The sequence below is a fragment of the Yersinia alsatica genome (assembly GCF_025133195.1).
GTDB lineage: Bacteria > Pseudomonadota > Gammaproteobacteria > Enterobacterales > Enterobacteriaceae > Yersinia > Yersinia alsatica.
In genome coordinates this window covers 1,441,786-1,499,456 of sequence record NZ_CP104006.1, presented here as the reverse complement: position 1 = coordinate 1,499,456, position 57,671 = coordinate 1,441,786, and the positions used below count along the sequence as shown (strand labels likewise).

Here is a 57,671-nt window from a genome sequence, read left to right as displayed (position 1 = left end):
GAGCATCCGCTGTATTAATAATATTTTGTCGCTGCGGCAGTGAGTCAGGGATCAATGTTGCACCATTCAAAGCAGCATAAAATTCATTTAATCCTTTAGATAGGCTGGTACTTTCTGTCGATACCGCTGACTCCAGCTTATCCAAATAACGCTGCTTACCATTGAAATAGGCATCCTGGCTATTAGCCCGCCACTCTTGTTTCACTAGATAATGATCTGACAGGCGCTTAATACCATCAACATGAACGCCATTCCCTGCACTTGGCCCGACACCATGAGCACCTAGCGCACTTTGTTCCGCTCGTTGACGTGAATAACCTGGGGTCTTCATATTAGCTACATTCATTGCTGTAGCACCAAGATGGGCCTGCGCAGCTTGTGCACCGCTAAACGCGGTTTTAATAAAATCCATGGTATTCCCTGTGGTAAGTTTTTCAGTTATGGCTGACTTGGTGGTTAAAAGCGGCTATTTATCCTTTGTCCTTAAATAGCCGACACGGGGAATTCTATTTATTACCCAGTTGCTGAATCAGTAAATGCGCAATACCATTGCTACGCTGTGAAGCCAGAGTCGAGGCCAGTTTGTCGTCGTAAAAATCACGCATCATGCGTTGTTGCTTGCTATTAAAAGGGTCGTCATCAGCAGCTAATGCTTCGGCTGCCTTGCGCATTTGTGCCAGTAGCGTGCGCATAAACAGCGCCTCAAATTGCACCGCCGCCTGTTCCAGATTCTCTGGCCGCAAATCACCAGCAAAGCTCCCCGGCATAACCGGAGCTGATGTGCCAATTGCTTCAATCATTTCTATTCCTTAGATCACAACCAGTTCAGCATCCAATGCCCCAGCTTCATGCAAAGCTTGCAGTATCGCCATAATGTCATCGGGAGAAGCGCCTAAACTATTGATGGTATTTACGATACTGCGTAATTGCGTCCCACTGGGCACCAGCACCATTTGATTACGGCCTTTCGTCACTTCAATATCACTGTCGGGCGTAGTGACGGTTTTTCCTGAACTTAATGCATTGGGCTGGCTGACATTTTTCTTCTCACGAATACTGACCGTCAGATTGCCGTGAGAAACCGCCGCCGAGTGCACCATGACACCTTCACCAATCACCACCGTGCCAGTGCGCGCATTGAATACCACCCGAGGCGGCTGCTTACCCGCATTGATTTGTACATCTTCCAGCAGTGACATAAAAGACACGCGCGCACCGGGATCTTGCGGGGCATTGACCATCACATTGGTGGCACTCTGCGCCACCGCAGTATTGGCACCAAACGCGCGATTCAACGCTAAGGCCACATTGTTGGCCGATTTAAAGCTAGGTCGTTTCAGATTCAGCACCACCTGACTGTTGCTTTGAAAGTCGCTCGGTATCTCGCGCTCAATGCTGCCACCATTAGGGATGCGCCCAACTGTGGGGGTATTAATCGTGACGCTGGAGCCACTGTCCCCCTCGGCTTTAATGCCGCCAACAATCACATTGCCTTGCGCCAAGGCATATACCTCACCATCGGCACCACGCAGTTGGGTCAATAACAGCGTGCCGCCACGCAAGCTTTTCGCATCACCAATAGAAGAAACCGTAATATCAATGGACTGCCCACGGGCATAACCCGGTGGCAGAGTGGCGCTGATGGCGACCGCCGCGACATTCTTCACTTTAGGATCGATTTTCTCCGGTAACTGCACACCAAACTGGCGCAACATATTCGCCATGGATTGACCGGTAAATTTGACCTGATTCTTATCGCCGGAACCATCAAGGCCCACCACCAGGCTGTAACCCACCAGTTGGTTGCCTCGTACCCCTTGAATATCCACCAGAGAACCCAAGGGTTGAGCCAGCGCGGCCGGTAGAGCAAACCACAACCCCACCAGCACAAAATAACGTCGTAACATGTCGGCTCCTGCCTAGATAGGGAACAGTGGGTGGTTAAAGAAGCGCGTCAACCAACCGGCTGAGTTGGCATCACTAAGTGCCCCACGGCCTGCATAGGAAATACGTGCATTGGCAATACGTTGAGAGGAAACCGAGTTATCCCGCTCAACATCATCAGCCCGAACTAAGCCGGTAACCCGCATATATTCATCCCCTTGATTGAGGGTCAGCCACTTCTCGCCACGGATAACCAATACGCCATTGGGGAGCACCTGATGCACCGCGACGGTAATTGAGCCCCGCAGCATGTTTTGCTGTGCCGAGGTGGCACTGCCGTCGAAGTCCCGCTTACCCGAGATTGAACCGCCGAACTTTTTCAGCTTTTTCCCCAACACTTCAGGGATGCCCAGACTCATGTCGTTCTTTTTGCCAAAGTTAGTTTTAGCCTGCTTGCTCGACTGAGTGGATTCGTCCAATTTGACGGTCAGAATGTCACCAATCCGATAAGCGCGCCGGTCCTGCAACAATGACCAGTTATAGGCCGGCTGAAACAACCCGCCCCCTTCCTTGGTCGTGGCCGCTTGCACCAGATTAGCCGGAGGGGCAAATGCGGCATCATCTTTATGCACCAGCAGCGCCGGGGTTTCACAACCACTCAGCGACAGCACAATGCCTGTTAATATTAAAAACCTTTTCATTCATCATTCACTTTTCAACAGATGGTCTGCCAGGCCCTAAGTCATTGAGGTTGCAGATAGGCAGCAAGCGATTGAGTTCGCTTAACTCCCCCTCTGCAACGTCAAGTTCTAAAAGGGATTACAGCTTCTGAGTCACAAACTTCAGCATGTCATCGGCAGCAGAAACCATTTTGGCGTTCATCTCATAAGCCCGCTGCACCGTAATCATGTCGACCATTTCTTCCACCACCTGCACATTGGAACCTTCCAGTGAACCATGCTCCAACTGGCCAAATGCCTCTTCACCAGGCACCCCTTCCACTGCGGTGCCACTGGCGATAGTTTCTTTGTACATGTTGCCGCCCACCGCCTCTAAACCGGCGGGATTAACAAAGTTAACCAGGGTTATTTGCCCTAATTCTGCGGGTTCGGCATCGTCACCAACCCGAGCGGTAACCGTGCCGTCTTTGCCAATCGCCAAGTCCTGAGCACCCGGTGGCAGCTCAATTTGTGGAATAATGGCCATGCCCTGCGCATTGGTCAGCACCCCATCAGCATTGATCGATAAATTGCCCGCGCGGGTATAAGCCAAGCCGCCATCTGTCGTTTCAATTTGGAAGAAACCTTGGCCGGTAATGGCGACATCAAATTCACCTTTAGTGACCTTAATATTGCCGACGGTAAATTGTTTTTGTGTCCCGACGACTTTGACGCCGCTACCAAACTGAATACCATTTGGCGTGGTATTGTTTTGATCCAGTGGCGTGCCGGGAGCGCGTTGGTTTTGATAGAACAGATCTTCAAATACCACCCGATCACGTTTAAAGCCGTCGGTATTGACGTTAGCCAGATTGTTCGAAATGGCATTCATCTTGGCATCTTGTGCCGCCAAACCGGTTTTACTGACCCATAAGGCTGGATTCATACGTACTGCTCCCTAATGTTGATATCCATTAAATAAAAATGTATAAGGCGGCGATTAGCTGCCACGAATCATCCGGTTACCCGTTTGCGCCAGCTCCTCGGCCACTTTCATCATTTTGATTTGTGCTTCAAATTGGCGGCTGAGGGAGATACTGGCGGTCATTTCATTGATAGCGGAAATATTGCTACTTTCCAGATGCTTACTGACTAGCTGGATATTTTCATCGCGAGGGGCTGCGCCACGGCGGCTAACCAATAAACCACGGTTATTTTTGCTCAGTTGATTGGTTGGAATATCCACCAGTTTGATGCGATCAATATCCGTGGGCGTTTTGATGCCGCCCTCTTGTGGAATAATGGTAATAGTGCCGTCATCAGCAACCGAGATCGTGGAATAAGGCGGCAACACAATTGGTCCGCCCTCCCCTAATACCGCTAACCCATTGATAGTTAAATCACCGTCTGGGCCGACGCTCATTTGTCCATTGCGGGTATAAGTCTCACGGCCGCCACTGAGCACGGCAATCAGCCCACGGTCTTTCAGCGCAATATCCAGATCCCGACCTGTTTCCTGCAAATGACCGGCGGTCATATCAACCCCAGCACTCTGGCTGAGTACCGCCACGCGGCTGCTGTAGCCGCCGCCAGGAACCTGAGTTGCCGTAGCGCGCTCCAAATCAGCCCGAAATCCCTGTGTGTTGACGTTAGCCAGATTGTTGGCATGAATCTTTTGTTGCGTCAGGCTGCGGTTAGCCCCGCTGACGGCGGTATAAAGAAGCTTATCCATTACAACACCTGGAACAGCGCATTCATCATGCTGTCATTGGTGCTGATGATTTTGGTATTTGCCTGATAATTACGTTGCGCCGTCATCAGGTTAACTAACTCGGCGGTTAAGTCGACGTTAGAAGATTCCAGTGCGCCAACTTCAATATCACCTAACAAACCAGAACCGGGAGCCCCCATTAATGCCGCCCCCGACTTGTTGGTTGCCGTCCAGGTGGTACCATTTTGGGCGGCTAAACCATTAGGATTGGCAAAGTTGGCTAATACAAACTTGCCCTGCAGCATCCGCTCGCCATTGCTAAAGGTGGCATAGACCGAACCATCATTTTCAATGCGCTCACCGTTTTTAGTGCCAGAGGTGTAGCCATCACCTTTATTGGTGGTAGGAAGAAACTCAGATTGGAATTGTGTCGTACCGCTGTAATCGATATTAATATTGAAACCTGCAGCACCGGCTGGGGTGTAGGAGCCAGTAATGGCTTTGGTGCTTGCACTCGTCATCACGCCTGAGGTATCAAACTTAAGTTGATGTGTACCTGTCTGCACGGCACCGTCAACAGCATAATGCACATCCCACTCACCAGGATTGTTAGTCTTAACAAAATATTGTGTCAGCATATGCTGACGGCCCAATGAGTCATAAGCCGTCGATGTGGACATATGGTTATAAGAGGTTTTATCAGTAGGACTGAAGGTGGAATTGGTCGGACGAGCATCACCAGCAGGTAAGTTGGTCATAAAGTCCAGTTTGCTGGTGGCTTTTGCCGGTATACCGGTCGTACTTATCTTCAAATCAGTGATGATGTTAGTCTGCAAATTACCGGCAGCATCAACACCATAACCTTGTAATTTCATGCCACTAGCATTGACTAAGAAACCATTTTTATCACTGCTGAACATACCCGCGCGGGTATAAGCCTCATCACCGCTGCTGTTTTTCACCACAAAAAAACCGCTGCCCGAAATAGCCAAATCCATTGCATTGCCGGTTTTCTCGATAGAGCCATCTTTACTGATATTTTGTGACGTGCCACTAACACCCACGCCCAGTGGTTGCGATTGAGCATACATAGAGGAGAATTCAGTCCGGCTAGACTTAAAACCCTTGGTTCCCGAGTTAGCAATATTGTTACTGACAGAACTCAACTGCTCATTCACTGCACTCAGGCCGGTATTGGCAATGCTAAAACTCATAAAATATTTCTCTTATAAAGTAATGGGTTATTTTTAGGATTTATCGGTATGGCGCTAAAAACCAAACTGTTTGATTTTGCTGTAAGAAACATCACCAAGACCGGCAATATTCAATTGCGCAGCACCGCCCTGTGGCGGGATACGTACCGAGTTGACAGTCCCCGAGAGTTCCAGCGGAATGAATTCTTCCCCACTGCTGCTCACCACGCTGAGCTGGTATTTACCCGGTTTAAGATGGTGCTTCGTGGGATCGATAGTGAAATCCACATTGCCAGCGGATTGTTCGCCCAAATCGATTCGGTGCTCCTGCCCTGACTCATCAGTTAAATAAATCGCTACCGATGATGCTGCATGCTGTAAGGTCAGACGCCCACTTTGGTTCTGTTTATCCAACTCAACAGTGTTGCTCTCGACCATGACTTTCTGCCCAACCAGATTGGCTGTAGCCATGGCTTGCATCTTTTCCATCTGTACCGTGCTGCGATTGAGCATCTTGGCCATGTTCTCGGTAGATTGAACCTGCGAGAGCTGGGCCATCTGGCTGACAAATTCAGTGCCATCAGTCGGATTCAGTGGATCTTGATTCTGAATCTGCGCCACCAATAACGTCATAAACTGGTTATTAAGCTGATCGCCAGTGGCCAACTCCCCTCCCGCAGGGGAAAGCGCGTTATTCGTCTTCGTTGATAAATTTCTAGTTTCATTAATATTCATGATTAACGCTCTCCAAGCCTTAACACGCTCTGCTGCATGCTTTTCACACTGTTAAGGACTTCAACATTGGTCTCGAAACTGCGTGAAGCCGACATCATGTCTGCCATCTCCGAGACCACATTCACCGCGGGATAAAACACATAGCCCTGCGGGTTAGCCAGCGGGTGATTGGGTTCATAACGCTGCACCGCACCGCCGGTTTCCACCACATCCCGCACCTGTACCTGCGCCCCGCTGAGGCCCCTAGGGTTAGCGGCATTGCGCGGGGGATACACGGCTGAAAATATGGGGCTACGCGCCTTGTAAACATCGGCCACAGAAGCAGCGGGTGACTCAGCATTAGCCAAATTACTGGCGATGGTGTTGAGCCTGATGGTTTGGGCTGTCATCGCAGAGCCTGATACCCGATAAATATTGTTAAACGACATCTTTATTTCCCTTCAATCGCTTGCTTCAAACCCGTTAGTTTCATATTGAGAAATGACAGACTGGTTTGATAATCGAGGGCATTTTTTGAAAACTCTGCCTGCTCGACATTCAATGCCACGGTATTGCCATCTTGTGAGGGTTGATAAGGCAACCGGTATTTCATTTGAGGTAATGTCATTTGAGCGGATGTCATTCCAACCCCACCTCGTTTTGCCCGTTGCATTTCAGCGCCGAAATCAATATCTTTAGCCTGGAAATTTGGCGTATTCACATTCGCCAGGTTGGCTGATAGCAGTTCTGCTCTGGTAAGTCGAAGCTGCATCGCCATCGGGTGAACCCCGAGTGCTTTCTGAAAATCAATACCCACAAAATACGTCCTGATTTGATGTTTAAACGCTGTTATTGCACGAATTCACATCCAATAATGCAAACAACGTGCCAGGTTTATAACATCATGAATATCAATACTTTTTATCTATTAGAACCTCGTAATGGGAAGCTATTTTTCCCCTTGGTTATGACTTTTTTTATCCGTAGTCGCTATCGGCTGCTCTCCCTCTTTATTTGCCTTATCTCACTGTCGATGAGCACCGCCCACAGCACTGAAACTCACGCCCGAAAACAGGTTTATGCGCGGGCATTGCAAGCCGCCAGCGCGGATATCGGCCAAACTGCCAAAAATAAAAACTGGCAAGGCTATACCGCTAAAATGAATATTTTTGTTCCCGCCGAAGTCAGCCGCTATAAAGCCTGCAAAAGTGAAATTCGCGTGGCCTCGCCGCAAAATGGGCATCATGATTTATCGCGTTTGCGCTATGACATCAGTTGTAGTGATGGACAAGGTTGGGAAGTGGCAGTGACGGTAAAACCAGATATTTATCTGCCCGTTTGGGTAGCAAAAAACACCCTTGAGCGCGGTAAGGTGGTAGCCCCTGACGATATTGAATTGAAGAAGAAAAATATTGCGACCACCCAGGGCGGCTACCTAACTAACCCGGATGAAATAGTCGGATTCACCGTTAAGCGGCGTATTCGTGGCCTACAAACGGTAACGGCGACACAGTTAGAACAACCGGTTTTAGTCACCCGTGGTCAGCATGTATTAATGATTGCGCAGCAGGACGGCATTGAAGCCCGCATGTTAGGTGAAGCCCTAAAGAATGGCCGTAAAGGTGAGCTTATCAAAGTGAAAAACCTCAGCAGCAAACGCACTATCAGTGCCATTGTCGATGATATTGGCAAAGTGAGAATGCTGGGCATTACGACCAGTTAAGTTTTGACCATTCTGTGACGCTATATCTCAGTAACATCGATATTTATTAGGTTGTGGGTATATGCCCACAACGAAAACAACGGCGACTCTGCGTACCGTTTGCTAACTGACTAAAAGGTGATTTGATATGGAAATTAATGCAAATCGGCAACAAATGATGGTAGCGAAACCCATCGCAAAAAATGAAAATGCCCCGAAAGTTCAAGCAATAGCCCCGATTAATGCTATTGCTGATACCGTGCAGCACTCAGCCTCTACCGCTGAACTGCACCAGCAATTAGGGGCAATGCCAGAGATAGACAAACTGAGTGTTGCGGCGGTTAAAGCTGACATTCAAGCCGGTAAAATCAGGCTTAATAGCGCTGATATTGCTAAAGCGATGATCAATTTCCACAGGAGCTGACCCGGCAATGGAAACTACACTGGCAATAAAGCAGCAAAGAATTCAGCAGTTGTTGGTGTCTATTCAGGATGATCGCAAACGTTATATTGCCTTGGAAGAATTGCTGGTAAAACAGCGAGAATTCATGATTAGTCATGACACCGAAGCACTGAAAATCCTTAATGCGAAGCTAATTGAACTATATGATATCATTGATAAAACAGCCAGTGAACGCCAATTATTGATGCAGGAGTTACAGTTACCTGCCCATAAAGAAGGTATGCACATGCTAATATCCAACTTACCGTTGCATTACCGTGAGCATTCTTATGCATTATGGGCAGATTTACGCTTACGTGCCGATGCTTGTCGCCAGCAAAATCACCATAACGGTCTGTTGCTAACCATGCAGATGGAAATCCTATCTTCATTGACAGCAACCCAATCTGATTTTCTATATGCCGGCTGATTGCCGAATATAGGCTCTACCAATCAACTTTTATCGCAGTGATATTATGGGATATTCCCCACCAATAACCCCATCGCCATAGTCTATTCCACACTATGGCGATGGGGTTATCAGCATAATCTTCATCATAATATACATAAAAAAAGCACCCAAATTGAGTGCTTAGCCTGCCAGTGAACCTTGCTGTAAAGCGCGTCGCTGCCAACATTGTGCCGCCTGAGCATCAGTAGTTTTCTGTTCACCCCGCGATAATTCCAACTGATGCAGTTCTTGTTGTTGCTCCAGCACCACTGCCACCGTTTTTTCCCGACACGCCTGCTGCTGTAACTGAAGCTGCAACTTACTGGCTTCAATATTTGCCAGCACCTGCTCCTGCTTTTGCCAATCAATAACCCGCTGAATATGGCGCTTATAATGAGCATTATTTGCCATTTGTAAGGCCGCCACTTTAGGTGCCAGTACTGGCGTGGCTGTTAATGATAAATCAGCTAATGAAATCAATGCATTGATATTGCTCTGATAACGCTGACACAACTGCTTCTGCTGTACCAATTGACTACTTGCCTGATTCAGTGCTTGTTGGCGCAACTGCTGCAATTGTCGCAGCGTGTTGATGGTATCCATTCTGCATACCTGTTAATTAGTGATGAGGGTATAACGTTTTTAAATGTGTAAGGGTGGCGGCAAGTGACGCTGGTTGAGTCACTTCCTGGCGCAAGAAATCGATAATCGCCGGATATGACTGCACCGCTAAATCCACCGCAGGATCGGCTCCCGGCACATATCCCCCTAACGGGATCAAGGGCTTGATCGCCATATAATCGGCATAGCATTGCTTTAATGATCGCGCTGAGAGGATCTGATCGTGCGAGGTTATTTGATTCATACAACGACTGATTGATTGGCCGATATCAATGGCGGGATAGTGCCCGGCCTCCGCCAGCTTTCGCGTCAAGACAATGTGACCATCCAATACCGCTCTGGCACAGTCAACTATAGGGTCCTGTTGATCGTCACCTTCCGCTAATACTGTATAAATGGCGGTCATGGTGCCACTGCCGTGGCTGTTACCGGCACTTTCGGCCAGACGGGGAATGATACTAAAAGCGGATGGCGGGTAGCCTTTGGTGGCTGGCGGCTCGCCCAATGAGAGCGCTATTTCCCGTTGCGCCATGGCATAGCGGGTCAATGAATCCACCAACAGCAGCACATCCAAGCCTTTATCACGATAATAAGTGGCGATGGAATGACACAGCTCTGTGGCCTTGATGCGCATGAGTGGAGATTCATCTGCCGGTGCGGCAATGACCACTGACTTTGCCATGCCACTGGCCTGCAATGAATGCTCAATGAACTCTTTCACTTCGCGGCCACGTTCACCAATTAAACCCACCACCACCACATCGGCTTGGGTATAGCGCGTCATCATACCGAGCAGCATGCTTTTACCCACGCCACTGCCCGCCATCAATCCGACCCGCTGCCCTTTGCCGATGGTGAGCAGGCCATTGATGGCCTTGACGCCCACATCTAATGGCGCACTGACCGGCTGGCGTTGCAAAGGGTGAATTTGCGGTAACTGCGGGGGCAATGGTGTATCGCCACTCAGCACTCCCTTGCCATCAATTGGCTCGCCCAAACCATTCACAACACGCCCAAGCCAACTGTCACCAATCATTAATTCGTCACCCAGCTCAGCAGGAAAAACCCGTGCGCCGCCCATCAGACCATCAGGCTGTTTAAAGGGCATCAGGTAAGTGACCTCCCTATCAAAGCCGACAACTTGTGCATCAATAAAAGTTTCTTGCGTGCTTTCAATACGACAGCGCTGACCGATAGCCAAACGGCAGCCAACACTCTCCAGTAGGATGCCGTTAACCCGCACTAAGCGGCCAGCCACTCTGGCCAGATTAATGTTATCGATAGATTTAAGCGCATCATCCAATGTTGCTAGCTCACCCATGGTCTTGATCCGACAGTAAGCTACTTTTTAAAGCATCAATACATTGATCCAGACGATGCTGACAACCCACATCAATTTCAGTGGTATCGGTCACCACTCGGCACTCACCGCTGGCCATCTCTGCATCCGCTACCAAGCCCCATTGTTGGACTTTTTCTGGCGCAACATCATTGATACGGCCCAGTTCGATAGGGTTGAGATACACTTTCAGCTGTGTCGGTACCGCAGGCTGAGCCGCCAGCGCTTCGTCCACTAATGCCAGCAATTGTGCCGGTTGCAGCGCCAGTTCGCAGCGGATAACCTGACGAGTGACTTTCTCCACTAATTGCAGTAATTCATCACGGCGACGATTTTCGTAACTGTGCAAATAGTCGTGCATTTTGGCGACATAGCCAGTGAAAGGCTCGATAGCCTCATTAAAGCGGCTACTTTCCAAGTGCCGCCCTTCAGTTTTCCCTTTTTGCACCCCATCTTCATGGCCCAAGCGAATACCTTCCTGATATCCCTCTTCTTTGCCATCAGACAGGCCCTTACTGAACCCTTGGTTAACTCCTTCCTGAAAGCCGTCCATTAGCTGTTTTTGGTATTCCGCCGGATCCATTATCAGTCCATCAGCAGAAGGGAGCGGCTGGCGATGTTGACGTAAAGGTGGGAACTGATGAACCCGCACCTTGCAGTCACTGGAGCGCGAACTATTTTTGGTCAACATTGCCCTACTCCATGGTCTGTTCAGCAAACAATTGCACTTGGATTTCACCCGCTTCAGCCAGTAAACGCACCTGCGCCATAATCTCTTTACGCACATGCTCTACCCGACTAACCGGTACCGCCCCCATACGATTTGTCGCATTTTGCAGTTGCTGTATCTGGCGTTTTGGCAGCACGTCATAGATGGCCTGACGCAGTACCGGCTCGGTGCCTTTTAGGGCAATTGCCCAGTCACTCATCGGGATGTCATCCATCAGCCGCTGTAAAGTCACCTCACTCTGACGACTAAGAATAAAGAACTCATACATTTCATCCTTGAGATCATTCAAGACATCTTCATCACGCTCTCCCAACTGTTCCAGCAGTTGCTGCTGATTACCGGGAATGCGGTTGACGATATTCGCGGCTTGCTTAATCCCCACCACTTTCGAGCCATGCTCTGACAGCACCGCGACCCCACGCTCAATCAAGCGATCCAACTCATCAACTACATCGCGGTTAACATCGTCGAGCTTGGCAATGCGGTACAGCACATCATCCTGACGTCCCTTTTCCAGATAGGCCAAGACTTCAGCGGCGACATCTGGCGGTAGAAAGGCTAAAAATACCGCCTGCAACTGTAGATGCTCCTGCTCAATCAGCGCGGCCAATTGCGGTGTTCCCACCCATTGCAATCGGGTCATGCGATGACGAATCTCATCACCATAAATGCCATTAATCACACTTTTGGAGATATCACTGCCCAAAGCTTTATTCAAAATTCCCTGGAGATAGCTGCGTGATGCGCCATTAATCCCACTTTGTTCGCGATAATCGACGAAGAAATCATCCAGAGCCTGTCGCGCATGGTTCAGCTTAACCCCATGCAGGCGAGACATCATCTGGCTGATGCACATCACCTCTTCACGACTCAGTTTTTGCATCACCATGGCCGCGGCTTCTTCACCAATACTCAGTAATAAAATGCCAGCCTGCTCCAACCGGCTACGTATTGGTGCTACCGCTTGAGGACTATCATTGACGATCACGTCATCACTCTGATTGGGGTTTAATTCGTTCATTATTATTAATCCATTGTTTGATGACTTCGGCGACGCGTTCAGTTTCTGACTGGGCCAGTTGTTGTAAGTGGCTAATTTTGGTTTCCAAACCAGAGCCTTGCGGCGGCAAATTGTCATCTTCCTGGAATGAAGAAGTTGATAATGCCCGCTCTAATATTGTGGTGTTTTCCGTTGTGCTGGTGATAGCCGTCTGACTCTCATTATTTTCTGTGCTGGCGACACCAATACCTTGCTTATCTTGACGTGCCAGTCGCTTCATCAATGGACGAATACCCAATAACAAGAACAGCAGAGACAACAGACCAATGCCGATGATTTCAGCCCAACGGAGAGTCGTTGGATCTTGCCACCACAGGATTACAGGCTCTTCAATCAGGCCCGGCGCAGTAAATGCCAGCATGTTCAGAGTTAAAGAATCGCCACGTTTCACATCAATACCTGCAGCATCTTCAATTAAACGTTTTAATTCATTCAGTTGCTCCGGTGCCCATGCCTCCAGCGCTGGGGCTGCTTTATTGAGAATAACGGCCACCGTCATCTTCTCCAGCTTAAAACCTGGGTAGCGAACATGGCGGATATCACGGTCATAAGTGTATTTACGTTGCGCCTGGCTGCGGCTGACGATTGAGGGCGGAGCCGTATTGCCCATTTGAGCGGCAGGTTGATTGCTTAAGGAACCAGGGATCCCCATCGCCATGTCATCGTTGCCATTTTCCTGCTGAATATTTTCATCACTAATATGTGGCTCTGGGCCAAAACGCTCGAGTGTTTCTTCAACATGGCTCAAGTCCAGTTGTGTTGCCACGCTAATACGATAGTTATTCGCGCCGACGACCGAGCTCAACAGATTGGCAATACTTTTCTCTGTGGAACTCTGTAAATAATGGGCCAACTCGGCACCGCTTTTCACACTCGGCATGCCATTACTGCCAGCCTGATAAGCTTGCGACAGCAACTCGCCGTGCTGGTCAACGACCCGAACATTGGCGGCTTTCATGCCGGGAATACTGCCGGCTACCAACTGGACTATGGCACCCACTTGCTCTGTTTTCAGAGTCTGACCATACTTCAGCCGCAGCACCACAGAAGCGCTGCTTTCTGATCGGTTGCTGATAGCAAAGGAGCTGGCTTCACTCATTCCTAAGTGAACTCGGGCATAATCCACCACGCTCAATGCCATAATGCTTTGTGCTAATTCGCCTTCCAGACTACGTTTGTAACGAACATTTTGGATAAACTGGCTACTACCCAGCATGGTTTCTTTATCCATCAATTCATAACCCAGCGGCAATGTCGCAGCAATCCCTTTGGACGCCAATAAAATACGGGCTTTACCTAACTGATTCTCAGCCACCAATACTTGGCCATTATCTGGATTAATACGATAGGCAATGGCCTCTTGGTCTAATACTTCGACCATTTGGGCAATCGGAATATTCTCCTGTGAGCCAAACAAGGCGGTATATCCCTGCGAGCTACGCCACAGGCTGAAAATAATCGCGCCAGTGACCAGAATTGCCGCCAAACCCACGAGAATGCTTTTTTGATTATTACCCAAATTGACAGAGGATAATTTTTGCTTAATTTTCTCTAACACCGATTTACCCTACAGCGCAGTATTCATGACTTCATCCAGTGCAGTGGTAAGCTTATTACGCACCTGCACCATCGCGGAGAAAGCCACACTGGCTTTCTGACTTGCTAGCATTGTGCCGGTTAAATCATCACTAATGCCCATATCCATGGCGGTCTGCTGATTGCTGGCCACATGTTGTAAATTATCCACGCTGTTAATCGCGTGATTGAATACCTGAGAAAAAGAAGAATTGGTCTCTCTTCCCTGAACAAATAAGTGGCTCCCAGCGCGTTCTGGTGACTCTGCGCTGAACTCAATATGACTACCGGCCATAGCCGCCATATTCTGCATTTCCAACATCACCGGTAATTGCAGACGCGGCATATTGATTGCTCCGACTTTATCCATCTCTTTTCCTTTTATGAGTAACATTCAATGTCGATACCATCTTCACGCATATTGGCCAGTCGATATCGCAAAGCGCGGGGGGTAATACCTAAAAATGCGGCTGTCTTGGATTTATTTCCCTGATGTCGTTGCAGTAAATCTACGATGTATTGATACTGAGCCAGCCGCCCACGTAACTTAATATTGCTGTTATTACTGGTAGGTTCAAAATCAGTAGCTGAAAGTATTGCTTTATTTCCTACCGATTCATTTCCTGTCGAAATTGAGTCATTTATTGCAGTCAAACCCAAATTTTGAATATCTATCAGTCCGTTATTACTCATGATAATCCCGCGCTGAATAACATTTTCCAGCTCACGCACATTACCCGGCCAAGGGTATGTCTGTAACTCGCTTATTGCCTGAGGGGTAATGTTTATCTTTACATCCAAGAAGCTTTTATATTTATTAAAAAATGCCATAACCAACGGCATAATATCTTCCGGTCGTTCCCGCAAAGGGGAAATATGAATAGGGACGACAGACAAACGATAATAGAGATCCTGACGAAAACGCCCTTCAGCGATCTCAACACTCAAATCTTTATTGGTTGAAGCAATTATTCTGATATCGAGAGGGATACGTTTATGGCTTCCAAGACGTTCAACTTCTTGCTCTTGCAATACTCGCAACAATTTCACTTGCAGAGCCAAAGGCATATCACCAATCTCATCCAGTAATAATGTCCCGCCATTAGCTTGTTCAAATTTACCGGCAACACTCGCAACGGCCCCGGTAAAAGCCCCCTTCTCATAACCGAACAATATCGCTTCTAGCATGCTTTCAGGAATCGCTGCACAGTTTACGGCGATATAGGGCGAATTATTACCCATAGCTTTCTGATGGATATATTTTGCCACACACTCTTTACCCGTCCCCGTCTCACCAGTAATTAATACTGGGACATTAAATTCAGCGACCCGACGAGCAAGAGAAAATACACTCACACTGGAGGGCGCATTAGCAACAAAACCATGTTCGCTCTTAGATAACATATCCATAGTCATATTCATCATAATGTGTTTGCTCCCCAGTGAAGCCAATGGAATTCTTTCAAGAGCTAATAATACGACATGAAAAAATCCACTCTTAAATGTTTAACAACAAAAAAATAACGACCACTAAAAAGCATTAATAACGGTTCATTAAGTAGTGACGGAAATCATTGAGACGAGACTATAGACACCCTTTTGTAAATAAAGTAATTAAATAAAAATTAAAAACATTAATAGAATAAAAACAACAGGTTATGTGAAATTATATTAATTTTTAGATAAAAAACAAATAAATTAATAAAGTAATTCCTATTGTACTGAATTGTAATGCCTGATTTAATTATCGCCTTATTAAATTCAGTGGAAAGTTAATAAAGCAGGATATGACGACATATTATCACTCTCTATAATAACAAATATTAACGAGTGTATGGTTTGCTTTCTGCGCAAGATAAAAATCACTAGCATCGATAAGTCTCACTCGTTACATGCAGCCGTTGGCAGTAATGATAAAAATTAGCCTGACTATTATTCTGGATAAACCATGCAGAAAAACAAAGCTAAAGTAAGGGTTCATGAAAATGACTCCATACTGAAAACAATGACACTCGACATTAATAAATTAGGGCGTCCTTATCATAAGATACCTAAGATAGTGGGTGATTACTTTTCTGTTATTGAAAATAACATCAGCCTCTATTTCTTAAAAAAATATCGCATAAATATCACCTTAATAGATATTAAATTCGAAACAGACTGTAGCTATAAAAATGCGACGACACTCAGTAGCCAAATGGGTGATGTCGCATTTGATATTGACCGGACACTGCTGCTTAACATTCTTAATGACTATTATGGTTTAACCAAAGAAAAAAACACTATTTCTAACATAGATAACTCGCCAATAACGCAAACAGAGGAAAGGTTAAAAAACAAGCTCAGTCTTGAGATAGCCGAGCTTATTCTCAATCAACCCGTTTTTGGTGAACCACTAATAATAAAAAATAATAATGTCGCCCCTATCACTCATTGGTCATATCGTATGGACTTTTGGTTAAAGGGCTATGAGACATGTGGTTTCACATTACTTATTGACCTGCCCCATGTAGAACGATTCCTCAATACACTGAATCGTGAATCTCATGGGGAAAAGAAAAAAGCACAAACGTTATCAGTAGCACAATTTGATCAGCTAGTCAGAAAACTACCTATACGCCTCACCAGCCAATTATGTCTCAGTGAACTGACATTTTCTGAACTAATGGCATTACAAGAAGGGGATATTATCTCCGCCACTCTGCCAGAAAGTTTTCCGGTATTTATTGGTAAAGAACCTCTATTTAGCGCCGTGGTGACTGAAAGTCGCGGCAAGCTATTTTTATCTGAATTTAATGACAAAACTAATGAGATAAACCATGACTGACCAATCACTTGAACTCAATAATGACCTGGACTTTAATTTCTCAATGGAAGAAAGCGCAGCCAATATTCCCCCGACTGCCGAAGCCGTTGAGGTGACTACAATGGATGAGCACCTGCATGAACAGCAACGTAAAATATCACTGTTCAGCCGCATCCCTGTCACTTTAACGCTGGAAGTTGCCTCAGTAGATATCCCACTGTCAGAGTTGATGACCGTGAATAACGATTCAGTCATTGAGTTGGATAAATTGGCTGGCGAACCACTGGATATTAAAGTCAATGGCATCATGTTTGGGCAGGCAGAAGTGGTTGTGGTCAATGAAAAATATGGTCTGCGTATTGTCAGTTTCAACAATCAGGGCTTGGGTGAACTCGCGTTATGATCTTAAGCCGCCTACGGGTTATGACGGCCACCCTAATGAGTGGTGGCATATTTATCAGTGGATTACTGTATTCCCCCCTTCTTCTGGCACAAGAGGGCGGAATTACCCTGTTCAGCACTGTTCCTACGGCTGCGGGCCAAGATTATAACGTCAAAATTGAAATTCTGATCTTGATGACGTTGCTGGGTTTGCTGCCAATCATGATGTTAATGATGACCTGCTTCACCCGCTTTATTATCGTCTTGGCAATATTACGCCAAGCTTTGGGATTACAACAAAGCCCGCCCAATAAAGTGCTGACTGGAATTGCTCTCGCCCTAACCTTATTAGTGATGCGCCCGGTATGGACCAAAATTCATCAGGACGCCGTGATCCCTTTCCAAAATGACGAAATCACCTTGCCGCAAGCTATTAGTCGAGCTGAAGCTCCACTCAAAAACTATATGCTCGCGCAAACCAGTACTAAATCGCTGGAACAGATGATGGATATCGCTCAGGTCACCGGCGAGCCTCAGCAGCAAGATCTTACCGTGGTGACTCCGGCCTATATTCTTAGCGAGCTAAAAACCGCCTTCCAGATTGGCTTTATGATTTATATCCCTTTTTTGGTTATCGACCTGATTGTCGCCAGTATTCTGATGGCAATGGGCATGATGATGTTGTCACCGTTAATTGTCTCCTTGCCATTTAAATTGATGCTGTTTGTCTTATGCGATGGCTGGACATTAATTGTTGGCACGCTGACTGCCAGCGTGCAGGGGCTGTAGCATGATGACCACTGATATTGCTGGGGATATTATTGCGGCGGGGTTACATCTGGTGTTGATCATTTCCGTGGTCGCCATTATCCCCAGCCTATTAACTGGATTGCTGGTCAGCATCTTTCAGGCCACCACGCAGATTAATGAGCAAACTCTCAGCTTCCTGCCGCGGTTGGTAATGACCATGTTGGTGTTGATTTTTGCTGGCAAATGGATGCTGACCAAGCTGAGTGACTTCACCATCAATATTTTCCATCAAGCCGCGCAGTTGGTGGGATAAACAGTGATGGGAATTGATATTCAATCGCTAACAACGCCGCTATTTGCACTCTGGTTACCTTTTGTGCGGATTTTATCGTTTTTGCACTTTTGCCCCGTGATTCAACATCATGCCTTTACCCGCAAAGCAAAAATTGGCACCGCCTTACTGCTCGCTGTACTGATCACCCCGATGCTTAATCAGCCGGTGATTATCAGCGAATTATTATCCATGAATTCACTTTTGCTGGCGGGTGAGCAAATTTTGTGGGGCTGGCTATTTGGCTCAATGTTGCAATTGGTTTTTGCCGCATTGCAGGCCGCAGGGCAGATTTTATCTATGAATATGGGCTTAGGTATGGCGGTGATGAATGACCCCACTAGCGGTGCCTCTACGACAGTGATTTCACAGATTATTTTTGTCTTTAGTACCCTCATTTTTTTTACGCTGGATGGGCATTTACTGTTTGTCACCATCCTGTACAAAAGTTTCGTCAGTTGGCCGATAGGTGAGGCTATCAATGACTTTTCGCTGCGTTCTCTGGCGCTAAGCCTCGGTTGGATCATGTCATCCGCTACTCTGCTAGCGCTACCAACAACCTTTATCATGCTGATTGTTCAGGGATCTTTTGGCTTACTGAATCGTATATCACCGACGCTAAACCTATTCTCACTAGGGTTTCCAATCGGCATGTTATTCGGCCTGCTATGTCTGCTGTTACTGGCGATAAATGTACCGGATCACTATCTCAATTTAACCAACGAGATCCTGACCCAACTTGAACGAATGAAGGTGCGCTGATGTCGACCTCTAGCGGAGAGAAAAGCGAAAAACCCACCACGGGAAAACTGACGAAAGCCAGAAAGAAGGGGGATATTCCGCGCTCAAAAGATGTGACCATGGCGGCAGGATTAGTCGCATCGCTAATCACGCTGACACTCTTTCTCCCCTATTACAAAGAGCTGATTAAAGAGTCATTTCTAGCCGTTAGTCGCATGGCCGGCAGGATGAATGACCCCACCGCATTGGAACAATTACTACGAGTCAATCTGCTGATTTTCAGTAAATTTTTAGTCACACTGACCCCAATTCCATTGATCAGTATATTGGCAACCTTAATTCCTGGGGGCTGGAATTTCACCCCAGTAAAATTGCTGCCTGATTTTAAAAAGCTCAGTCCGTTGGCGGGTATTAAAAAAATATTTTCCGCCAGCAATGGGACTGAAGTACTGAAGATGTTGGCAAAGTGCAGCATTGTGCTTTACACCCTGTATCTGGTGGTCAGAAACTCACTGGCTGATTTATTGCGTTTACAAGCATTCCCCTTGCAGGAAGCTATTACTGAAGGCTTCAGCCTCTATCACGGTATTTTGGTGTATTTCATTACTATTATTGTGATATTTGCCGCCATAGATATTCCACTAAGCACTTATCTCTTCACCAAGAAAATGAAGATGACCAAACAGGAGGTCAAACAAGAACATAAAAGTAATGATGGTAATCCAGAAATTAAAGCCAGGGTGCGTCAATTACAACGGCAATTTGCAATGGGGCAGATTAATAAATCAGTGCCTAATGCCGATGTTATTATTACCAACCCAACACATTTCTCTGTTGCATTAAAATACGCGCCAGAGAAGGCCAGCGCTCCCTATATTGTTGCGAAAGGAAAAGATGATATTGCTTTATATATCAGGAGCGTGGCTGAAAAAAACAATATTGAAATTGTTGAGTTCCCACCTTTAGCACGGGCTATTTACCATACCACCAAGGTCAACCAACAGGTTCCAGCCCAGCTCTATCGCGCCATCGCTCAAGTACTGACTTATGTTATGCAGGTCAAATCTTGGCGCTCTGGTCTGGCCAATAAACCGGTATTAAATACCCGCCTTGGTATTCCCAAAGAGATGCAAAAATTCCATGATGAAAAATAAATTAAATAATCTTGCACATATATTGAAAGAGATACACATCACTGTTCCAATATTATTACTTTGTGTATTGGCAATGGTCATTTTGCCTCTATCCCCGATTGTATTGGATATTTTATTTACCTTTAATATTGTTTTGGCTGTATTGGTATTATTGGTCAGCGTAAACAGTAAACGGCCGCTAGATTTTGCAATATTTCCGACCATCCTGCTAATTGCGACCTTAATGCGTTTAACATTGAATGTAGCCTCAACCCGCGTGGTGTTACTCAATGGTCACGAAGGGCCGGGTGCTGCCGGTAAAGTGATTGAAGCATTTGGTCAGGTAGTGATTGGCGGCAATTTTGTGGTCGGCTTTGTCGTCTTTATCATTTTAATGATCATCAATTTTGTGGTCGTGACCAAAGGCGCTGAACGAATTTCCGAGGTCTCCGCCCGCTTTACTTTGGATGCCTTGCCTGGAAAACAGATGGCTATTGATGCCGATCTTAATGCCGGGTTAATTAATCAAGAACAAGCGCGTCTACGCCGTAAAGAGGTCGCCAGTGAAGCCGATTTCTATGGTGCGATGGACGGGGCCTCCAAGTTTGTTCGCGGTGATGCCATTGCCGGGATTATGATCTTGGTGATCAATGTTATCGGCGGTATTTGTATTGGTATTTTTAAATACGATCTCAGTGCCAGCCAATCATTTCAGCAATATGTATTACTCACCATTGGTGATGGCTTAGTCGCACAAATTCCCTCGCTGTTATTAGCCACTGCCGCAGCCATTATTGTCACCCGCGTCAGTGATGGTGGCGATATGACTGATGAAATTAAAGATCAGTTGCTGGCAAAACCGACCATTTTATATGCAGCCGCATTTGTGATGTTCATTCTCGCCATTGTGCCGGGGATGCCCCATCTCGCCTTTCTCAGTTTCACCGGATTACTGTTGTTCGCCGCTAGGCAGCAAAGTAAAAAAATACAGCAAGCGGATGTTGAACCCGATCTTACAGCCCTCAACCAAGCCATTTCTGATGATAATTCACTAAATATCAATTGGGATAATATTCCAGTTGTAGAGCCCATCGGCTTAAATCTGGGTTATAAATTGGTAACACTGGTCGATGAGTCAAAAGGCCGGCCTCTGACCCAACGCCTACGTGGTGTGCGGCAGATTATCTCGGAAACCTGCGGAATTTTATTACCCGAAGTTAAAGTGCGGGAAAATTTTCGGTTAAAACCGTCGCAATATAGTATCAATATTAATGGTGTCAAAGTCGCAGGGGGAGAAGTTCATATTGATAAACTGATGGCAATCCCGACCGCAGAACAATATGGGGAAGTAGATGGTATTCTGGCGACAGACCCAACCTATGGCCTAGCTGTAGTATGGATAGAGCCGCAAGATAAAACGAGCGCCCTAAACTTTGGTTATCAGATAGTAGATTGCGCCAGTGTGGTTGCTACCCATGTAAATAAAGTAGTACGTGACCATTTACCCATGTTATTTAACTACGATGATATAACTCAATTACAACAACGCCTTGAATCATTATCACCACGATTGGCCGAAGATTTAACCACCGCGCTTAATTTCAGTTTGCTGTTGAAAGTGTATCGCCAGTTATTAACCGATAATGTTTCGCTAAAGGATATTGTTACCATCGCCACCGCATTATTGGACAGTGCCACCCTAACCAAAGATGCTCTTTTATTGACCTCTGATGTACGTTACGCATTACGAACTGGGATCGTCAATAGCATCAATGGCGATGATAAAAACCTGGCGGTTTATACCATCAATAACGAATTAGAGAATATGTTACTTGGTTCGCTTAATCAGGCACAGCAAGCAGGAAAAGTCGTATTGGATAATTTCCCTGTCGATCCGAATATCTTGGCCCAGCTACAGCAAAATATGCCCATCATTAAAGAACAGATGAAAGCGGAAAATCACCAACCGATTTTGTTAGTAACACCGCAGTTACGGCCAGTAATTGCGCGTTATGCTCGGTTATTCTGCAATGGGTTAAATGTATTGTCTTATAACGAAGTGCCCGATGATATGGCACTGAATGTGATTGGTACGCTGGAATAAAGCTGGGCATCCCGAATCACTGACCTAACTCAGTGATTCGGATTTCAATGCAGCTTGCAGCGGCCTCGAAGAGAAAAATAATAGCGAGCAGCTAACAACCCTGCAGCTTCAAGAACGCAGGATTTAATTATCGATAAACGTCTGCTGCCACTCCATAATTGTTTTTGGTCTTTTCTCTTTATTTTCAGGCACATTAGTAAAATAGTGAACACGTAAGCTGCCATCTTTTTCTGGCGCGACAAAGGCGGCCCATATTTGGCCCGTACGGCTGTACATAATTATCGATGCCCGTTTATTTGCGGCACCTCTCACCCAGGTCGATAGTACTTTTGCACCTCGGTTATCCAGGTCATGGCTATAAATGTAGACGTTTGCCGACGCAACAAATTGCTCATAATTCTCGCCGACTAAATCACGGAATGATTTATCGACAGCGGCATCAGTAAAAATACCAATGGAGAGTAAACTTGGTGCCTCTCTGGGATCTTTCTCTGCCCTAACATATTGACCATCAATAAAAACATCTTTTGGCATCGAAATACGACACCCCCAGCTACCGTTGCTATGGACCTGAATGGAGCCATCTTTTGTTGGAATCAACAGTAACCGACAATTAGTTGTATTTTCAATGACATCAACTACGGCCAGCCCTTCAACTTTACGGGCCTCTGCTCGGAAATTACCCGCATTTTCACCCGACCAGGCACTACTATCAATACTGAATCCCCACTCTGTGACTCGATTAATTTTGATAATACCGCCACGGTCATTTCCTTTGGTGATATTCCACCATTGACCACTCCAGCCGAAATTTTTATCAATATCAGACATGGAAGCAATGCCCTGAAAATAAGCGCGTTGAATACAACTATCACTGGTACAGCTATTTAGGGCTTTTTCCCATGCTCGCCGCTGTTGGTAAACAGTTTCAGTATCATATTTCACTAGCATTGCCTGATAAATGTCACTGAATGTCTGATCCAGCCAATGTAAATCCTCATCACTACACACAGTGTACTCAACCGGTGTCGCGGCACGTTGGCAGTTAATGGCAAAAGCGGATGATGAGAGAATCATCATCAACAGAAAGAAAATACCGCGAAAATAAGCCATATTTATTATTTAACCTGATGAAAAGTATGTTTTTTATTATTTGTGAGATGACATAAAGCATGCTCACTATATCTTTTTTATGATCAAAAATCTTTAATAGACAATAAAAAGCCACCAATGTGGGCTCAACAATCAGCACAATCTGGTGGCTTATACTCTTTATTACGACAGTAATTTCTATTACTTAATTTTAATCTCTATTTTTGACACTATTAAGACACTTGAGCATTATCTGACAGATTAAAAACAGCAACGGCCTCAGTTAATTGACGGGCTTGTTCTTCGAGTGAAGCTGCGGCGGCGGCTGACTCCTGTACCAGAGAGGCATTTTGCTGTGTCACACCGTCCATTTCTGCCACTGCCTGACCAATTTGGCTTATTCCTCGGCTTTGCTCATCAGAAGCTGAGGCTATTTCGCCCATAATATCCGTCACATTGGTGACGGCCTGAACAATACTGTTCATCGTTTCTCCGGCTTCTGAGACTTGTTTAGATCCTATATTGACCCGAGATACCGATTCACTAATAAGCCCCTCAATCTCTTTGGCCGCCTGTGCACTACGTTGCGCCAAATTGCGAACTTCGCTGGCAACCACCGCAAAACCACGTCCCTGCTCGCCTGCACGTGCAGCTTCAACCGCGGCGTTTAATGCCAGAATATTCGTCTGAAAGGCAATGCTGTTTATCACGCCAATAATATCGGCAATACGCCGCGAACTGTCGGTAATACTGCTCATAGTGGCGACTACATCATTGACAATACGCCCGCCATTTTGTGCCGTAGTGGAAGCATTTTCCGCCAGCTTACTGGCCTGATGGGCATTTTCTGCATTCTGTTTTACCGTTGCATTCAGCTGTTCCATGCTGGCCGCAGTCTCTTCCAGCGCCGCAGCTTGTTGTTCTGTACGCGAAGAGAGGTCGGCATTCCCTGCTGCAATTTCCCCTGCGCCGGTATAAATCGCATCGGTGCTATTGCGAATGGTTGATACTGTATTCACCAGGCTATTTTGCATTTCACGCAAATAAGGGATTAACTGCCCAACACAGTTGCGGCCAAACTCAGCCATTGGGCGGCCTAATTGCCCCTCAGCTAAACGCTTAAAGTGCAATTTAATGGAATTAAGCGGGCGCACCAAGTAGGCAACGATGTAACGGTCAGTTAAGAATAAAATGATCACCCCCGCAATTAGGGCCGCCAGTAGTGCTCGTTGGCACCATTCGACTAATAACTGAACCCGCACACTTGCCGCTTCTGTTGCCTCATTAACGGTAGAGTTATATTTCTCCACCGCCGCACCAAACTCGCGACTTAATGGCGGATAAACGTTGTTAAACAGCTTGTTATAATCCTCAACGCGATTTTCGGTCACCGCCTTAAACATCGGCTCAATCCCTTTACTCAACAATGTTGACCAGCTCTCGATGGTTTTATCCGTCAATGGAGGGTCCATACCTTCATGAGATTGCAGCTTAAACTTCTCCAGTGCTTCTTGAGTAATTTTAAAGGCGACACCTGCCGACGCTAATTCACGATCAGCATCTGCAACCGCCCCATTTTGACGATAAGCTGCTGCACGACTCAAACGTGTTACCACGCGGAAATATTGGTCATTACCACGATTAATAATATTAATGTTTTTCTGTTGGCTAGAACTCTGCTGTAAGGAGTGAGTCAATTGGTTAAGTGAAAATAATGTAAAGGTGGATACCGCCCCCCAGAGTAACAAAAATATAACAAGAATAGATAATAACGCCATCCTGATGGTGATATGTTTTAGAAAATTCACGGGAATACCCCTGTGTTTTATTTTTTTAGTTTATTTCCTTGAGATTTCAAGGTGTTTATCGCTGATAATTTCCGCAAGGAAAAAGGCTTATTATCAGGATTAGGCATCAAAATAGCATAAAACCAATACAAAAGATCAAGATGACCGATCAATAATAACCAACTGATTGATTTCATCTATTAAAATGTAAATAACGATCGCTAATTTTGATCGAAAAATGATTAGTAACCCTCAGTGTTTACCGCAGAATATGTATTTATTATGAATATAAATACAGCACCAGAATGTCTATTAAGTGTTGGGATAGTTAGCCTATTAATTAATTTATTTACAGATAGCTCATTAGCTCTTTTTACAACAACAGAATTAAATATCTTATTAAATAAGATTGGGCGCGATAAATAAAAAACTAACAAAAATTCATATCAAACCATCAGGTGCGATATACAGCAGAATTTATCTATTTATTCATGTTGATTCTTTTGCCATTTTTTAAGTCAAGAAATACAACCGGGGGAATAACCATTTTATGCATTGAGCGACGACTAGATGCATACCTGTAAGGCCAATGAGGAACATTGAGAAAGATTGAGAGTAAAGCAGACAAGCAATGCCCTGCCGCTCAGTGGTTTGCTAAATACTCCGGCGTCAGTAGCCGCGCCTCATCCAGCTTGCCATTCGCCGTGAGTGGCATTTCAGTTAATAGATACAATTGATGTGGCACCAGATAGTCTGGTAACCGGCAAGCCAGATCGCCCAAAATTCGGCAAGGCTCCGGTGAGCATGATAGTGAGCAAGAGCACGTCGCAAAAGCCAATAACGTCTTCCCCTGCTGGCGTACCATCACCCTCACTTGTGAAAGCAAAGGACATACCTGACTAAGCTGAGATTCAATCTCATTAATATCAATCAGATAACCATTAATATGCACTTCATCTGCAATTCGGCCCAAAAAGCGGAATTCTCCCGTAGCCCATTGGCAAGCTTTATCTCCAGTGCGATAAAGACGTACTGGCTGACCATCGGGCTGCTGCCAATCAATAAAGCGGCTGGCGGTGAGTTGTGGCTGATTAAGATAACCGCGAGCCAAGCCAATACCGGTTAAACACAGCTCACCAGCAGTGCCTGTTGGGCACGGAGCGCCCTGTTCATCAAGTATCCAAGCTTGCATCTGGCTGATAGGATTACCAATATTGACTGTCTCATTTGGTTTCAAGCGGGCACAAAGTGCGGTTACCGTACATTCAGCCGGGCCATACATATTGTACAGTTCAACCCGTCCGGCCCAGCGTTCGGCCTCAGTTTGAGGGCAATCTTGCCCCCCAACTATCATCACCGACAGTTTTTGCAGATCATTAGGATTTAAGCCTGTCAGCCACGCGGTCGGTAGTAATAAATGAGTCGCTGACCTAGCCTCAGCCTGATGAATCATACTGACGTCAGCCAGCGCAGAGATTAAACACGCCCCGGCAATCAGTGGCAGCAAGGTGGCCATATTACCCGCATCAAATGCCAGCGACAGTGTGTTATAAACCCGACTCTCCGCACAAACACCAAGACGCTGCTGATGATCCAGTAAAACATTCGCCAGCGCGCGGTGCTCAATCATGACGCCCTTTGGGATGCCAGTAGAACCAGAGGTATAGACTACCATGGCCAGCTGTTCTGGGCGGCGAATGAATACCGGCGGCTGTTCGGCAGACCAAGAATGCATTGCCCGACGAAAAGAAAGGGCGGAAATATCGAAATAGCGGCAATTAGGCCAGAGCAATAATTGCTCAGCAGAGCCGCAGCCCAGAATGACCGCCAAACGAGCATCCGTCATACAGTGAGTCAGGCGAGCCAATGAAGCATGGCTATCTAAAGGAACATAGGCCGCGCCAGCTTTCCAGATTGCCAATATGGCAACCAATAGATAGGGATCAGCCGAGGTTAACACCCCAATCAAGGAGTGCGGGCCGATGCCCTGTTGATGCAGCCAACCGGCAATACGGTTGGCATCCTGATTAAGCTGAGCATAGCTGACGTATTCATCATTAATATAATGCTGAGCAGCAATATGCTCCGGTACCTGTAAGCACTGTGCTTCGATCAAATCGGTCACAGTGAGCGCTGTCAGGTTATTCATTCCAAATATCATCCATCAAGCATTATTTTTTAATACATTAAGGTCAAATAACCTGTGAGCAGAAAATAATGCCCATTACGCCGACAGTGTCGCACCACCATCCACCACGATATCTTGCATCGTGATATGGCTGGCTAAATCTGACGCCAGAAATACGACGGTATTGGTAATCTCTTGCGGTGTGGCAATTTTACCCAGAGGGATCCCTAACTTATATTGCAGCGGGAAACCGGCAATCGTCTGTTGTTGGGCATCTTCACTGTGCCACATACCGCGCTGCATCAGGGTATCGGTGGAACCGGGCGAAACCAGATTGCACCGCACCCCATACGCCGCCAACTCTAACCCGACACAGTGGCTCAAGCTGGTTAATGCGGCTTTAGATGCGCAATAAGCAGACATTTTGATACGTGGCACATGGGCCGCATTGGAGCCAAGAGTGACTACCGCACCATATCGCTGCTGTTTAAACTGCGGGATTAATTGACGTAAAAGATAGAAAGCACCGGAAACATTCACATTAAAACATTGTTGCCAATCTTCCAGACTCAGCTCCTCGGTATCAGCCATGCGCAGGATGCCGGCACCATTGACCAAGATATCGAGACGTGGAACTTCACTCAGAAGATGCTGGCACACCAATTCCACTTGCTGCGGGTGACTGATATCCAGCAGTGCAGTAGTAAATGGGTAGCCCTGCGCAGCCGAAGTAGGGTCAGCATGGAAGCTTTTATCCAGCCCCACGACGTCCGCTCCTAGCGCAAAAAACTGACAGGCAATCTGATAGCCAATCCCCTGCCCGGCCCCAGTCACCCAAACACGTTTACCGGTAAAATCCAGCTGCGCAACCAACGTGGCGGCTGGCATACTTTTAGCGGATGAAATCTGATTTGCCGCCATTATTCTGCCCCTGCCAAGGTCAAATTATCAGTCCGAGTCGCTCGCTGCTGTTCCAGCAGTTGCCACCAAGCATTCAAGCTCGGATTTTTGGCTAAATCGACAAAGCTCAGCTCAATTCCCTGCTGACGCCACTGTGTAGCCAGCGCCATGATATGCACTGAATTCAAACCATAATCGATGAGGTTTTCATCTGCATCGAACTCTTCAGCACTTTCATCAATTAGAGCCAACAACTGCTGTTTGAGCTCTTCTTTACTGAAATTAGCGGTTTGCTTATTCCCATGAGCCACAATCTCCTCGGTAAAAATAACCCGCCCACTGCGCGTTGCCACATACTTAAGCGCCATCAAATGCTCATCCAACGAGAAATCAGCAACCGCATCAGCAACCATAAATGGCTGAATATCTTGCATAAAAGCATCTGTAGCCGTTGTTAGGCACCCGATATGACCATAAATACCGCAGATGACCAACTGATCACGGCCCTTGTCAGTCATGATTTGGCGTAATGGCGAGCGGTAAAATGCACTGTATCGCCATTTGACCAGCACTTCGTCATCTTCATCTGGGGTCAGCTCTGATACCACTCGCTGTTTCGCCGGATGATTATTTAAACCCGCGCCCCACATATCATTAAGCAGCGCGCGATCTTCAGCACTTTGATGATTGGGTTGGGCGGTGTAGATAACTGGGACTCCCTGCTGTTTGCAATAATTTCGCAACGCAGCAATATTAGCGATAACCTGCTGTATCAACGGGTTATTCTCACCATAAAAGCTGACAAAATAGTCCTGCATATCGTGAATCAGTAACACTGCGCGGGCCGGGTTAAACTGCCAATTCACTTTATTGGCCGGAAATTGCCCCACGTTAGGGAGGTCATAAGCAGGAAGAACAGGGATAGCCATGATAAAATCCTTATTTGCTAAGCGTACTGAGGCGGTCTTGAATATCCTGACGTAGCCGCTTTTTATCTATCTTGCCGACTGGCGTAACAGGCAGACTGGCAACCATTTCAAAACGGTCGGGCAATTTGAAATCAGCCACTCCCATCTCACGCAGATATTTGCGTAATGTGACCGGTTTCAGACCGGCATCTGTGGTGACAATAAAAGCACAGCTTTTCTCCCCCATTATTTCATCTGGCATTGAAACCAACGCCGCGTGAATAATGCCGTCATGGGCCACCAGCAAGTTTTCAATCTCTTCCGCGGCAATCTTTTCACCACCCCGGTTAATCTGATCTTTCTCTCGCCCGACGACCCGTAAATAGCCTTCTTCGGTCATCTGTACCAAATCGCCTGAGTGGTAAAAACCTTCGTTATCAAAGGCATTGGCGTTGTGGGTTGGGCTACGGTAATAGCCACGGAAGGTATAGGGGCCACGAGTGACCAACGCGCCAACTTCACCGACAGCGACAGCTACCCCGGCGCTATCAACCACTTTGATTTCATCATCTTCACTGATAGGGCAGCCTTGAGTGGTGAACACCAGGTGGTCACTGTCATCAAAGCGGGTGTAATTCACCAACCCTTCCGCCATGCCCAGCACCTGCTGTAATTGGCAACCCAGAATCTGTGGAATACGTCGCGCCAATGACTCACTGAGCTTCGCACCGCCGACCTGCAATACCTGCAAACTGGCCAAGTCATTAGCAAAATGCTCCGCAGCCTGTAACCACAGGGCCACCGCGGGCGGAACCAAAGAAGTGAAGGTAATTTGATGACGTTTAATCAGTGGGAAGCAACTCATGGCACTTGGATCAGGCGCTAACACTACACAGCCGCCCGCATAGAAAATGCCTAAGGCTCCCGGTGAACTTAGCGGATAATTATGGGCTGCTGGTAAGGCACAGAGGTAGCGGGTGTGTTCATCGAGCTGACAGATTTCCGCACTGGCGCGCACACTGTAGTAATAGTCATTGTGAGTGCGGGGGATCAGTTTTGGCGTGCCGGTGCTGCCACCAGAAAGCTGGAAAAAAGCCACGCAGTCAGCCGCTGATGGATGAAACTCTGCGGCTTCATCATCTGATTCATCGGCATACAGCAGTGCTTCCAGCGATTGGGCATAATCGGTATTTCCCGCCACAATCACCACGTCCAGCATTGGCACTTTTTGTTGTAGCTGGGTGCAATAATTCCCCTCAGCAAACAGACTATGACCAGCATGAGCAATCAGCAGTCGCGGCTGAATCTGTTCAATATACGCATTTAATTCCAATCGGTTATGACTGAACAGGGCATTAACTGGCGCAACACCCATTTTTAATAATGCGAAATAGACCAGATAAAACTCGGCACAATTGGGCAGTTGAACCAAAGCCGTGTCGCCACACCGCAAGCCAAGCTTTGTCAGGCGAACAGCCAACCGCTGGGCGGCCTGCTCGAATTGTGCATAGCTGATATGGCGCTCACCACAAATGATTGCCGTCGCATCGGGCCGTATCTGGCATTGACGGGCTAAAATCTCGGTCATCGGCTGATCAGTCCAATAGCCTTTTTCGCGATAACGGCGGGCAAATTCATCTGGCCAGCGGGTAAATTCGATGCTCATGGCTGCTCTCCTGAAGGTCTAATCGCCAGAGCATTGAGCATGGTGCCCAATTTGGCTTCGGTTTCTGCCCATTCCAGCGCGGGCTGTGAAGCTGCAACAATGCCCGCACCGGCAAATAATCGAACCTGAGTCGGATGCACAGTGGCACAGCGGATGATAACCGCCCACTCGCCATTACCCTGCTCATCACACCAGCCGACAATCCCGCTGAATAAACCGCGATCAAAGGGCTCCAATTGGTTGATTAACTGCCGGGCTTTTTGTGTGGGTAAACCACACAAAGCGGGAGTCGGGTGCAACAAATTCGCCAGTTCCAACACCGGCATATCCGGGTTTTCCAACTCACCACTGATGGCGGAAGATAAGTGCCATAGTGCAGCAGTGTTAATCAATGAAGGTTGTGAGGGAATATTCAGAGTGCGGCAATGCGGTGCCAGCAAGCGGCGAATTTCATCGATAACCAGACGATGTTCATATTGGTCTTTCGCTGAATCCAATAGCGTCTGACTGATAGCCAAATCATCCTGCGGATCAACCTGACGTTTTGCCGACCCAGCTAATGGATTGGTATAGACGCCAGATTGATGCTTACGTACCAATAATTCAGGGCTCGCCCCAAGCAGTACCCCACCATCAGCCAAAGGCACCCGGAAGTGGTGTGCTGCGCTGTTTTGGACCAGTAAATGATTCATAACCTGATCACTATCAACCGGGCTATCAGTATCAATTTCCAGAATGCGCGAAAGCACAACTTTATGGATTGCTCCGCGCTGGCAAGCCGAAACCGCCTCAGCAACACACTGTTTAAATTGACTTTCATCCGGCAAACTGCGCACTGCACCTACAGCCACGGGGCTGCGATGTACAACTTGCGCTGCATCGACCAAAGCTTGTCGATCACAAAGCTGATAATGTTCTGGTACAAATAAACACGATGCCTGACTGGCATCAAAAGGAATTGCCCCAACAATGATAGGTTGTTGCTGCCCGGCATGACGTGCACGCTGAAATGCCTGTTTTAAGGTATTTTGCAGAGAATTATCATTACCAGCATGACCTTGTGCTGCTTGATGAATTCGCTCGAAGATACCCTGAGTTTTGATACTCTGGTGTCTTGAAGTGAATAAAAATGCTGAGGGTACGGCTGAAAACGGCGAATTAACGGGCATTTCTTCAGAGCTGCCATGTTCTTCAGAGTTGCTGTATCGCACAGAGACCTCCACTGCGATGTAAATAGTAATCTAAATAATAATTACTATCACTCCCTTTCGTGCGTGGTAAATTACGACTAAGTATTCACATTGTCAATCAATGTAAAGATATTATTATTAACCATTACTAATATGTACCTAATAGATTTCAGAGTGCAGGAAGGCAGTAAAGGGGTTATCCCGACGAGTTTGAATCAATATGTGGCTCAAACAACAGGGGCAACCAACACACCTGCAACTTGAAAAATGACGGGTACAAATAGGAAGAGAAAACGCCATTATGTCCCTTGGTATCCATCATATTCAGCACAAAAAATTCCGTTCAGTATTGACTGGCTTGGGGATTTTGAGCCTTATTTTCTGCTTATCCGGCTGTAAACCGGCTGAAGAAACAACAGGTAAGCAAGCCTCTCCATCAGACAGTGAAAACACATCTACATGGTCGCGTACCGTGGAAACGGCGAAAGGCCCGGTGACACTGACACATCAGCCAATGCGTATTGTGTCCACCAGCATTACCATCACCGGTACTTTGCTGGCGATCAATGCGCCGGTAATTGCTACTGGGGCCACCGTGCCCGACACCACAGTCGCCGATCATCAAGGTTTCTTTACCCAATGGTCAGATGTTGCACAAGCTAAAAAACTCGTTCCTATGTACCAGACAGAACCTAATGCCGAAGCTGTTGCGGGTATGAATCCAGATTTGATTATCATTTCTGCCACTGGCGGAGATTCGGCATTGAAGTTATATGAGCAATTGTCAGCAATCGCCCCCACTCTGGTGATTAATTACGATGACAAAAGCTGGCAAGAGTTGGCCATAGCACTGGGACAAGCAACCGGGCATGAAGCTGATGCCCAGCAAGTGATTGATAATTTCACTCGTCGGCTCAATGAGGTAAAGCAGAATATTACTCTGCCACCACAACCGACTTCAGCATTTGTCTATCAGGCTGCGGGCAGCACCGCCAATTTGTGGACCGAAAATTCCGCACAGGGAAAATTGTTGCAGGAGCTGGGCTTCACACTGGCAGAAGTTCCTGACGCAGTGAAGGGCAACACCAGTATGGGGCACCGCAAAGATATCATCCAACTGGGCGGAGAAAAGCTAGCCGAAGGTCTTAACGGCGAGACTATTTTGCTGTTTTCTGGTGATCAACCGGCGATAGATGCCTTGAAAAGTAATAAATTTTTAGCTCATATCCCAGCAATTGAACACAATCGAGTTTATGCTGCAGGCTATGATACATTCCGCCTGGATTATTATAGTGCGAGTAATTTGTTAGCGCGGATTGAGACGATGTTTAAGGCAAAGCCATAATCTTGGGTATGGGAGGACGAATTTGTCCTCCTTACTATTTGCAACTAGCATGAAATATTTTTATAACGATCGACATAACTCACTATACATATACCGAAGCAAAGACTTAAATACCAAAATATAAATATCACTCGACATTTATATTTATTTAGCAATTAATAAACAACGAAAAATATAACCAAGAAATATCTTATATTATGGCAATTAAATATCATCAGCCTTTATTGCTATAAATAAAAGAAAGAAAACAGGGTATAGGATCACGTCACCACCACGTTATCTCTTATAGTTATTGATTTAATTCTTCGCCGCGTATCTAATAAAACCTCACATTACCCCCCAGCCCTTTATACTGCGGCATTGCTGGCGATTACAGCCACTGCTATGGATCAGTGCTTGGCAGTTCACTGGGGTGTGATAGGCCGTCTTGCGGGATTCATCGGGTATAAATTTAATGTTTTATGTGGAACAGCTGAATGACTGCTGAAAATAAAAACGCAGCGCCTGCTGCAAGGAAGAGCTTTATCAAATATGGACTTTGGGCTGCGGGAGCTATTTTGGCTGTCTCTGCTATTGCATGGGGAATTCAACGAATTGGGTCCGCTGAACATTATATTCAGCCGCCAAGTGAACTCGTTTGGCATAATAATCTAAAAGTTGATTTACATCATCCTGACGTGCTCATCGAAAGCGAATCTCTGAGTAAATTACCCAATGACTTACTCACTATTCCCTTCTTGCGAGCCACTCTTACAGAAGATTTTGTCTTCTATTATGAGAATAATGCTGACCGCCTAGGTTTAATTGGCAGCTTGCGCAGAATTGCCTTCGAGCATGATTTAACTCTGCGTGACAATTTCCTGGAAATGCTGCTCGACCAGCCAGCCAATATAGCCCTTTGGCATGATGATCTTGGCAAGTTGAATCACTTTATGGCAGTGATCAAGCGCGGTGGTCTGACTCGCCTGCTAGAACCCTTGGCGAAGGCCGCAGCAGAAGATACACAACTGGAAATCACCGACTTTTCACAACTGAAAGTCGGCAGTGAAGCGATTCCCGTTTACCAGTGGCATTATGGGGGCAATAAACAGCTATTTTTTGCCAGCCACGGCGATAACCTTTTGCTGTTTTCCGATATCGACATGCTGTATGACCAGGATTCTCCTTCCAAGGACTCTACTCAGATAACCAGCATATTATTGAGTGGTACGAATCCGTGGCCTGAAAGTTTTGGCCTGAAAAATCGTGCAGGGGCAAGTGAGGCGGGATCAGAATCCACTAAAAATACCTCGCCTTTAGCCCACCGAATTTCGGTCAGTGCGAACTATCTAGGCTTTGGTTACCAGCGTTTTATTCCGGCATTTGCCGGTGTACGTTTCGAGATGGGGCCGCAAGGTTGGCAAAGCTATTTGGCGCTGAATGATAAACAACAAGGAGAAAATAGCAGTTTTGATCTCTCTCCGGTTTGGCAAGCCATGCCAATGGGGGCCAGCCTCTGTGTGGCGCTACCTGTATCGCAAAGTGTGCCAGAGTATTTGTTCCAACGTATTGATGCCATCGACAGCAAAAGCGCGGCAGACTTCCCATTGGCATTAAATAGGGCCAGCGGCTTATGTTGGTATGCTGACTCGCATCTGTATACACCGTTATTTGTCAGCCAGTTAGAACAAACGGCCAATGCGCAAACCGATGAAACTTTGGCAGGCATGTTTACCAAGGTGATCGGCGCCAGAGAAAAACAGCCTATTCCCGTGGAAGCTACCGCAAATCATCACGGACATCTGTGGCAACGAGAAGTCAGTTCCCGCTATGGTCAGTACCCCGCGAGTGATGCCAAAGATCAAGACAGTCTGCTGGGCAGCCAGTTCTTCCGTGTCAGTCTGGCACGACATGGTCAAATCCTGTTGTTCTCTCTGGATGACAAACTGGTGAATAAGGCGTTGCAAACGCTGGATAAAAACTTCCCCCCCATTGCAGATGTGTTGCCACAACAAGCCGTGGTGCCGGTTTACATGGCCCCCGAAGCGCTGTCTGAATTATTTAAGCAGGAAGTATTCGCCAGCCTGCCAAAGAATGTCGAACCCATATTTTATAACGCCGCACAAACTTTGTTGTTACCCAAATTAAGTGCATTAGCCGCACAACAACGTTATGCCTTAATTCTGCCTGCTGATACCGAGCTCAATGAGTCTTGGCAGTGGTTGCCACTGAAATGGCAGGAACTATGACCGTCAAACCCGCCACTTTTGGCCTGTTGTGTTTGCTTGGAATCATGCTTTTTAGCCGAAGTAGCTTGGCTGATGAGCCGGTTTCGCCACTGACTTCTGAGCAATCCAGCCTATTCCGTTCATGGTTTGTACGTATCGCTGAAGAGCAGTTGCGCCAGGGGCCAAGTGCCCGCTGGTATCAACAGGACTGTGCCGGACTGGTACGTTTTGCGGCCAATGAGTCCCTGAAAGTTCATGACAGCAAATGGCTACGGGCGAATGGTTTATCCAACCGCTACCTTCCCCCTGAATTGGATATCAGCCCACAGCAGCGCCTGTTTGCTCAACGCTGGCAGCAAGGCGGCAATAAGCAAGGCCCCTACGTGGATGCCATCAAGCTGATCCAATTTAATAGCCAACTGATCGGCCGAGAACTCAATCAGGCACAGCCGGGCGATCTATTGTTTTTTGATCAAGGCGATGATCAACATTTGATGATCTGGATGGGGCGCTATATCGCCTATCACACTGGCTCTTCGACTTCGACAGATAACGGAATGCGTGCGGTGAGCATGCAACAATTGATGAAATGGAAGGATACCCGATGGATACCCGACGAATCGAACCCCAACTTCATTGGCATTTATCGCTTAGGTTTCCTATCACGATGAAAATTCTTTCGCATATGTGCCAAAAATGGCTGCTGGGGATGGCGCTGTTCATTCCCTTCACTGTGGCTTACGCCGAAGGCGAACTTCCAGCGAGCAATTATAATGTTCCACAACAATCTTTCTTTTTGCTCTCTGATAGCAGCTTTGCCAGTGATGAAGTTGCCAAAGTACGGCTGGAAGCTCCAGGGCGTGATTTTCGTCGCTTTGACGCCGAGCAATATGGCGGCGCTGATATCCGCTTATATCGTATTGATAAGCCGATGGAGTTTTTGAAAAAACAGAAAAACCTTCATCGCATTATGATCGAAAGCCAATATAAGGGAGAAGGCTTATCCAACACACTCTCTTATCTTTGGGATAACTGGTACGGCAAATCGCGCCGTGTCATGCAGCGCGCTTTTTCTTTTGATACCCGGCAAGAAGTTACGGACGCGCTACCAGAGCTGAAAATGGGCAATGTGCTGAATGCACAGCCTAAATTTACTGTACAGCCACAGTTCGCTCCGCTGAAAAATCTGCCATTAATCAGCCAATTCCGTTACCCCATTTGGGAAGCGAAACCTATCCAGCCCCCTGAGCACACTAACGTACAGGGCTCATCCAGCAATTTTGTGGAGCCGATACCGGGCAATGTCTACATTCCGTTAGGCACCTTAAAACCGGGGCTGTATTTAGTCGAGGCGCTGATAGGTCAGCATCGGGCCACCACCGTGGTGTTTGTCTCCAATACTGTCGCCATGAATAAAATTTCGGGCAACGAACTGCTGGTGTGGACGGTGGGCCGCAATGACGGGCAGGCCGTCGCAGGGACGCGAATTCTGTGGAGTGATGGACTAGGTGTGATGAGCAGCGGCCAGACGGATAAAAATGGCTTGCTGAGTTTACGTCATATCTCACCCGAACGTTCGTATGTGATGGGGGAAGATAGTGAAGGTGGAGTGTTTGTCTCTGAAAACTTCTATTACGACAGTGAGATTTATGACACCAAACTGTATGCCTTTACCGATCGCCCACTCTACCGCCCGGGTGATTGGGTTGAGGTTAAACTCGTTGGGCGCGAATTCAAAAATGCACTGGATTCCGTCGCACTGAAATCAGGTTCGCTGAGCTTAACCGTTTTGGATGCCAATGGAGCGACATTGCAAACCTTGAATTTACCTATTGATGGTCAATCCGGGGCACAAGGACGTTTTCAACTGCCAGAGAATGCGGTGGCAGGTGGCTACGAGTTACGGTCAATCTACAACGGTCAGGTTTACAGCAGCTCATTCCGTGTCGCCAGCTATATCAAGCCACATTTCGAAATTTCACTGGTCACAGCCAAATCGGATTTTCGTACCAATGAACCGGTGAATGGCGAACTTGTTTTGCTCTACCCTGATGGCAGGCCAGTGGCGAATGCAGATCTGGAGTTGAGCTTGTATAGTCAGCAACTTTCGATGGTTGGTAACGATCTGCAATATCAGGGGAAATTCCCTGTTGAGATGAAAACGGCGCAATTGACTACCGACAGTAAAGGTCATGCCAAATTGGATCTGCCCGCAGCGGATAAACCGAGTCGCTATCTGCTGACTATTTTTGCCAGCGATGGGGCGGCTTATCGGGTCAAAACCACACGGGAAATTCTGATTGAACGCGGCGTTTCGCGCTACACCCTGAGCACACCAAAGCGCTTTAGTCGCGTCAATGAAAAGGTGTCATTCAGCTATGCCAATCAACTCTCGGGAGGCGACCATCCGGCGATTTTTGAGTGGATGCGTCTGGAAGACCGCAAAGTTGAAAGCGCCCAGTTACAGGTCGAAAACCGCCCGTTTGTCATTACATTCCAGCAACCCGGCACCTACACCGTCACCTTGAAAAGTGAACAAGGCATGATCTTGGGGGCCATCAGCCACTTTGTCAGCGGTCCAGGTGGAAAAGCAGTGCCAGGTAGTGTCGAAATCGTGATGGACAAGTCGCAATATCAGTTAGGCGAAGTGGCTCAGGCGCTGATCACCTTCCCGGAGCCGGTGGAGCAAGCTTTGCTCACACTGGAGCGCGACAAAGTAGAGAATATTGCATTACTCTCAACTGGCGCAGAGTGGATTAAAGCGCAGCGCTTAAGCGATACCCAATATTTAGCGCAAATCGCGGTGCGGGATAGCTTTGCGCCGAATATGACCTTCTCCGTGCTGTACAGCAAAGGCGGGCAATATAGTTTCCAAAACGCCGGGATCAAGGTGGAGATACCGCGTATCGATATCGCGGTTAAAACAGACAAAAATATTTATCGCCCCGGCGATAGCGTAAACGTCACCTTAGATACTCAGTTTGCCGGCAAGCCTCTGTCGGCTCATCTCACCGTCAGTGTCGTCGATGAGATGATTTATGCCTTGCAGCCAGAGATAGCGCCCACTATCGACCAATTCTTCTATCACCCACGACGCAACAATGTGCGTACCAGTACCAGCCTGTCATTTATTGCTTACGACTTGGCGCTACCCGGCGTGCCACGAGCGCCCGGTGCGGCAAATCGCAGCGATCGCAGTGTCAAAGTGCTTGAACGTCCACGGCGTGAAGATGTTGATACTGCGGCATGGCAACCGGATATTGTCACTGATGCCAATGGTAAAGCGACATTCAGCTTCCGTATGCCAGACTCTTTGACTCGCTGGCGCATTACAGTGCGGGCGCAGAATGCACAGGGGCAAGTGGGTCAGAAGCAGCATTTTGTCCGGTCGGAAAAACCACTTTATCTGAAATGGAGTGGCGCGACGCAGTTCCGTAAAGGCGACCATCCACTGCCGGGCGTGTTTATCTTCAATCAGAACCAACAAGCAGAACAGGTAGAGCTGCGTACCCAATATGGCGATAGCAGCATGAGCCAGACGGTATCACTGCATGAAGGGGTGAACTACATATCTCAGCCGGTCGCTGCGATGCAATCTGGCCGCTGGACATCCGAAGTGGTGAAAAACGGCGAGGTACAAGATAGCCTGAGTGTTGACCTGAATGTGCTCGACAGCAATTGGCCAGTGCCGCAACAGCAGGATATTCGACTGCAGGCGGGGAGCAATAAACTCAATCTGCCAGCCAATGCTGATGACATCCGTCTGCGCCTCAATGGTGATGCGCAATCCATGTTCCGTAACAGTCTGGATGACCTACTCAATGAGCCTTTCGGCGGAGTGATTAATACCGCCAGCCGTTTGTTGCCTCTCAGCTTGGCTTACAACATGTTGGCCAAAGAAGATGCGCAGCGGGGGAATGTTTTACGACAAATCATGCAGAACAACCGCCAGCGGTTAGTACAGATGGCCGGGCCGGGAGCCACTTTCACTTGGTGGGGTGAGGACGGTGATGGCGATGCCTTCTTGACCGCCTATGCCTACTATGCCGATTGGTATGCCAGCCAAGCATTGGGCATGACATTACCAGCAGAACACTGGCAGCGAATCTTGGAGCTGTATGCGAAACAGGCTGAAGAGATGCCACTGCTCCATCGCGCTCTGCTACTGACATTCGCCCATGATATGCATCTGCCAGTCAGCAGCTTGCTACAAGGATTGGCGGATTCGTTCCCTCACGCGCAAGCCGAATCAGGGACATCACTGTCCGAAACCGATAGCTTGGTGATGACCGCGCCTAATTCCAAATTAGGCCTAGCCGTAGCGCAGGCACTGACCTATTCGTTATTACAACAGATGCCCGGTTACACACTGTCAGAGCAAGAGTTGCAAGCATTGCGTCAAAGCCAAGAGTTTATCTCGTTCAGTGAACATCCGTTTGCTTATGCCGCAATATGGCGGACTCGCAGTGCCGATGCCCCGCAAGTGGCCTGGTTATTGCGGCAACTGATGCCAGCACAGCAAGGGCCGGAGCGGGCATTGGCCTTGACGTGGATCTATAACTCACTCGGTACCACCGTACCACCGGTTCATTTTAATCCGGGTGAAGGCTGGCGGCTGCAACAGGCCGCGACGGGGGAACGTTACTGGCACTGGCAAGGGCAAGGGCAAGGCACGTTAGCGGCGGTTGAGTTACCCGCTGATCAGGCTGAGCCGCTTGAGGCCTCGCTGAGCTTTAACTTGCCACTGACTGCTGCCGCCAATAACCATAAACAGCCGTTAAAGGTGGAGATCCAGCATCGCTTATTGCAATTGATCCCTGGAGATAAGGCCTTTGAGTTTACGGTGAAACCAGTCGCTGCAGGAGAGGCACTTTCCAGCGATGCGCTGTATCTTGATGAGGTGACGTTAGTGAATAAGTCTGCGACACCTCAGCGCTACATGCTATTAGAAGTGCCTTTGCCTCCGGGGGCAGATATCGAACGTACCACTTGGGGTATACAAGTGGCGGGCCTGAGTGACAAGGGCGCAGTACCGATTGAGAAAGCGCACAATGAAATGGGTCAGCTCTCTTATGTGGTACCGGTTGATGAATTGATAGATTCCAAGGTTTATCAGCATTTGGTGCGCTTCTCACAGAAAGGGCAATTTGTGCTGCCACCCATCCGTTATTCGCGCATGTATGCGCCACAAGACGCAGCAACAGAAAGTGGCAGCGCCTTAAATACTCTGGTGGTGAAGTAAATGTTCCGTTGGTGGTGGCTGTTGTTGTTGATACCCGTGACGGTCTTTGGCGCAGAGTCGAGATTACAGTTGGCCCTGCGCGATGGTCAGCAAGATACTCTGCTGACCTTAAGCCAGAACCGGCAGCTTTCACAGCAACCGCTACCGGCTGAACTGACCACGCCATTGGGGAGCATCTGGAAGCTATTTGTTTATGCGTATCTGGTGGATACTCAGCAGCAAGAAGCTGAGTATCAGTGTAATGGGAGCCAGCCACAGGAAGAAGTTTACTGCTGTAAAGTGGGTCAGACCATCACCCGCGATCGGGCTTTGGTGCAATCCTGCGGGCTTTATTTCAGCCCCCAACGCCTGCATTTGGAGCCACAGCAGTGGTCCAACTATTGGCAACAGCAGCAAAGCCCTGAGTGGTTACGGGACTTAACACAGCTACAGCCGAGCACCCAAGTTCCAGTCACTCAGTTGCTGACGGTATTAGCCTCACTGCCCGCACAGCAGCAGGCACGTAATGTGTTGCTCGATGTACTACTGGCTGCTGATGGCAACTTGGTTGGTGCGCTCGGCAGCCGGCTGCGAATCAAAACCTGGAGCTGGCTGGATCACCAAGACCCCACTCAGCGTCAGGGTGGGTTTGCTGGCTGGTTGAACGATGGCACCCCGGTTTGGGCGGGCGGAGCTGGCACCAGTAAAACCATCCTGCAAAATTATGCAGACATATTGAATTCAGTGTTACCGCAGGCCTCTCCTACAGACCGCAAAGTCTGCGTGGTCGTGAAGCTGTTTGACCGTTATCCCATCGCCAGTCTGCGCCGCTACAGCGAGCAATCCCCGGTCTCGATGGGTGTTTTACAAGGAAAGTATGATGTTGAGTTTCGCAACGGCAACCACTTGGCCATTGAGAGCCGCGGTGAACTTTTCCTACAAAAAAATGGCGATGATTTCATCCTGACTGCGCGCCTGGATCGCGAAGAGTATGTGGCGCGAGTGCTGCAACGAGAAGCCGCAGCGCAGCCCACCGAGGCAGCAAAAGCGTTGGCGATAGCGATCCGCAGTTATCTATTACAAAATGCCAGCCGCTCTGGTGATTGCTTGCTAATGACCGACAGTAGCGCCAGCCAGCGAGTGGCTCCAACCCCCGCCTCACCGGCAACATTAGCCATCGCGGCCTGGACTGCCGATCTGGTGCTGGCGGGTTCTCCGGTCAATTATCATCTCAATCAAGCGGGCAATAACCGCTTGTCTTGGCAATTAGCCGTCTCTCAGGCCCAACAGGGACTGCGCTATGACGCCATCCTCGCACAGGCTTTTCCAAGGGCTAATTTGGGGCGTTGGGATAAGCCGGAAATATTGTGCCAGCCGCTGAAAGAGGCTGAAGTCTGGTTAGCTGCACAGCAGCGGCGTTGGCGCGAGAAACTGTACAGTGAGCCGGGCTATACACCGCTACAGCAGTTTACAGTCTGCCGTTTACTCTCAGGCAAACCCCATGTTGATCGTATGTATGGCCGTATCTATGTACGGGATCTTTACTCATTGCAAGATCGATTAGATCTAGCCCATGAATACTTACACTTGGCTTTTGCGGCTCATCCTAATGGTCAGGATGAAGCCTTTGTTGAGCAACTTGCCCGTCACCTTTTATTGGAATAAGACGATAGCGCTAGGATCGTCATCAAAGGACTCTATGTTTTTCAGGATTACACTATGATTACTCGCTTGCTATACAGGATGTGTTCGCTAGTGTTGCTGATGCCCGCTATATCGGCGATGGCAGCGCAAAATGTGGTGATTGATACGCCGGTCGCCGGGTGGCATGACACTTCAGGTGAAGGGGCCAATTTTACCCAGCAGGTTAACTATCCGGCCGCGTCAGTGAATACGCCCGCCAACCAGTCGGCACAAGCGCTGATCAGTGGTCAGATAAAAGGTTTTCAAAAGCCCAAGGATGAAGCCAGACAAGAGCCGGGTAGGCTGATTGTTAATGGCGTCAGTATGCCGCTGAAAATTGAAGACGAGGGAGATTTTAAACGGCCTTATATCTTCTCCCAAGGCAGTAACAGTGTTGAAGTTCGTAGCCCTGATCGCAGCGCGGTACATCGTACCCAGTTTTATGCCAAAAGAGGCAGCGGCGCTATCCCTGCGCGCCTACGGATTGTGCTGTCATGGGATACCGATAACACCGATCTCGACCTGCATGTGGTCACTCCCGATGGTCAGCATGCTTGGTATGGTGGCCGACAGTTGCAAAATGGTGGAGCGCTGGATATGGATGTCACCACCGGTTTTGGCCCGGAGATTTTCTCTTCACCAGCACCGGATAGTGGGCAATATCTGGTGTACGTAAACTATTATGGTGGCCGTGGTAGCGACATTCTGACCACGGCGCAAATCACTATCGTGACCGAGGAAGGGACCAGCAATGAGAAGCAGGAGATGGTGATTGTACCGATGCGTAACCCCGGCGAACTGACGTTGGTAAAACAGTTTAGTTATTCAAACCGCGGGTAAAGTTCGGTGCGATACCGACACTCGGGGAGTGAACCTTCCCCGAGTCTATTTCGCCGCAATATTATGCAGCGGGTGGTTAACTTAGTCAGCTAACATAGCGCCCAGACCGCTACCCTGTAAGCTAGTCCGCGACGACCTCATCCGCACTATTGTCTTCCCCCTCGCCCCCCATAGTCGCCCTACGTAATGTACCGCCACAGACGGCGATTATGCCGCCCAATGCCGCTGCCGCCGCACCAAAAGTCAGAGCGCTGAGCGCCGGCGCCATGACTTTCGCTAGCACACCTAGCCCCAAGGCACCGAATGATTCACCGGCAACAAACTGCACATTCCACAAGCTATTTACCCGCCCCAGTAGAGCATCCGGCGTATGGGTTTGTACCAAGGTATATTGCAGTAATCCGCTAATCGAACCCAGATAGCCGTACAGCAATAAACCGGGCAGCGCCAGATAGAAATTATGGGTTAATCCTAAGGTGCCGATAGCTAAAAAGGCGGCAATCGAGCTGTACATCAATACCACTCCGGGGCGTCGAACCTGATTCACCCAGCCACTGGTGAAAGCCCCAATCGTCGCGCCGAGTGGCACGACGGAATACATCAAACCAATCTGTGAAGCCCCAACATGATAGGTATTTTCCGCCAGTGCCGGGAACAGAATTCGAATCGCCCCAATCATACTGACCAACGTCCCCAGCAACACCACGGAACCCACCACTTTATGGCTAAAAACGAACGAAATCCCGGTGGCTAATGCCCGTAGCGGGTGCTCATGCTGGTGAGTTGCCGGTTTCATTGCAGGCAGTCTCAATAGCGGCAACAAGGTTAACATCGTCCCCACGGCGGCAATGCCATAGTTCCAACCCACTCCGCCATACACAATAACCAAGCCACCAATCGCTGGAGAGATAACCGAGCCAAAGCGCACGGTTAACATGCTTAATCCCCCTGCGGCGGCCAGATTCTCGCGTCCGACCAATGACGGTGTAGCCGCCATCAGCGCCGTCATGCCCAATGCACCAAAGAACCCATCCCAGGCGGCTAATACATACAGTACCCACAGCGAAGGGGTAGCGGAAAACGCATTGAAACTTAAGCCAATAAAACCTAAACCACAGGTAAAGCGCGCGAATAAAATCAGCTTACGTCGGTCAAGCCGGTCTGCCAGCACTCCTCCCAGCAGCAGGCCAATAAACATCCCTATGCCATCTAAAGTCACTGCCAGCCCGACCTGCAAGGTAGATCCGGTCATCATTTGTATCTGTACCGGCACCGCAACCGTCAGCATCCCCAGCCCTAATATCGAAATAAAGCGGGCAAAAAATACGGCACGAAAGTTAGCGTTAGTCTTTAACAGGCTGAAATCTAAAAGAATTGGCGATTTTGCCATGATTGTTTAATCCGTTAATGCTGGTAAGAATTACCTGCCATGGTTATGAAAAATAGAAAGTTGAAAATGTTCCTGCCAGAAATAGGGTAAGTCAGCTGATTTTGCCGATGCATTCCCATAATAAGTCGTGTTAACATACATCAAACAAATAATAATGATAATCAAAACGATAACAATAATCATTTGTTAAAGAAGAGTTACAATGTCAGCCACTGATTCCCCAAATCCATCTTCATTGAAATCGCTGAAACCCGCCCCGCCCCGCCGTGGGTTTTTACTGTTGTTACTCAGCATTGTTGTCTTGCTACTGGTGATGGCCGCCAGCCTGATGCTCGGTGCCAAAGCCATCCCTTTTTCGGTGGTCTGGCAGAGTTTGTTGGGGGAGCACAACAGCGCCGACAGTATTTTAATTTTAGAATCACGTCTGCCTCGCACGCTAATTGGGGTGCTTGCCGGTGCCGCGTTGGGGCTATCGGGTGCAGTGATTCAAGCACTGACCCGCAACCCGCTGGCTGATCCTGGAATTCTGGGCGTTAATGCTGGAGCCAGCTTTGCCGTAGTGATAGGGATTACGGTGTTCGGCGTTCAGGCCATTCATGGCTATATGATCTCGGCGTTTATCGGTGCCATGGTCACCACGTTGGTGGTGTATTGGGTGGGTACCCTGGGAGGTGGGCGAGTGAATCCCCTGCGCCTCACACTTTCTGGCGTGGCTATCGCCGCGGTGTTACTGGGGATTACCACCGGCATCTCACTGACTCATCCGCAGGTCTACGACAAGGTGCGCTTCTGGCAAGCCGGTTCTCTGGATATTCGCAATATGTCGGTGGTGATGGCGGTAGCACCAGCAATTGCTATCGGCTGCGTGATAGCCTTGCTGCTGGCTCGCCCACTCAATGCCATGCATATGGGGGAAGATTTGGCCGCCGCCATTGGCGCGCGCATTGCACAAACCCAATTTTGGGCGGTAGTCACCGTGACCTTACTCTGTGGCGCTGCTACCGCCGCCGTCGGCCCTATCGCCTTTGTTGGCCTGATGGTACCGCATATTGCTCGCTGGATTGTCGGGCCGAATCAATGTTGGATTCTACCTTTCACACTGGTAATGACGCCTATTCTGTTATTAGTCTCTGATATTGTGGGCCGTTTTTTGGTTCCCGGGGAATTACGGGTTTCCGTCGTCACCGCGTTTATTGGCGCACCTTTGTTGATCTGGCTGGTTCGAAGTAACCAAAGGATGACCGCACTATGAAACCAGCCACTTCACTTTGGCTATTCGGCCGCCCTGATGGCCCGATAAATCTGCGCATCCAGCCTCGTAATCTGATAGTGAGCAGTTTGCTGCTTCTGGCCTGCTTATTGGGTGCCTTACTGGCACTGATGATCGGTACTTTATCGTTATCTCCTCAACAGGTACTTGATGCTCTACTCGGCCACACCAGTGGCGCGGCGAATATTATTGTCAACCAATGGCGACTGCCCCGAGCGGTAATGGCGCTAATTTTCGGCGCGGCTCTGGGTATCAGTGGCGCAATATTTCAATCATTAGTGCGTAACCCTTTAGGCAGCCCCGATATCATCGGCTTTAATGCGGGAGCCTATACCGGTGCGCTGGTGGCAATCACCTTGTTTAACGGCAACTATTTTGAGATTGCCAGTAGCGCCCTTGGCGGCGGTTTGCTGTCTGCAATTGCGGTCTATTTGTTAGCTTATCGCCAAGGGATTCAAGGTTTTCGGCTGATTATTGTGGGTATTGCCATTGGCGCGATGCTGACGGCATTCAATACCTGGCTGACCATCACCGCATCATTGGAGGCCGCCATGACAGCCGCCGCTTGGGGTGCCGGTTCGCTGAATGGGCTGACGTGGGCCAAAGGCCTGCCATCGGTAATATTTATCTTGATAGCCACCTTGGCTGCCATGTTGCTAAGTCGGCGTATGCCATTGCTGGAAATGGGCGATGATGCTGCCGGTGCCTTAGGTGTTCCGGTTGAGAAAACACGTCTGGGCTTGATGGCTATTGGGGTAATTTTGATGGCAGCAGTCACGGCGGCGGCCGGACCAATTTCCTTTATCGCCTTAGCGGCACCACAGATTGCCAAGCGCCTGGCGGGCACCTCCTCCGTCACCTTAACCACTTCGGCGCTGATGGGGGCATTCTTATTAATTGCTGCTGATTTATGCTCCCAACATCTGTTCGCACCGAATCAGTTGCCGGTGGGCGTGGTCACCATCAGCATCGGCGGCCTGTATCTTATTTGGCTTTTAATCCGGGAGTCCGGACGTTCATGAGTATTGTTAACCCAGCCACCACACCGGCTGCTCGCTTGCAAGCCGAAGCACTGACATTGGGCTATGACGGCAAAATCATCAGTGAGAACTTGAGTGTCGCCATCCCTGATGGGGAGTTTACTGTCATCGTCGGCCCTAACGCCTGTGGGAAGTCAACACTGCTGCGCGCCTTGAGCCGGTTGCTAAAACCGCAGGCGGGTCAGGTGATATTAGATGGCAAGAATATAGCCAGCGTTGATACCCGGCAGGTAGCACGCCATTTAGGGTTATTGCCACAAAGTTCGCAAGCACCGGATGGTATTAGCGTGTTGGATTTAGTGGCGCGCGGCCGCTATCCGCATCAGAAATTATTACAGCAGTGGACACAAGCCGATAGACTGGCCGTGAGTAATGCCATGCAAGCCACCGGAGTCAGTGAGTTAGCGGACAGGCCGGTGGATGCACTATCTGGCGGGCAACGCCAGCGCGTCTGGATAGCCATGGTGCTGGCGCAGCAAACGCCATTATTGCTGTTAGATGAGCCAACCACTTATCTGGATATAGCTCATCAGATTGATTTACTTGAGCTATTTAGTGATCTCAATCAGCAGCACAATCATACGCTGGTTGCTGTTCTACATGATCTTAACCATGCCTGCCGCTACGCCACCCATATTATCGCCATGCGCGACGGACAGATTGTGACCCAAGGCAAGCCGCGAGAGGTGATCACCGCCGATCTAGTGGAACAGGTATTTGGTATGCCGTGTTTGATCATCGATGATCCGGTTTCCCATACGCCGCTGGTGATACCCAAGGGGCGGTTTTAGGTTTTGGTTGATCGAGTGTTGGAGTGCTGGAGTGCTGGAGTGCTGGAGTGCTGGAGTAATTTTCGGTTGATAATCGTTCAGTGATCAACTTATCTCTGTCACCTCAACCGAGCAGGAGGGCTAGCCGGCCCTCCTGCACCTGCGGCTTGCGCGAAATATTGCCCTACGGGTAAACCTCCTGCGTCTTTCGGGCTGACGAGCCAGCGCGATTTGCATCCATGCTCAAGCGCGCTTTTCGCGGGCGTCCATGCCCGCTCACTCTACCCTCTATCCTCGTCGGCAATATTCCTGATTGCGCTCAACGTCAAAAGAGAAATTCAACATCAGAACCATAGATTTTAGGTTTTGAGGTTTTGAGGTTTTGAGGTTAAAAGCATATTTGAGTTGCTGAGCGAAGAGCGCGTAGGCGCGGGTGTGTGCGCCCACACACCCTGCATCATAGATGCCAATAATCCCGCTATGACAACGACTTAATCTCCCTAAATATCTGCTGCAAAATCGGCCCTAAAACTTTTAATGTCTCTGGTGACATCATCGTAATATGTGAGCAATCCAAATTGTAAGTCCGCAGCTGCTTCACATAAGGCCGCCAAATTTCTTCGGGGGTTTCTCCGGCAGGTAAGGTTTGAGTCGCGACAAACAGTGTGGTTTCACCGTCATAAACGGGTGTTTTAGCGCCCGATAACAACCCAACAGCATCGTCATAGTTAGCCTGGATTTGTGCAAACATCTCGCGCTTCTCTTCCAGCTCATCCCCGGCCGCCGCCATAAATAAAGCCCGCTCACGTTCAACTTCGTCCAGTGCCTCGGCCTCAATCGGGGCGTTCCAGTCCTGCGTTTCCGGTGGATAGGTATCCAATAACCCCAAGAAAGCCACTTCTTCACCCTGCGCTTGCAATTTTACCGCCATGGCCTGTGCCACGGTGCCGCCCAGTGAATAACCCATAAGATGGTAAGGCCCTTGCGGCTGTACCTGGCGTAACGTTGCCAGATGATGATCACACAGGCTATCCATATCCTGACAGGTAGCAATTGCCCCATGTGGGCGCGGTGATTGAATCCCCAACACTGGCCAGCTACCCGGTAAATAACGAGGCAATAAACTGAACTGCCAGGCAAAACCTGAGGCCGGATGAAGACAAAATAGCGGATTCCCCTTGCCACTACGTAAGGGAAGTATTTCGCTGAAACCCGCTTTAACCGCAGGTTGTTCGGATGGCGGTAAGCTCAATGCTGCCGCCAATGTTGCTACTGTCGAAGCCACCATCACCTGCCCTACTGCGACGGGCTGTTGCAGCTCACGGCGCAAATCAGCCGCTAGTCTCATTGCCAGCAAAGAGTGCCCGCCCAGTGCAAAGAAATCATCATCGGCACTGACTGACTCTACTCCCAGCAAATTGGCAAATAACCCGGCAATCAAGCTTTCCAACCCCACTTGTGGCGCGCGTCCTCCACTGCCCGCCTGATTAACTGGGGCGGGTAATGCCTTGTGATCCAGCTTGCCATTAGCACTCAGCGGGAAAGCATTCAGGCTGATGACGACGACCGGCACCATATGTGCGGGTAAGCGCTCACTGAGCTGGTTACGCAAGGTTTCCATATCCATGTCTTCTGCCCCAGCCACCGGCACAATGTAGCCCACTAACTGGCGAGTATCAGCACCCGCTAAAGCTCCCTCTTCTCCGACCAAAGTGCGGGCATGCACCACCGCTTGTTGAACGTGCGGCGACTCCAACAGTGCAGACTCAATTTCACCTAATTCAATACGTTGGCCACGAATTTTCAATTGATCGTCGCTGCGCCCCAGATACTCGACCGTGCCATCCGGCAACCAGCGAGCAATATCACCGGTACGATACATGCGCTGCCCGCGATCATAAGGATCGGCGACAAAACGACTGGCCGTCAGATCTGGGCGAGCATAGTAGCCGTGCGCCAGTTGCACGCCACACAGGTAGAGATCGCCCGCTATGCCGACAGGAACTTGGCGCAGCATGCCATCAAGAATCCGCAGTTGAGTATTCCAGACCGGTTTGCCGATCGGCACGCTATTGCCGGTCACCCGCGCTAATGCATCGCCATACGCAGGCTGATAAGTGACATCGACCGCCGCTTCGGTGGGGCCATATAAGTTATGTAATGGCGCAGTGAAAATATGCTGGTATAGCTGCGAAAGCTCGCGTGATAATGCCTCGCCGCTACAGAATACCCGTCGCAGGCTATGGCAAGGTTGGTGCTGCTCATGCATTGCACTGACAAAAGCTGCCAGCATTGACGGCACAAAGTGCGCCGTCGTGACGCCATAATCCTCAATAATGGCGCGTAATGCATCTGGGTCACGATGTGCTTCTGGCGGAGCCATCACTAATCTGGCTCCAGTTATCATTGGCCAGAAAAACTCCCACACCGAGACATCGAAACTGCACGGTGTCTTTTGCAACACCACGTCATCACTGCCCAGCGGATATTCATTTTGCATCCATAACAGGCGGTTAACGATAGCCGCGTGTGAAACCACAACCCCTTTTGGCCGCCCGGTAGAACCCGAGGTATAGATCAGATAAGCCGGATGATCCGGAGTGATCACCACTGCGGGTAATTGGGCCATTTGATCCGATGATGGCAATTGATCCAGCAACAATAGGGGGGCCTGAGCGGTAAAACGCTCAGCCAACGAATTGATTGTGATAATCAACCGCGGTTTGGCATCACTTATCATATAAGCCAAACGATCGTCAGGATAACCGGTATCCAGCGGTAAATAGGCGGCACCGGCCGCCAGAATAGCCATCAGAGCCAAACTCAGGTTAACTGAGCGCGGCAATGCAACTGCCACCCGATCACCGGGTTGCACCCCCTGCAGCCGCAGGCAGGTTGCCAGTGCGCTAACTCGCTGATTTACCTGCTGGTAAGTCAGGGTTTCGTTAACATCAAGCAAGGCGATAGCCTGTGGTGTCAGTTGTGACTGCTGGTTCATCAAATCACATAACGTGAGCGCCGGTAGAGCAACGGCAGTGTCATTGACTGATGCTAACAAGGCTTTCTCACCGGGCGTCAGTAAATCCAGTGCAGATAACGGCAACTCTGGCTGCCAGACCAGATATTCGAGCAACATCACCAGCCGCTGGGCTAAGCGCTGCGGATCAGTGACTGCATCACGGTATTCAAGTTGCAGATGTAACTTCTCACCCGGCAACACTAATAAGGTCAGTGGATAATGGGTATAGCCACGATTATTCAGTGCATCACAGCGCAGGCCGTGGAAAGATTGCTGATGCAATTGGTTGTTTTCGGGGTAGTTCTCGACCACCAGTAAGGTATCAAATAAAGTATTTGTCCCCGCCAGGCGCTGGATCTCGCCCAAACCAAGGCCATCGTGCTCCAGTAACTGGATCTGCTGTTGCTGTAAGGCCGCCAACTGCGCTAACAGTGGCAACTGCGGCTGTAATTTCACTCGCACTGGAATGGTATTACTGAACAGCCCAACATGCTGTTCAATACCGTCGATGTCACTGAAACGCCCAGAAACCGGCGAGCCGAATACCACATCATCACGACCACTTAGCACCCCTAATAAGGTGGCCCAGACACCTTGCAATAAGGTGTTGAGCGTGATGCCCTCGCGCCGTTGCAGGGTGGTGAGAGCAGCTTCCAGTTCACTGTCCAGCTCAATAACCCATTCGTGTACCGGGCCAGCGGCGTTAGCTTCGGGATAGAGAATTGTTGGTGTGACGCCACGGATAGCGTGCTGCCAAACCTGCCTATCGGGTTGCAAGTCGCGCGCCGTCATGCGGCGAATCAAGTCACCATAACTGACGCTAAGAGGCGGTAATACCTGGTCGTTACCATACAGATGCAGTAAATCATGTAGCAGGATCGCCGAGGACCAGCCATCACCCACCAGATGATGAGCAATGATCACCAAGGAGTGGCGCTCGGCACTGTAGCGGATTAAGGTGGCGATCAGTAAAGGTTGTAAGGTTCCCGCGGTGTCACTCACCAGATCCCGCGCCAGCCCTTCGCGCTCAATTTGCTGCGTTTTAGCTCTCTGTTCATCAGCGGTCAGTGCGCTGAGATCATATTGCTGCAACGGCCAGCGGCGCGCCTCATTCTGGATCTGCGGCAAGATCTGTAGCGGCTCATGGTGCAGCTCACTGTCAAAAATCGCCCCCAGTTGCGGATAGCGTTGCAGCAAACTTTCCAATGCATCGCGCAAGCGCTCGATATCTAGCTCACCTTGAAGATCAAATCGGCTGATAGCGTTGTAATTATTAGCTTCTTGCCCTAGCTGAGCATGGAACAGCAACCCTTGTTGCAACGGCAATACCGGTAAAATATCCACTATTGGGCCATATTTTTCACTAGCCGCCTGCCATAGCGCTTCAGGTAAAGCCGCTGCCGATGGGGTTGATATTTCAGCCGTTATTATTCCGGCTGATGTTACTCCAGATAATGGCTGTAACGCCGGTGCCATCCGGGCAGGGGTGCGCAGAGCAAAAATCTCGCGTGGCGCTAACCGGAAACCCGCGCGGCGCAAGCTGCTACCCAGTGCCATGGCTGAAATACTGTCACCGCCGAGTTGGAAAAAGTCATCTTCCGCACCGATGCTGTCGACACGCAGCAAACTGGCAATAGCTTCGCATAACAGTGTTTCTTGTGGGGTTTGCGGCTGACGGCCACCAGCTTGGTGCCGGTGTTGTGGAGCAGGTAGCGCCTGACGATCAATCTTGCCATTCACTGTCAGGGGCATTTCATCCAATACGATCAGGATGGCGGGCACCATATAATCCGGCAAGGTCACGGCCAGTTGACTCATCAAGCGGGTGTTGAGGTCGTCACTGGCGCGCAGCTGTGCATCTGGTACAGCACAGTAACCAATCAACCGGTGCGTCGTGCCAATAGCTTCAGCGATAACCACGGCGCTGCTGACTTCTGCCAAGGCCACCAGCGCATTTTCTATCTCGCCCAGTTCAACGCGGAAACCACGCACTTTAATTTGGTGGTCAATGCGACCAACAAAATCCAACTGCCCGTGCGCAGTCCAGCGCATCAAATCACCGCTACGATACATCACTTCGCCGTGACGGAATGGGTTCGCCACAAAACGCGCCGCCGTTAAATCAGGCCGATTTAAATAGCCGCGAGCCAAGCCAGGCCCGGCAATATATAGCTCACCGACGACACCAACCGGTACTTTGGCAAGTTGACTGTCGAGCAAATAGACTTCGGTGTTTGCCACTGGGCGGCCAATAACCGGTTGCTCCGATACTTTAGTGTTAGCGCCAAGGGTATCAATGGTGTATTCCGACGGGCCGTAGAAGTTGACGACATTCAGCTCAGGATGCTGTTTCAGCAGATGCCATAACCGTGGCGTCGCCGCCTCGCCGCCAATCATAATGAATGCTGGTCGATGACGCCCTTGCTCCAACAAACCACTGTCGATCATTTGCGTGAAGAATGACGGAGTAATATCCATAGTGTCGATCGGCACTTGATCCATCATCTGCACCAAGGCGTAGGCATCACGGCGCATCTCTTCATCAAAGATGACCATTTCGCAGCCCATCATCATCCAGAACAGCGGTTCCCAAGAGGAATCAAAGGAAAATGACGCGGTATGTCCAGCACGCATCCGCCGCGAGTTATGCTGCTTAAATTCCGCCATGGCCGGGCCATACAGATGAGTACGATGCGCCACGAGCAAGTTGACTAACCCACCGTGAGTGCTCATTACCCCTTTTGGTCGCCCGGTAGAGCCGGAGGTGTAAATCATGTAAGCCAGATGATCACTCTGCATTGGCTGCCGGCGTTCTGGATCACTGATGGATTGAGTTGGGAAAGCGGCGCATTCACGCCGGAAAGTATCATCATCCAGACAGACTAGCGGCATCCCACTCGTGGCCGTCAACGGTGATAATAGGTTTTCGGTTGATTGATGGGCCAAGAGCAAACACGGACTGGCGTCTTCACACATCAGCGTCAGCCGGTCCATCGGGTAATCCAGATCCAGGGGCATATAAGCTGCACCACTGGCCAAGACCGCCAAAATGGCAACCAGCGAATCCACCGTTCGCGGAATACCAATCGCCACTACATCTTCAGCGCCAATACCTTGGGCAATCAGTGCTCTTGCCAGTTGAGCAACACGGGCTGAAAGCTGACGATAAGTCAGGTTTTGCTCACCACAACTCACCGCGATGGCATCTTGTTGTGCACTGACTTGCTGCTGGAAGATATCCAACACCGAAACCACACCGGCGGGCAGTGTTAATGCCGGGCCATTAGCCCAACTATCAATCAATTGCAGCTCTTTTTCTGGTGTCAGAATGAGCTCACCAACAGTGATTTCGGGTTGAGTCGCCAACTGTTGCAACAAGAATTGTATGCGCGCGCCATGCTCAAGTAGGCTGGCGTTGTCATAACGCTCAGCGTTCGCCAGTATTTCCAGCGTTAACTGACCATTATCGAGGTAAATATCAATTTCTAAATCATCGACTGGGCCAGAGGCAAGGGTGTGGGTAATGCCGGTTATCTCACTAAAATTAAGGGCAAAATCGAACATTTTGAAATTCAGTACCGGGCCATACAGCGCCCGTTGGGAGCCCACCATCCCCAAATCACGTCGTAGTTGCTCCGCTTCATAGCGCTGATACTTGCGCACTGTTTTCAGCTCGTTAGCTACCACCAGCGCCACATCAAGAATGTGCATTTCACGTTGTAAAGTTACCTGCAATGGCAGGACATTCACCACCGGTCCAGTGGCTGACAACGCCGCCGATCCCATGCGCCGCATAAACGGACACCCCACTGATAGGCGCATTTCGCCACTCATACGGGCAAAATAAATCAGCAATAGCGCCATGGTCATATCCGCAGCGACAAAACGTTGCTCAGCACCCTGCAGTGTTAAGCGGCCAAACAACACCGGGTCGATAGCAATGCACTGACGCAATACGCGATTATCAGTTTGCTCTACTCGAATAGGGGAATTTATTGATGAGAGCGAAATGGCAGCGGGTAAATCCGCAGTATGTTGTTGCCAAAATTGCTTATCACGCTGTTGGATTTCTGAGCCGGCATAAGCCAAATATTCACTGACTACATCACTAAATGGAGTAAACGGCGATTCCCCAATAGGTTTTTGTTGCAATAGCGCGGTGTAAATATCGGCAATACGGCGGGTAATTGCGGTGAAACTGAAGCCATCGAGCAATAAATGATGATAACGTTGATACCAGAACCAGACAGGTTTTCCTTGCTCGTCCGGTACCCGGATAACCCAGTGCCGAAACAACAGATCCTCGCTATCCGCCGGTAAGTCTGCCGCGGTATCGTCCTGCATTAGTGTCAGTGCTACCAAACGCCCATCGGCGCGAGAGCTCAAATCCAGCCATGTAAGTTCTGGCATGTCTGCTGCATCCAGCTGTAGCGGGATACGCTGCATCGGGCCATCGTGACTATCATAAAAACGGGCATGCAGGGTATCAGCCTCAGCCAATCCTTGTTTGACGGCGGCGCTAAATAGTATTCGGTCCAATGGACCTGCCAGCTCAATGTAATGCGCCACGGTAAACAGGTTCTTTTGATGACTTAGCTGGTCGGCAAACCAGATCCCGGGTTGTGCTGCAATCAGGGGTAATTCAATAGCCGCAGCATCCGCGAAAATGGGGGTTGAATCCTTTGACACGATGGGTATTCCTTTTTTTGGCAACAAACGACTTATTGCGGCACCCGCGCCGACAATAATTCTCACCTACGACAGTTCGATAATTCCTTTCACCTACGACCGGCGTTATCGCTGGCCAGCCTCTGCTCGAATCAAGCTGGCCGGGCGCATGTCGGTCCAATTAGCCTCAAGATATTTCACACAGTCGGCTCTGGTTTGTGGGCCATAAACCGGTTCCCATCCGGCCGGGATCGCTGTAATTTGCGGCCATAAACTGTATTGCAGCTGCTCATTGATCAGCACCAAAAAGGGCAGATTTTCGTTATCAAACGGATTGACTTGCGTTTCATTGCTCATGGTTATGACTTCCTTGTTTTGAATTAGTGGAACCTAATAAACATTGCAGTCCATCAATCAAACCGCCGCGCCAACATAAGGCATCGTGCCCGCCCGCATAAATGCGGTAGTGCAGCCGATGCCCGGCTTGGCGCAGTGCCTCACTCATGGCTTCATTGACTTGATAAATCACATCTTCACGGCGGCCGGCTTCCATAAAAATATCCAATGGATGGTTAGCACCCAGACCTTGATAAACCTGCTCCGTCAGCCAGCCCTGACGTTTGGCTGTTCCCGCCGTCAACGCCTTGAAATTGTCGACATCTGGCCACCAAAAAGAGCCAGACTGGCTCAGCACACAACCAAAACGTTGCGGCCAATGTAATCCGGCGTATAACGAAGCTAATCCCCCAAAACTTTGCCCAGCCACTACAGTACGCGAGGCCTTCTCAGTGAAGGGTTGCAGCAAGGCAACTTGTGGCAATAATTCAGTTTGCAGTGCTTGCCAAAAATCTTGATTGCAGGGCAGCTCTTCTGAGCGATGCGGCTGGTCAATAATATCGATCAACACATAAACACTGGCTGGCAAACGACCGGCGGCAGTTTCATTATCCAACACCCCCAATATCGTCTGCCCCTGCGCCCAATACTGACCATCAAGCAAGATAGCCAGAGGCCGCTCGGCCTTATCCTCAGCACTAACGCATTGATTATCAAGGGTGTGGTAAATCCACACTTTGCGGCTGTTACCTAACAGTGGGCTGCTCCAGGTGATAAGTTGCAGTCGTTTTGGGTCGATGGGCAGTTTTTGTCCGGCATCAATCGGCTGCCAGGCAGCTTGCGGCAAGGCATCCGCTAAGTGCACTCCAGACAGCGGCATCCCCCGGTAGCTGCAATGCGCCGCCGTATGATTCAATGGGTCGTTTTCGGCCAAGTCCAGCAATGAAATCCACCAATTCCGCTGTGCCTGACGCCGCTCTTGTGGCGTGCCCTCGGGTAAATTTAAGCACTGCTCTGCGGCAACAGGAATAAAGCAATAACTGCCACGAAAATCAGACTCTACCTCGGCTTGCCAATACCACACGTCAGTCTGGCCCAAGCGCTGGAGGGTTTCCGGATTCACACTATGGTGGTCTGTCACACCATTGACGTCGATATAGACCCGGCTATAAACCGAGTCGTGCGCCTTGCCCTGCCGATCGCGCCAGAGAAAAGTCAGTTTTACTTTGCCAGCGGCTGCCGGCTCCACCAACGGTGTTCCCCACTGCGCTATGTGCTGCCACCATGAATCACTACCGGCCAAAGGGTCTGCTAACAAGCTCTGACTATCCGGATACTCATTTGTCGTGCTCACACTCAATCCTCTTAATTTTATTGCTCGAGTCTATTAACCACTCATCGTGCAAATTCATGTCCGGTAGCGGCTTGATAGAAAGTTAAATATATTCGTGATTCTTATGTGAATACAAATAGTATTGAGAACTATTATTATTTGCAATAACATAGTGCGCGTTCTCTCTAAGGTATCACCCCATTATCGCAATATTGGTATGGGTGCATTGTGGTGTCGCAACTGAGTGAATGGATAAACTTTTTCTTATAAGTCATTAAATCATACCGGGCAATAACAGAACCCGGATGGCATCAAAGCCCCACTTTATGGGCTTTAAATATTTTTATTATGTTTTAGGTAGGGATAAATCATGTTTGATATTTCTGGCAAGAAAATGTCAAGGACATTGCCATTCCGGGCAGGCTATACATCAAAAACCTTATTATTCACCTCAGCATTAATATTAATACCGACGCTCCCGGCTTTTGCTGCCACCACAGCCAAAGACGCGGCAGCGGCAAAAGAAGACAAATTAGTGGTTGTTGCCAAAG

The 57,671-nt window shown here is 48.8% G+C and carries 47 protein-coding genes and 2 pseudogenes (2 of these 49 only partly in view); 20 read left to right on the top strand and 29 right to left on the bottom strand.

Annotated elements, in window-relative coordinates; genetic code table 11:
• The 10 genes from flgK to flgB form a co-directional block, all read right to left on the bottom strand.
• Positions 1-412, bottom strand: the 5' end (the start) of a protein-coding gene (gene flgK, locus N0H69_RS06555) for a flagellar hook-associated protein FlgK (protein ID WP_050150820.1). Its footprint begins 953 nt before the window's first position; the window shows 412 of its 1,365 coding nt (coding positions 1-412); the start codon lies at positions 410-412; its stop codon lies beyond the left edge, outside the window.
• A gap of 94 nt (positions 413-506) precedes the next feature.
• Complete coding sequence (locus N0H69_RS06550) at positions 507-800, bottom strand: rod-binding protein (protein ID WP_050150818.1); 294 nt, start codon at positions 798-800, stop codon at positions 507-509.
• A 9-nt stretch (positions 801-809) separates the two neighbouring features.
• Positions 810-1,907 carry a flagellar basal body P-ring protein FlgI gene (locus N0H69_RS06545; protein ID WP_050123494.1) on the bottom strand — a complete coding sequence of 366 codons (1,098 nt, stop codon included), beginning with the start codon at positions 1,905-1,907 and terminating at the stop codon, positions 810-812.
• A 12-nt stretch (positions 1,908-1,919) separates the two neighbouring features.
• Positions 1,920-2,585 carry a flagellar basal body L-ring protein FlgH gene (flgH, locus tag N0H69_RS06540; RefSeq protein WP_050123493.1) on the bottom strand — a complete coding sequence of 222 codons (666 nt, stop codon included), beginning with the start codon at positions 2,583-2,585 and terminating at the stop codon, positions 1,920-1,922.
• Between the two features lie 118 nt (positions 2,586-2,703).
• Positions 2,704-3,489 carry a flagellar basal-body rod protein FlgG gene (gene flgG / locus N0H69_RS06535; RefSeq protein WP_050123491.1) on the bottom strand — a complete coding sequence of 262 codons (786 nt, stop codon included), beginning with the start codon at positions 3,487-3,489 and terminating at the stop codon, positions 2,704-2,706.
• A 54-nt stretch (positions 3,490-3,543) separates the two neighbouring features.
• A complete protein-coding gene (gene flgF, locus N0H69_RS06530) occupies positions 3,544-4,275 on the bottom strand; it encodes a flagellar basal-body rod protein FlgF (protein ID WP_050150816.1) in 732 nt (243 codons plus the stop codon).
• On the bottom strand, positions 4,275-5,468 hold the full coding sequence (gene flgE, locus N0H69_RS06525; RefSeq protein WP_050150813.1) for a flagellar hook protein FlgE: 1,194 nt from the start codon (positions 5,466-5,468) through the stop codon (positions 4,275-4,277). The genes flgF and flgE overlap by 1 nt, the downstream gene beginning before the upstream one ends.
• Before the next feature lie 54 nt (positions 5,469-5,522).
• Positions 5,523-6,182 carry a flagellar hook assembly protein FlgD gene (flgD, locus tag N0H69_RS06520; protein WP_050150811.1) on the bottom strand — a complete coding sequence of 220 codons (660 nt, stop codon included), beginning with the start codon at positions 6,180-6,182 and terminating at the stop codon, positions 5,523-5,525.
• Between the two features lie 2 nt (positions 6,183-6,184).
• Positions 6,185-6,610 (bottom strand): flagellar basal body rod protein FlgC, encoded by a 426-nt coding sequence (gene flgC, locus N0H69_RS06515; protein WP_050123481.1) that lies wholly within the window; start codon positions 6,608-6,610, stop codon positions 6,185-6,187.
• A gap of 2 nt (positions 6,611-6,612) precedes the next feature.
• Positions 6,613-6,978 carry a flagellar basal body rod protein FlgB gene (flgB, locus tag N0H69_RS06510; protein WP_050123479.1) on the bottom strand — a complete coding sequence of 122 codons (366 nt, stop codon included), beginning with the start codon at positions 6,976-6,978 and terminating at the stop codon, positions 6,613-6,615.
• 57 nt (positions 6,979-7,035) lie between these two features.
• On the opposite strand from flgB, the gene flgA reads away from it, so the two are divergent.
• From flgA to flgN, 3 genes are all read left to right on the top strand, one after another.
• Complete coding sequence (gene flgA, locus N0H69_RS06505; RefSeq protein ID WP_050150809.1) at positions 7,036-7,884, top strand: flagellar basal body P-ring formation chaperone FlgA; 849 nt, start codon at positions 7,036-7,038, stop codon at positions 7,882-7,884.
• Between the two features lie 127 nt (positions 7,885-8,011).
• Entirely contained in the window at positions 8,012-8,287 is a 276-nt protein-coding gene (flgM, locus tag N0H69_RS06500) for a flagellar biosynthesis anti-sigma factor FlgM (protein ID WP_050145373.1), read from the top strand.
• Positions 8,288-8,294: 7 nt separating this feature from the next.
• Positions 8,295-8,735: a flagellar export chaperone FlgN gene (gene flgN, locus N0H69_RS06495; protein ID WP_050145374.1), complete on the top strand. Its 441-nt coding sequence runs from the start codon at positions 8,295-8,297 to the stop codon at positions 8,733-8,735.
• Positions 8,736-8,897: 162 nt separating this feature from the next.
• On the opposite strand, the gene fliJ is transcribed toward flgN, so the two are convergent.
• The 8 genes and pseudogenes from fliJ to N0H69_RS06460 all read right to left on the bottom strand — a co-directional run.
• The gene (fliJ, locus tag N0H69_RS06490; RefSeq protein WP_072077436.1) at positions 8,898-9,359 is read right to left on the bottom strand and encodes a flagellar export protein FliJ; all 462 of its coding nucleotides are present in this window, start codon (positions 9,357-9,359) and stop codon (positions 8,898-8,900) included.
• A 16-nt stretch (positions 9,360-9,375) separates the two neighbouring features.
• Positions 9,376-10,698: a flagellar protein export ATPase FliI gene (fliI, locus tag N0H69_RS06485; protein WP_050150807.1), complete on the bottom strand. Its 1,323-nt coding sequence runs from the start codon at positions 10,696-10,698 to the stop codon at positions 9,376-9,378.
• Positions 10,691-11,407 (bottom strand): flagellar assembly protein FliH, encoded by a 717-nt coding sequence (fliH, locus tag N0H69_RS06480; protein WP_050150805.1) that lies wholly within the window; start codon positions 11,405-11,407, stop codon positions 10,691-10,693. Before fliH ends, fliI begins: the two co-directional genes overlap by 8 nt.
• 4 nt (positions 11,408-11,411) lie before the next feature.
• Positions 11,412-12,467, bottom strand: coding sequence for a flagellar motor switch protein FliG (locus tag N0H69_RS06475; protein WP_050134278.1), 1,056 nt, complete (start codon positions 12,465-12,467; stop codon positions 11,412-11,414).
• Complete coding sequence (gene fliF, locus N0H69_RS06470) at positions 12,439-14,064, bottom strand: flagellar basal-body MS-ring/collar protein FliF (protein WP_050150803.1); 1,626 nt, start codon at positions 14,062-14,064, stop codon at positions 12,439-12,441. Before fliF ends, N0H69_RS06475 begins: the two co-directional genes overlap by 29 nt.
• 9 nt (positions 14,065-14,073) lie before the next feature.
• Positions 14,074-14,451, bottom strand: coding sequence for a flagellar hook-basal body complex protein FliE (fliE, locus tag N0H69_RS06465; RefSeq protein WP_050123463.1), 378 nt, complete (start codon positions 14,449-14,451; stop codon positions 14,074-14,076).
• Between the two features lie 11 nt (positions 14,452-14,462).
• Positions 14,463-14,639 (bottom strand): annotated as a pseudogene (locus tag N0H69_RS22250) (helix-turn-helix domain-containing protein); the annotation flags it as partial.
• A 113-nt stretch (positions 14,640-14,752) separates the two neighbouring features.
• A pseudogene (locus N0H69_RS06460) lies at positions 14,753-15,506 on the bottom strand (sigma-54 interaction domain-containing protein); the annotation flags it as partial.
• A 523-nt stretch (positions 15,507-16,029) separates the two neighbouring features.
• Between N0H69_RS06460 and N0H69_RS06455 the strand changes: the two are divergent.
• Genes N0H69_RS06455 through N0H69_RS06425 form a run of 7 tightly spaced genes read left to right on the top strand, consistent with a single transcriptional unit; the run spans position 16,030 to position 22,327 of the window.
• On the top strand, positions 16,030-16,908 hold the full coding sequence (locus N0H69_RS06455; RefSeq protein WP_050150799.1) for a FliM/FliN family flagellar motor switch protein: 879 nt from the start codon (positions 16,030-16,032) through the stop codon (positions 16,906-16,908).
• On the top strand, positions 16,901-17,290 hold the full coding sequence (fliN, locus tag N0H69_RS06450; protein WP_050134270.1) for a flagellar motor switch protein FliN: 390 nt from the start codon (positions 16,901-16,903) through the stop codon (positions 17,288-17,290). The genes N0H69_RS06455 and fliN overlap by 8 nt, the downstream gene beginning before the upstream one ends.
• Positions 17,287-18,057 (top strand): flagellar type III secretion system pore protein FliP, encoded by a 771-nt coding sequence (gene fliP, locus N0H69_RS06445; RefSeq protein WP_145538229.1) that lies wholly within the window; start codon positions 17,287-17,289, stop codon positions 18,055-18,057. The genes fliN and fliP overlap by 4 nt, the downstream gene beginning before the upstream one ends.
• Before the next feature lies 1 nt (position 18,058).
• On the top strand, positions 18,059-18,331 hold the full coding sequence (gene fliQ / locus N0H69_RS06440) for a flagellar biosynthesis protein FliQ (RefSeq protein WP_050123454.1): 273 nt from the start codon (positions 18,059-18,061) through the stop codon (positions 18,329-18,331).
• 6 nt (positions 18,332-18,337) lie between these two features.
• Positions 18,338-19,111: a flagellar biosynthetic protein FliR gene (fliR, locus tag N0H69_RS06435; protein WP_050123451.1), complete on the top strand. Its 774-nt coding sequence runs from the start codon at positions 18,338-18,340 to the stop codon at positions 19,109-19,111.
• Entirely contained in the window at positions 19,111-20,244 is a 1,134-nt protein-coding gene (flhB, locus tag N0H69_RS06430; RefSeq protein WP_050150797.1) for a flagellar biosynthesis protein FlhB, read from the top strand. The genes fliR and flhB overlap by 1 nt, the downstream gene beginning before the upstream one ends.
• Positions 20,231-22,327 (top strand): flagellar biosynthesis protein FlhA, encoded by a 2,097-nt coding sequence (locus tag N0H69_RS06425; protein ID WP_072077435.1) that lies wholly within the window; start codon positions 20,231-20,233, stop codon positions 22,325-22,327. The genes flhB and N0H69_RS06425 overlap by 14 nt, the downstream gene beginning before the upstream one ends.
• Positions 22,328-22,450: 123 nt before the next feature.
• On the opposite strand, the gene N0H69_RS06420 is transcribed toward N0H69_RS06425, so the two are convergent.
• From N0H69_RS06420 to N0H69_RS06390, 7 genes are all read right to left on the bottom strand, one after another.
• Complete coding sequence (locus N0H69_RS06420; protein WP_375541933.1) at positions 22,451-23,440, bottom strand: lysozyme inhibitor LprI family protein; 990 nt, start codon at positions 23,438-23,440, stop codon at positions 22,451-22,453.
• Between the two features lie 212 nt (positions 23,441-23,652).
• Complete coding sequence (locus N0H69_RS06415; protein WP_050108517.1) at positions 23,653-25,227, bottom strand: methyl-accepting chemotaxis protein; 1,575 nt, start codon at positions 25,225-25,227, stop codon at positions 23,653-23,655.
• 622 nt (positions 25,228-25,849) lie between these two features.
• Entirely contained in the window at positions 25,850-27,355 is a 1,506-nt protein-coding gene (locus N0H69_RS06410) for an amino acid adenylation domain-containing protein (protein ID WP_050150795.1), read from the bottom strand.
• Positions 27,356-27,430: 75 nt separating this feature from the next.
• On the bottom strand, positions 27,431-28,207 hold the full coding sequence (dhbA, locus tag N0H69_RS06405) for a 2,3-dihydro-2,3-dihydroxybenzoate dehydrogenase (RefSeq protein ID WP_301280486.1): 777 nt from the start codon (positions 28,205-28,207) through the stop codon (positions 27,431-27,433).
• A gap of 47 nt (positions 28,208-28,254) precedes the next feature.
• Positions 28,255-29,163: an isochorismatase gene (locus tag N0H69_RS06400; protein ID WP_050123442.1), complete on the bottom strand. Its 909-nt coding sequence runs from the start codon at positions 29,161-29,163 to the stop codon at positions 28,255-28,257.
• Positions 29,164-29,173: 10 nt separating this feature from the next.
• The gene (locus tag N0H69_RS06395) at positions 29,174-30,808 is read right to left on the bottom strand and encodes a (2,3-dihydroxybenzoyl)adenylate synthase (protein WP_050150794.1); all 1,635 of its coding nucleotides are present in this window, start codon (positions 30,806-30,808) and stop codon (positions 29,174-29,176) included.
• Positions 30,805-31,977 carry an isochorismate synthase gene (locus tag N0H69_RS06390; protein ID WP_050108727.1) on the bottom strand — a complete coding sequence of 391 codons (1,173 nt, stop codon included), beginning with the start codon at positions 31,975-31,977 and terminating at the stop codon, positions 30,805-30,807. Before N0H69_RS06390 ends, N0H69_RS06395 begins: the two co-directional genes overlap by 4 nt.
• 322 nt (positions 31,978-32,299) lie before the next feature.
• On the opposite strand from N0H69_RS06390, the gene fepB reads away from it, so the two are divergent.
• From fepB to N0H69_RS06360, 6 genes are all read left to right on the top strand, one after another.
• A complete protein-coding gene (fepB, locus tag N0H69_RS06385) occupies positions 32,300-33,343 on the top strand; it encodes a Fe2+-enterobactin ABC transporter substrate-binding protein (protein WP_050108524.1) in 1,044 nt (347 codons plus the stop codon).
• 476 nt (positions 33,344-33,819) lie between these two features.
• Entirely contained in the window at positions 33,820-35,571 is a 1,752-nt protein-coding gene (locus tag N0H69_RS06380; protein WP_050150792.1) for a DUF2138 domain-containing protein, read from the top strand.
• A gap of 44 nt (positions 35,572-35,615) precedes the next feature.
• Positions 35,616-36,221 carry a DUF1175 domain-containing protein gene (locus N0H69_RS06375; protein WP_050108728.1) on the top strand — a complete coding sequence of 202 codons (606 nt, stop codon included), beginning with the start codon at positions 35,616-35,618 and terminating at the stop codon, positions 36,219-36,221.
• Positions 36,155-40,792: an alpha-2-macroglobulin family protein gene (locus tag N0H69_RS06370; RefSeq protein WP_259705574.1), complete on the top strand. Its 4,638-nt coding sequence runs from the start codon at positions 36,155-36,157 to the stop codon at positions 40,790-40,792. The genes N0H69_RS06375 and N0H69_RS06370 overlap by 67 nt, the downstream gene beginning before the upstream one ends.
• Positions 40,793-42,436: a DUF2300 domain-containing protein gene (locus N0H69_RS06365; RefSeq protein WP_050150789.1), complete on the top strand. Its 1,644-nt coding sequence runs from the start codon at positions 40,793-40,795 to the stop codon at positions 42,434-42,436.
• A 54-nt stretch (positions 42,437-42,490) separates the two neighbouring features.
• Complete coding sequence (locus N0H69_RS06360; protein WP_080994224.1) at positions 42,491-43,294, top strand: YfaP family protein; 804 nt, start codon at positions 42,491-42,493, stop codon at positions 43,292-43,294.
• 121 nt (positions 43,295-43,415) lie between these two features.
• Here the strand turns inward: N0H69_RS06360 and entS are convergent, their stop codons facing one another.
• On the bottom strand, positions 43,416-44,684 hold the full coding sequence (gene entS / locus N0H69_RS06355; RefSeq protein ID WP_050108529.1) for an enterobactin transporter EntS: 1,269 nt from the start codon (positions 44,682-44,684) through the stop codon (positions 43,416-43,418).
• A 202-nt stretch (positions 44,685-44,886) separates the two neighbouring features.
• Here entS and fepD point away from each other — a divergent pair, with 202 nt between their 5' ends.
• The 3 genes from fepD to N0H69_RS06340 are packed head-to-tail and all read left to right on the top strand — an operon-like array spanning position 44,887 to position 47,785.
• On the top strand, positions 44,887-45,936 hold the full coding sequence (fepD, locus tag N0H69_RS06350; RefSeq protein WP_050150786.1) for a Fe(3+)-siderophore ABC transporter permease: 1,050 nt from the start codon (positions 44,887-44,889) through the stop codon (positions 45,934-45,936).
• Positions 45,933-46,976, top strand: a complete 1,044-nt coding sequence (gene fepG, locus N0H69_RS06345; RefSeq protein WP_050150784.1) for an iron-enterobactin ABC transporter permease — start codon at positions 45,933-45,935, stop codon at positions 46,974-46,976. Before fepD ends, fepG begins: the two co-directional genes overlap by 4 nt.
• Positions 46,973-47,785, top strand: coding sequence for an ABC transporter ATP-binding protein (locus N0H69_RS06340; protein WP_050108535.1), 813 nt, complete (start codon positions 46,973-46,975; stop codon positions 47,783-47,785). Before fepG ends, N0H69_RS06340 begins: the two co-directional genes overlap by 4 nt.
• A 457-nt stretch (positions 47,786-48,242) precedes the next feature.
• Here the strand turns inward: N0H69_RS06340 and N0H69_RS06335 are convergent, their stop codons facing one another.
• The 3 genes from N0H69_RS06335 to fes all read right to left on the bottom strand — a co-directional run bounded on the left by N0H69_RS06335 (position 48,243) and on the right by fes (position 57,141).
• Positions 48,243-55,472 carry a non-ribosomal peptide synthetase gene (locus N0H69_RS06335; protein ID WP_050150782.1) on the bottom strand — a complete coding sequence of 2,410 codons (7,230 nt, stop codon included), beginning with the start codon at positions 55,470-55,472 and terminating at the stop codon, positions 48,243-48,245.
• 105 nt (positions 55,473-55,577) lie between these two features.
• Positions 55,578-55,808 (bottom strand): MbtH family protein, encoded by a 231-nt coding sequence (locus N0H69_RS06330; RefSeq protein WP_050123419.1) that lies wholly within the window; start codon positions 55,806-55,808, stop codon positions 55,578-55,580.
• Positions 55,798-57,141, bottom strand: coding sequence for an enterochelin esterase (fes, locus tag N0H69_RS06325; RefSeq protein WP_050150780.1), 1,344 nt, complete (start codon positions 57,139-57,141; stop codon positions 55,798-55,800). The genes N0H69_RS06330 and fes overlap by 11 nt, the downstream gene beginning before the upstream one ends.
• A 349-nt stretch (positions 57,142-57,490) precedes the next feature.
• On the opposite strand from fes, the gene N0H69_RS06320 reads away from it, so the two are divergent.
• Positions 57,491-57,671, top strand: the 5' end (the start) of a protein-coding gene (locus tag N0H69_RS06320) for a TonB-dependent siderophore receptor (RefSeq protein WP_050108541.1). 2,036 nt of this gene lie beyond the right edge of the window; only the first 181 of its 2,217 coding nucleotides appear in the window; it begins with the start codon at positions 57,491-57,493; its stop codon lies beyond the right edge, outside the window.

Coding starts and splice junctions, on each gene's coding strand:
- N0H69_RS06550 (WP_050150818.1), bottom strand. CDS start 800: ATGATTGAAGCAATTGGCACATCAGCTCCGGTTATGCCGGGGAGCTTT.
- N0H69_RS06545 (WP_050123494.1), bottom strand. CDS start 1,907: ATGTTACGACGTTATTTTGTGCTGGTGGGGTTGTGGTTTGCTCTACCG.
- flgH (WP_050123493.1), bottom strand. CDS start 2,585: ATGAAAAGGTTTTTAATATTAACAGGCATTGTGCTGTCGCTGAGTGGT.
- flgG (WP_050123491.1), bottom strand. CDS start 3,489: ATGAATCCAGCCTTATGGGTCAGTAAAACCGGTTTGGCGGCACAAGAT.
- flgF (WP_050150816.1), bottom strand. CDS start 4,275: ATGGATAAGCTTCTTTATACCGCCGTCAGCGGGGCTAACCGCAGCCTG.
- flgE (WP_050150813.1), bottom strand. CDS start 5,468: ATGAGTTTTAGCATTGCCAATACCGGCCTGAGTGCAGTGAATGAGCAG.
- flgD (WP_050150811.1), bottom strand. CDS start 6,182: ATGAATATTAATGAAACTAGAAATTTATCAACGAAGACGAATAACGCG.
- flgC (WP_050123481.1), bottom strand. CDS start 6,610: ATGTCGTTTAACAATATTTATCGGGTATCAGGCTCTGCGATGACAGCC.
- flgA (WP_050150809.1), top strand. CDS start 7,036: ATGCAAACAACGTGCCAGGTTTATAACATCATGAATATCAATACTTTT.
- flgM (WP_050145373.1), top strand. CDS start 8,012: ATGGAAATTAATGCAAATCGGCAACAAATGATGGTAGCGAAACCCATC.
- flgN (WP_050145374.1), top strand. CDS start 8,295: ATGGAAACTACACTGGCAATAAAGCAGCAAAGAATTCAGCAGTTGTTG.
- fliJ (WP_072077436.1), bottom strand. CDS start 9,359: ATGGATACCATCAACACGCTGCGACAATTGCAGCAGTTGCGCCAACAA.
- fliI (WP_050150807.1), bottom strand. CDS start 10,698: ATGGGTGAGCTAGCAACATTGGATGATGCGCTTAAATCTATCGATAAC.
- fliH (WP_050150805.1), bottom strand. CDS start 11,407: ATGTTGACCAAAAATAGTTCGCGCTCCAGTGACTGCAAGGTGCGGGTT.
- N0H69_RS06475 (WP_050134278.1), bottom strand. CDS start 12,467: ATGAACGAATTAAACCCCAATCAGAGTGATGACGTGATCGTCAATGAT.
- fliE (WP_050123463.1), bottom strand. CDS start 14,451: ATGGATAAAGTCGGAGCAATCAATATGCCGCGTCTGCAATTACCGGTG.
- N0H69_RS06455 (WP_050150799.1), top strand. CDS start 16,030: ATGCAGAAAAACAAAGCTAAAGTAAGGGTTCATGAAAATGACTCCATA.
- fliN (WP_050134270.1), top strand. CDS start 16,901: ATGACTGACCAATCACTTGAACTCAATAATGACCTGGACTTTAATTTC.
- fliP (WP_145538229.1), top strand. CDS start 17,287: ATGATCTTAAGCCGCCTACGGGTTATGACGGCCACCCTAATGAGTGGT.
- fliQ (WP_050123454.1), top strand. CDS start 18,059: ATGATGACCACTGATATTGCTGGGGATATTATTGCGGCGGGGTTACAT.
- fliR (WP_050123451.1), top strand. CDS start 18,338: ATGGGAATTGATATTCAATCGCTAACAACGCCGCTATTTGCACTCTGG.
- flhB (WP_050150797.1), top strand. CDS start 19,111: ATGTCGACCTCTAGCGGAGAGAAAAGCGAAAAACCCACCACGGGAAAA.
- N0H69_RS06425 (WP_072077435.1), top strand. CDS start 20,231: ATGATGAAAAATAAATTAAATAATCTTGCACATATATTGAAAGAGATA.
- N0H69_RS06420 (WP_375541933.1), bottom strand. CDS start 23,440: ATGGCTTATTTTCGCGGTATTTTCTTTCTGTTGATGATGATTCTCTCA.
- N0H69_RS06410 (WP_050150795.1), bottom strand. CDS start 27,355: ATGAATAACCTGACAGCGCTCACTGTGACCGATTTGATCGAAGCACAG.
- N0H69_RS06400 (WP_050123442.1), bottom strand. CDS start 29,163: ATGGCTATCCCTGTTCTTCCTGCTTATGACCTCCCTAACGTGGGGCAA.
- N0H69_RS06395 (WP_050150794.1), bottom strand. CDS start 30,808: ATGAGCATCGAATTTACCCGCTGGCCAGATGAATTTGCCCGCCGTTAT.
- N0H69_RS06390 (WP_050108727.1), bottom strand. CDS start 31,977: ATGCCCGTTAATTCGCCGTTTTCAGCCGTACCCTCAGCATTTTTATTC.
- fepB (WP_050108524.1), top strand. CDS start 32,300: ATGTCCCTTGGTATCCATCATATTCAGCACAAAAAATTCCGTTCAGTA.
- N0H69_RS06380 (WP_050150792.1), top strand. CDS start 33,820: ATGACTGCTGAAAATAAAAACGCAGCGCCTGCTGCAAGGAAGAGCTTT.
- N0H69_RS06375 (WP_050108728.1), top strand. CDS start 35,616: ATGCTTTTTAGCCGAAGTAGCTTGGCTGATGAGCCGGTTTCGCCACTG.
- N0H69_RS06370 (WP_259705574.1), top strand. CDS start 36,155: ATGGATACCCGACGAATCGAACCCCAACTTCATTGGCATTTATCGCTT.
- N0H69_RS06365 (WP_050150789.1), top strand. CDS start 40,793: ATGTTCCGTTGGTGGTGGCTGTTGTTGTTGATACCCGTGACGGTCTTT.
- N0H69_RS06360 (WP_080994224.1), top strand. CDS start 42,491: ATGATTACTCGCTTGCTATACAGGATGTGTTCGCTAGTGTTGCTGATG.
- entS (WP_050108529.1), bottom strand. CDS start 44,684: ATGGCAAAATCGCCAATTCTTTTAGATTTCAGCCTGTTAAAGACTAAC.
- fepD (WP_050150786.1), top strand. CDS start 44,887: ATGTCAGCCACTGATTCCCCAAATCCATCTTCATTGAAATCGCTGAAA.
- fepG (WP_050150784.1), top strand. CDS start 45,933: ATGAAACCAGCCACTTCACTTTGGCTATTCGGCCGCCCTGATGGCCCG.
- N0H69_RS06340 (WP_050108535.1), top strand. CDS start 46,973: ATGAGTATTGTTAACCCAGCCACCACACCGGCTGCTCGCTTGCAAGCC.
- N0H69_RS06330 (WP_050123419.1), bottom strand. CDS start 55,808: ATGAGCAATGAAACGCAAGTCAATCCGTTTGATAACGAAAATCTGCCC.